This is a genomic window from Actinocrispum wychmicini (genome assembly GCF_004345645.1).
In the GTDB taxonomy this organism is placed as follows: Bacteria; Actinomycetota; Actinomycetes; order Mycobacteriales; family Pseudonocardiaceae; genus Kibdelosporangium; species Kibdelosporangium wychmicini.
Genome location: NZ_SLWS01000022.1, coordinates 57672 through 115342, shown reverse-complemented (window position 1 = coordinate 115342; position 57671 = coordinate 57672). Strand labels below are relative to the sequence as shown.

18 protein-coding genes (2 of these 18 cut by a window edge) are annotated in these 57671 nt (G+C 69.5%); 14 read left to right on the top strand and 4 right to left on the bottom strand.

The features are described from left to right. The 14 genes from EV192_RS52190 to EV192_RS52125 all read left to right on the top strand — a co-directional run. Positions 1 to 416: the end of a 3-oxoacyl-[acyl-carrier-protein] synthase III C-terminal domain-containing protein gene (locus EV192_RS52190; RefSeq protein ID WP_132126283.1), read on the top strand. Its footprint begins 529 nt before the window's first position; the window shows 416 of its 945 coding nt (coding positions 530-945); its start codon lies beyond the left edge, outside the window; its stop codon occupies positions 414 to 416. Then, complete coding sequence (locus tag EV192_RS52185; protein ID WP_132126282.1) at positions 413 to 685, top strand: acyl carrier protein; 273 nt, start codon at positions 413 to 415, stop codon at positions 683 to 685. Before EV192_RS52190 ends, EV192_RS52185 begins: the two co-directional genes overlap by 4 nt. Further along, positions 682 to 1485, top strand: coding sequence for a beta-ketoacyl-[acyl-carrier-protein] synthase family protein (locus tag EV192_RS52180; protein ID WP_132126281.1), 804 nt, complete (start codon positions 682 to 684; stop codon positions 1483 to 1485). The genes EV192_RS52185 and EV192_RS52180 overlap by 4 nt, the downstream gene beginning before the upstream one ends. Continuing rightward, positions 1482 to 2870: an NAD(P)/FAD-dependent oxidoreductase gene (locus EV192_RS52175; protein WP_132126280.1), complete on the top strand. Its 1389-nt coding sequence runs from the start codon at positions 1482 to 1484 to the stop codon at positions 2868 to 2870. Before EV192_RS52180 ends, EV192_RS52175 begins: the two co-directional genes overlap by 4 nt. A 25-nt stretch (positions 2871 to 2895) precedes the next feature. Next, the gene (locus EV192_RS52170) at positions 2896 to 4089 is read left to right on the top strand and encodes a cation:proton antiporter (protein ID WP_132126279.1); all 1194 of its coding nucleotides are present in this window, start codon (positions 2896 to 2898) and stop codon (positions 4087 to 4089) included. After that, positions 4086 to 4673: an acetate uptake transporter gene (locus EV192_RS52165; protein ID WP_132126278.1), complete on the top strand. Its 588-nt coding sequence runs from the start codon at positions 4086 to 4088 to the stop codon at positions 4671 to 4673. Before EV192_RS52170 ends, EV192_RS52165 begins: the two co-directional genes overlap by 4 nt. 197 nt (positions 4674 to 4870) lie before the next feature. Then, positions 4871 to 5953: an LLM class flavin-dependent oxidoreductase gene (locus EV192_RS52160; RefSeq protein WP_132126277.1), complete on the top strand. Its 1083-nt coding sequence runs from the start codon at positions 4871 to 4873 to the stop codon at positions 5951 to 5953. Further along, the gene (locus tag EV192_RS52155; protein WP_243727630.1) at positions 5950 to 7200 is read left to right on the top strand and encodes a sensor histidine kinase; all 1251 of its coding nucleotides are present in this window, start codon (positions 5950 to 5952) and stop codon (positions 7198 to 7200) included. The genes EV192_RS52160 and EV192_RS52155 overlap by 4 nt, the downstream gene beginning before the upstream one ends. Beyond that, positions 7193 to 7840, top strand: coding sequence for a response regulator (locus EV192_RS52150; RefSeq protein WP_132126276.1), 648 nt, complete (start codon positions 7193 to 7195; stop codon positions 7838 to 7840). The genes EV192_RS52155 and EV192_RS52150 overlap by 8 nt, the downstream gene beginning before the upstream one ends. Before the next feature lie 70 nt (positions 7841 to 7910). Continuing rightward, entirely contained in the window at positions 7911 to 9119 is a 1209-nt protein-coding gene (locus EV192_RS52145) for a DegT/DnrJ/EryC1/StrS family aminotransferase (RefSeq protein WP_132126275.1), read from the top strand. A gap of 230 nt (positions 9120 to 9349) precedes the next feature. Beyond that, positions 9350 to 12151 carry an AAA family ATPase gene (locus EV192_RS52140; protein WP_132126274.1) on the top strand — a complete coding sequence of 934 codons (2802 nt, stop codon included), beginning with the start codon at positions 9350 to 9352 and terminating at the stop codon, positions 12149 to 12151. Then, complete coding sequence (locus EV192_RS52135) at positions 12141 to 14834, top strand: helix-turn-helix transcriptional regulator (protein WP_132126273.1); 2694 nt, start codon at positions 12141 to 12143, stop codon at positions 14832 to 14834. The genes EV192_RS52140 and EV192_RS52135 overlap by 11 nt, the downstream gene beginning before the upstream one ends. Further along, the gene (locus EV192_RS52130; RefSeq protein WP_132126272.1) at positions 14824 to 17598 is read left to right on the top strand and encodes an AAA family ATPase; all 2775 of its coding nucleotides are present in this window, start codon (positions 14824 to 14826) and stop codon (positions 17596 to 17598) included. Before EV192_RS52135 ends, EV192_RS52130 begins: the two co-directional genes overlap by 11 nt. A gap of 433 nt (positions 17599 to 18031) precedes the next feature. Beyond that, complete coding sequence (locus EV192_RS52125) at positions 18032 to 18637, top strand: helix-turn-helix transcriptional regulator (protein ID WP_132126271.1); 606 nt, start codon at positions 18032 to 18034, stop codon at positions 18635 to 18637. Here the strand turns inward: EV192_RS52125 and EV192_RS52120 are convergent. The 4 genes in view from EV192_RS52120 to EV192_RS56675 are tightly spaced (at most 10 nt apart) and all read right to left on the bottom strand, a layout consistent with a single transcriptional unit that may run on beyond the window. After that, positions 18630 to 19856 (bottom strand): activator-dependent family glycosyltransferase, encoded by a 1227-nt coding sequence (locus tag EV192_RS52120; RefSeq protein WP_132126270.1) that lies wholly within the window; start codon positions 19854 to 19856, stop codon positions 18630 to 18632. The two genes, EV192_RS52125 and EV192_RS52120, sit on opposite strands and share 8 nt — an antisense overlap. Before the next feature lie 10 nt (positions 19857 to 19866). After that, complete coding sequence (locus tag EV192_RS56680; protein ID WP_424923455.1) at positions 19867 to 29853, bottom strand: SDR family NAD(P)-dependent oxidoreductase; 9987 nt, start codon at positions 29851 to 29853, stop codon at positions 19867 to 19869. After that, positions 29850 to 38462: a type I polyketide synthase gene (locus EV192_RS52085; protein ID WP_132126269.1), complete on the bottom strand. Its 8613-nt coding sequence runs from the start codon at positions 38460 to 38462 to the stop codon at positions 29850 to 29852. Before EV192_RS52085 ends, EV192_RS56680 begins: the two co-directional genes overlap by 4 nt. Positions 38463 to 38468: 6 nt before the next feature. Further along, on the bottom strand, positions 38469 to 57671 hold the 3' portion of the coding sequence (locus EV192_RS56675) for a type I polyketide synthase (RefSeq protein ID WP_132126268.1). 4884 nt of this gene lie beyond the right edge of the window; the window shows 19203 of its 24087 coding nt (coding positions 4885-24087); its start codon lies beyond the right edge, outside the window; its stop codon occupies positions 38469 to 38471.

Here is a 57671-nt window from a genome sequence, read left to right as displayed (position 1 = left end):
ATGTGGTGCACTCGTTCGTCACCCGAACGTACGGCGAGTACGCCGAGTGGTCGACCTTGTCGCCGGCCCGGAGCGTCGAGTTCGGCGAACTCTACGGTGAACGTCTGGCCGCGATCATCAAGGAGGCGGTCCTGGCGGCGGGACTGACGTTCGACGAGATCGCCCGGGTGCTCCCGCACAACGTGAACATGCTCGCCTGGCGGCAGACGATCAAGGTGCTCGGCGCACCGCCGGAGAAGTTCTTCCTGGACAACATCAGCCGGTTCAGCCACACCTACACGGCCGACGTGTTCGTCAACTACACGACGATGCGGGAGGCCGGGCTGCTCGTCGACGGCGAGCGGTACGTGCTGGCGTCCGTCGGCCTGGGGGCGACCTTCGGCGCCATGGTGATCACCTACCGGGAGGCGACGTGACCAGCCGGTCGGCCGTGGTGGCCGCGATCGAGTCCGCGCTGCGTGACGTGTTGGCTGGCGACCTGCCCGAACTCGGCGAGGACACGCGCCTGTTCGACGACCTGGGGCTCGAGTCCGCCTCGGTGCTGGAGCTGCTGATGATCGTCGAGGAGGCCACTGGGATCACGGTCGACGCGGAGGAACTCGACATCGACGATCTCCGGTCGGTCCGGTCGTTCGCCGACTTCGTCGAGTCCAGGCAGCCGGCCGGCACGGACACCGTGCGATGACCGGGCTGACGCTGCTGGCGGCGAGCGCGGTGCTCGACCCGCCCGGACCGGGCACCCCGCCGAGCGAGTCCATTATGGACTTTCAGCGGGCTCTGGTCGAACCGTTCGGCCGGAAGGTCGACGAGGACCTGTTCCGGCGCGGCGCCCAGGTCTCGCACACCGACCTGATCGACCGGTTGCTGGACGCCGATGACGTCCGGAAGAGCCGGCCACAGCTGGTCGTCGTGACCCACGCGCTGCCGGACGTCACACCTTTCACCGCTGTGGCGGCCTATCTGGCGAACCGGCTCGACTGCGACACCCAGTGCTTCGGCATCGCCCAGCAGGGACTGGCGGCGCCGTTCACCGCGTTGCGGATCGCCGCGGCCTTTCACCGTGCGGGAAGGTGCACCGAGGCCGTGATCACCGCGCTGGAACAGACCACCTTGCCGACCGCCATGCCGTTGGTCGACGAGACGCCATTGAAGGACTCGGCGGCTGCCCTCGTCCTTGGGCAGGGCCCAGGACCCCAACTGGCGGAGGTCGTCTCGGGCGGTGACGTCACCGAGTTGATCCGGGATCGGGTCACGGGCGGCGAACTCGTCGTGCTGGGCCCGTGGGTGGACACCGGCGAGCTCGGTGACGTCCAGGTGCACCGGGTCGGTCCGGGCTCGTACTGCACGAGTGTCTGGTTGGCCTTGGCGACGCATTGGCGTGCCTGGCAAGCCGAACATTCCACGATCCTGCTGTGCGACACCGACCCCATCACAGGACGCGGCCATGTCGCCGTGTTCGCCAGGAACAGGAGGAACGACCGGTGAGCGAACAGACCCAGATCCTGGTGATCGGCGGCGGCCCCGGTGGCGCCACGGCCGCCGGGCTGCTCGCCAGGCAAGGGCTGCGAGTGGTCCTCCTGGAGAGCGCGACGTTCCCGCGTTACCACATCGGCGAGTCCATCCTGCCGTCCGTCCTGCCCATCCTGGACCTGCTCGGCGCCCGCGAAGCGGTGGAGCGGCACGGTTTCGTGCGCAAGGACGGCGCCTACTTCGAGTGGGGCCCGGAGAACTGGGACCTCAACTTCGACCACCTCAGCGGCGCCAGCCGGCACAGCTACCAGGTGATCCGCTCGGAGTTCGACCACCTGCTGCTCGACCAGGCCGCCGAGAACGGGGCCGACGTGCGCCAGGGTGTCAAGGTCACCGAGATCGTGTTCGACGGCGAACGACCGGTCGCGGCCAGGTGGACGTCCGCCGACGGCAGCGGTGAGATCAGGTTCGACTTCCTCGTCGACGCGTCCGGGCGCGGCGGCGTGATGTCGGTGAAGTACCTCAAGAACCGCCAGTTCCTCGAAGCGTTCCGGAACATCGCGGTGTGGTCGTACTGGCGTGACGTCACACCGCTGGATGTGGGGCCGCGGGGGGCGATCGCGGTGTGTTCGGTGCCGTACGGCTGGTTCTGGGCGATCCCCCTGCACGATGGCACCCACTCGATCGGCCTGGTCGCCAAACGCAGCATCTTCGTGGCGGAACGGGACCGGCTGGGCGGCATCGAGGCCGTCTACCACGACGCCCTGCGCCAGGCTCCCCGGGTGGCCGGCATGGTCGAAGGCGCGCGGCGGCTCACTGACCTCAAGGTGGAACAGGACTACTCGTATGCCGCGGAGACCTTCACCGGCCCCGGTTACGTCCTGGTCGGCGACGCGGCCTGCTTCCTCGATCCACTGCTGTCCACCGGCGTGCACCTGGCGACGTTCAGCGCGTTGCTGTCCGCGGCGAGCATCTCGGCGGTGTTCGACGGCGACCTGACCGAGCACGAGGCCACCGCGTTCTACGCGAAGGCGTACCGGCAGGCGTTCGAACGGCTGCTGGTGGTGGTGTCGTTCTTCTACAACAGCTACAACCGCCAGACCCAGTTCTTCGAGGCCGACAAGCTCACCCGCCGGGAACGGCACATGCTCAACCTGTACGAGTCGTTCCTGCACATCGTGACCGGGATCGAGGACCTGGACGACTCCCGGGCCGGCAGTGCCGCGCTGGACGCGGTGGCCCGCCGGATCGACACCCAGGGCGGCATCACCGCCGGCCACAACGAGGCGATGAACTCCATGCCCACCTCGCCGCAGAAGGCGATCGGCGGGCTCTACCTGGAACTGCAACCGCGGCTGCGGATCCGCCGGACCGGCGCCCAGCCCGCGTTGACCGACTGACCACTTCTCCACCGAGGGGCGCGCGGTGAACTCCCACAACGCGATGGTGTTGCTGCTCGACCTCGCGCTGATCCTCGCCTTCGGCCAGGTCCTCGGCATGCTGGCCCGGCGGCTCGACCAGCCCGCGGTCATCGGCGAGATCGTCGCGGGCGTTCTCGTCGGGCCGACCCTGTTCGACGGGCGGATCGCCGCGACGTTGTTCCCCACCGAGGTCCGACCGATGCTCAGCGCGTTGGCCACCATCGGGGTCGCGCTGTTCATGTTCCTGGTCGGCCTGGAACTCGACCGGCGGGCTGTCCTGGCGCAGGGCCGCGTGGTCGTGTTGGTGTCGGCGGGATCGCTGCTGGTGCCGTTCGGTCTCGGCGTGGTGCTGGCGCTCTGGTTGGGTCAGTCGCACCCGGTGTCCGGTGTGCGGTTCGTGCTGTTCATGGGAACGGCGATGGCCGTGACGGCGTTCCCGGTGCTGGCCAGGATCCTGGTCGACCGGGGAATGGACCGGCTGCGGGTGGGCCGCCTCGCGCTGGCGTCGGCCGCCGTCGGCGATGTCGTCGCCTGGATCCTGCTGGCCGCGATCGTCGCGTCCGGCGGGACCTGGCAGCTCGTGCTCGTCGTGCCGTATGTCGTGATCATGGTGACCGTCGTGCCCAGGCTGCTGCGGCACGGGACCGGGCCGCGACGGCTCGCCGTGATCCTGGTCGGGGTGCTCCTGTCCGGCGGCCTGACCGAATGGATGGGGCTGCACTTCATCTTCGGCGCGTTCCTGCTGGGCGTCGTGGTCCCGCGCGACCTGCGGACCGAGGCCGGCACCCGGATCGGGCCGCTGGCCACCCTGCTGCTGCCGGTGTACTTCGTGGTGGCCGGCTTCCAGGTGAACCTGGCCGGGCTCGGCGCGACCGGCCTGACCGAACTCGGCCTGATCATCCTGGTCGCCGTGGGCGGCAAGTTCGCCGGCGTCTACACCGCCGCCCGGGTGAGCCGGCTGGACGCCCGGTCGGCCGCCACGCTCGCCACCCTGATGAACACCCGAGGTCTCACCGAGCTGGTCCTGCTCACCATCGGGCTCCAGGTCGGCCTGCTGGACATCGGGCTCTACTCGCTGATGGTCGCGATGGCGGTGTTCACCACCGTGCTGTCCGGGCCGCTGCTCCGCGTGTTCTCCCCAGCGAGCCGCATCCAACACGACGTGACCGAAACACAACTGACGGAGAGGCTGCCATGACCACCACCGCGACCCGAAACGCCACCACCACCGCTGTCACAGCCACGAGCGCCGATCCCGGGCCGCTCGGCCTGGCCGGCTTCGCGGCACCGTTCCTGGTGCTGAGCTTCGTCAACGCCGGCGTGCTCGACGTGAGCGCGCTGGTCGCCACGGTCGTGCCGATCGGGCTGTTCTACGGCGGACTGACCCAGATCCTCGCCGGAATACTGGAGTTCCGTCGCGGCAACACGTTCGGTGTCACGGTCTTCGCCACGTACGGCGCGTTCTGGCTGGCGTTCGCGGGCTACACCGAGTTCTTCTCCACGAACGCCTCCGCCGCGGCGACCGGGATGTTCGTGCTGGTGTTCGCCATCGTCACGGCGGTCTTCGCGGTGGCCGCGGCCCGGATCGGCAAGGTCACCTTCGTCGTGTTCCTGCTGCTGGCACTGACGTTCGCCGACCTGACCATCGCCTCGTTCGCGTCGTCCCGCGAGATCCAGCACGTCGGCGGCTGGCTGGGTGTCCTCGCCGCGGTCGCCGCCCTGTACGCCTCGGCCGCCACGCTGGTGAACGACACCTGGAAGCGGGCCGCTACCACAACTTGACGGAGAAAGTGAAAGGGACATAAGGGATTGGCGCGCAAGGCGCCCTGTCGTCAGGCATCTTTGCCGGGCCTGTGGCGCGGCACACTAGGTGATTTCCTAGTCACTGCGCGTGTTCGACCGTCACAGGTTGCTCAGTCAGCACCCCTTCTGGGACCTTGTGAATTGTCAACTGGCACCTGATCGCCGGAGGTTCCCTGATGGAGTACGGCCTTTCCCTGCTGCCCGACTGTGATCCCGACACGGCCAGCGCGTCCCGGTATTTCTCGGACGTTCTCGAGGCGAGCGTCCTCGCCGAGACCTTGGGTTTGGGCTATGTGAAGATGACCGAGCACTATCTGAGTTCCTATGGTGGATACTGTCCAAGTCCACTCGCATTCCTGTCCGCCGTGGCCGCGCGCACGCGGTCCGTCCGGCTGATGACGGGGGGCATTCAGGCGTCCTTCCACCACCCGGTCCAGATCGCCGCCCAAGCCGCTCAACTGGACGTTCTCAGCCGCGGCCGGCTGGATGTGGGGTTCGCGCGGGCATTTCTGCCGTACGAGTTCGAAGCATTCGGCGTCGATCTGGACAGCAGCCGGGAACGGTTCGTCGCCACGATCGACGCGGTGGTCCGGCTGTGGACCGAGTCTGATGTGTCCGAAGAAACCCCGTTCTTCCGATATGCCGGGGCGAACTCGTTGCCGATGCCGGTACAACAGCCGGCACCGCCGGTGTGGATCGCCGCGCTGGCCACTCCGGCCAGTTTTGTCTGGGCCGCGGAACGCGGATTCAACCTGCTGATCAGCTCCACCCAACTGACCGAGATGCACCGCCGAAGGGAGGGTATCGACCTTTATCGGAACACATTCCTGGCCAAGCACGGCCCGGCCGGCCGGCGCCCGAAGGTCGCGGTCAGCATCCCGCTGCTGATCGCCGACACCGACGACGAGGCCCGGGACGTGGCCGTGCCGCTGATGCTGAAGTCGTTCGCCGCGTTCAAGAAGGCCATCCTGTCCTGGGAGAACGTCGAGTCCCCGGCGTACGCCGGCTACACCGCGATGGCCAGGCAGCTGGCGTCGTTCGACCTCGCGGCCGAGGGCCTGGAGGCCAAGGCGATGGTCGGCTCGCCGGACACCGTGCGCGGCCGGCTGGACGAGGTCCGGGACGTGCTCGACCCGGACGTCGTCCTGTGGAACGTCGACTTCGGCGGCCAGTCGCTGGACACCATGGCCCGCACGCTCACGCTGTTCGCGGACAAGGTGATGCCGGCCGGCTGCCCCGGCGGCACAATGCTCGGGTGACGTCACCGGCATCGACGAACGCGATCGCCTCGGAGGAGAGCGTTCCCAAGGCCCTGTACGGCGGGGCGCCGTACGTGCTGCTCGCGGTGTCGACCGCGCTGGCCACGTTCCTGCCGTCCAGCGAGCCCAGGCCGGATCCGGTGTGGACGATCAGCCTGGTGGCGCTGGCCGCGGCGTGGTTGGTGTGGCCGGTCGTGGTGTGGATGGAGTGGCCCCGCCGCCGGGTCGCCGTGCTCGTGTTCTACGTCGGCCTGCTGGTGATCAGCGCCGCGCTGGTCGCGCTCCACCCGTCGTTCACGTTGTTCGGCGCGCTCGGCTACGGCTACGCGATCAGCCTGCTGCCCCCTCGGCTGATCATCTGGGGCGTGGCCGCGATGGCGCTGCTGACCACGTTGGCGCAGACCCTGCAGACCCAACGCACCGAGCCGTACGTACTCGCGATCAACCTCGCGGTCCCGTTGCTGTTCGTCGGCTGGTACATCAGCAGGCAGAGCGAGAAACGCAACGAGATCATCGCGGACCTGGCCAGCGCCAACACCCGGCTGGAGGCCATGATGGCCGAGAACGCCGGGCTGCACGCGCAGCTGGTGGCGCAGGCCAGGGAAGCCGGTGTGCTGGACGAACGGCAGCGGATGGCCCAGGAGATCCACGACACGATCGCGCAGGGGCTGGCCGGGATCGTCACCCAGTTGCAGGCCGCCGAGCACTCCGGCGACCAGGCCGAGGTGTGGCGCCGGCACGTGACCACCGCGGCCCAGCTGGCCAGGGAGAGCCTGACCGACGCGCGACGTTCGGTGCACGCGATGCGGCCGGAGGTGCTGGAGCGGTCGCAGTTGCCGGAGGCGTTGGGGCACGTCGTCGAGCAGTGGTCGGAGCTCAGCAAGGTGCCCGTCGAGTTCACCACGGTCGGCCCGGCCACGGCGTTGCATCCCGACATCGAGGTGACCCTGCTGCGGACCGCGCAGGAGGCGTTGTCGAACGTCGGGAAGCACGCCGACGCGGAGCGGGTGAACCTGACCCTCTCCTACATAGGTGACGTGGTGACGTTGGACGTGCGCGACGACGGCACCGGGTTCGACCCGTCCGCGACGCGGGTCGCCGACCGGGACAGCGGGTTCGGGCTGGCCGGCATGCGGCAACGGCTGGAACGGGTGCTGGGTACGCTCGAGATCGAGTCCGAGCCGGGCGCGGGTACCGTGCTGTCCGCCGGTGTTCCGGCCATCCCCCCGGGAGACATCCATGGCTGACCCGATCCGCGTGCTGATCGTCGACGACCACCCGGTGGTGCGGGACGGGTTGCGCGGCATGTTCACCACCGACCCCGGGTTCGAGCTGGCCGGCGAGGCGGGCAACGGCAACGAGGCGGTCGTGGTGGCGCGGGCCGAGCGGCCGGACGTGATCCTGATGGACCTGCGGATGCCGGAGATGGACGGCCTCGCCGCCATCCGCAAGCTGCGCGAACTGGCTGTGCCGTGCCAGATCCTGGTGCTGACCACGTACGACAGCGACAGCTACGTGCTGCCCGCGATCGAGGCCGGCGCGACCGGATACCTGCTCAAGGACGCGCCTCGGGAGGAGCTGTTCCGCGCGGTGCGCTCGGCGGCCAAGGGCGAGGCCGTGTTGTCGCCATCGGTCGCCACCAAGGTGCTCGGTCGGGTGCGGTCGCCGATCAGGGAGCCGTTGAGCCAACGCGAACTGGACGTGCTGCGCCACATCGCGCGGGGCAACAGCAACCGGGAGATCGCGGCGAAGCTGTACATCAGTGAGGCCACGGTCAAAACCCATCTGATCCACCTGTACGGCAAACTCGGCGTGAACGACCGGGCCGCCGCGGTCGCCGCCGCGTTCGAGGCCGGCGTGCTCAACCGCGGCGAGAAGGCCGAGTGATCTCGTGAATTCACCAGAACCGCTGTGTTAGGGGGCGGCGGGGCTGGCGGGGCGCGGCACTATCTCGGCCATGAAGCGGACGGTGGACGACCTGGCGTGGTTCGGAGGGCCGCCGGCTTTCGCCCAGCCGATGGTGGTGGGCCGGCCCAACACCGGTGACCGGGCGCGGCTGTACAAGCGGCTGGACGGCGCCCTGGACAGTGGCTGGCTGACGCACTGCGGGCCGTTGGTGCGCGAGTTCGAGCAGCAGGTGGCCGAGGTCGCCGGGGTGCGGCACTGCGTCGCGACCTGCAACGCCACCATCGCGCTGAGTCTGCTGGTGCAGGCCGCGGGGCTGACCGGCGAGGTGATCATGCCGGCGATGACGTACGTGGCCACGCCGCACTCGATGCGGTACCCGGGGCTGCGTCCGGTGTTCTGCGACATCGACCCGGTGACCGGCTGTATCGACCCGGACCAGGTCGAGGCGTTGGTCACGGCCCGTACGAGCGCGATCATCGGCGTGCACCTGTGGGGTCAGGCGTGTGACGTCCCGCGTCTGGCGGAGATCGCGCGACGCCGTGGCCTGGCGCTGTTCTTCGACGCCGCCCAGGGTGTCGGGTGCACGTTCGGCGACCGGCCGATCGGCGGGTTCGGCCAGGCGGAGGTGTTCAGCTTCCACGCCACCAAGGTGGTGAACGCCTTCGAAGGCGGCGCGGTAGTGACCGACGACGACGACTTCGCCGAGCGGGTGCGGGCCGCGCACAACTTCGGCCGCCGCGCGGACGGCGGCATCGGATCGGTCGGCACGAACGCCAAGATGACCGAGGGGTCGGCCGCGATGGGGTTGACGTCATTGGAGGCGCTGCCGGAGTCGGTGGCGCAGAACCGTGTCCGGTACGACATGTACCGCGCCGCACTGGCCGACATACCGGGGATCGAGGTGCACCGGTACGACGAGCGCCACCGGAACAACCACCAGTACCTGGTCGTCAAGGTGGACGCGGCGGTGACCGGCCTGCACCGTGATGCGCTGCTGGACCTGCTGGTGGCCGAGAACGTCATGGCGCAGTGCTATTTCTCGCCGGGATGCCACCAGTTGGAGCCGTACGTGACCGAGTCGCCTGTGTCGCTGCCGATGACCGAGCGCTTGGCCGGGCAGGTGCTCGCGCTGCCGACCGGCCCGAGCGTTTCCGGCGCCGACGTGTCCGCGATCGCCGATTTGATCCGGTTCGCGGTGCGGCAGGGACCGTTGGTTCAGTCGCGCACGACACGGACCCTGGTCACCGCTGTGGGGTAACCATTCCGCGCCATTGACGAATATTTTTCGCTTGTTGCAGGTAACTGCAGTGCGCCTTTTCCCACCATCGATGTGACCCGATCGGAGTATTGTGCCGAAGGATTGGCGAAGGTCGCGACCACACACAGTTTGATGTCACCCTCCGTGACAGACATGTTTCGCGAGGTGATCCACTTCCGGGGGGAACGACGGTATAGTTCGCCCATCGACGTCGGTCCACCGTGGACAGCATGGGGGCGTTTGCGGAGGCCGCGGCGGGTGACCACTTCTTCTGGGGGAAGGGGATCAGCGTGCCGGTCGGCGTACTTCGCACGAGATTGGCCGGAAGGTCGGACGAATTGGCCCGCGTGCGCGCCTTTTACACGGAGGCGAGCGCGGGAACCGTACAAGTACTGCTTGTTCGCGGTCCGGCTGGAATCGGCAAGACCACATTGCTCGACGCCACGACGTATCCCGGTGCCCGGGTGTTGCGGGCCTGGTGCCGGCCGGCCGGTCACTCGGCTGTCCGGGAATTGCTGACCGCGGCGGAAACGTCACCGGACGTGTGCTTACCGCCCGGCACCGAGGCCACGTTCTCGGCGTTGTCCGCCCTTTACCGGCCGGTCGCCGTCCTGCTCACCCAGGGGCCGCTCGTGCTCGTGCTCGACGACGTGCACCACTGCGACGAGTTGTCCTTGCGGTGGCTGGACTTCCTGCTGCGCCGGGCCGCCGGCCAGCCGCTTTTCGTGCTGCTGGCCCAGGTCGGCGACCAGCCGGTGCGGGCCGGCGGGGCGCTCACCGAGATCGTCGCCAACCGGCTGGCCGGCACGCTGTACCTGGAGCCGCTGCCCGAGCCGGCGATCGCCGAGATCATCGCGGAGAAGTTCGGCGAGCCGCCGGATCCGGCGTTCACCCGGCGCTGTGCCGAGGTGTGTGGCGGAAACCCGGCGCTGCTCGACGGACTGCTCGCGCCGCTGGTCGCGAACGGGTCGCGGCCGGGCGCGGACGACGCCGCGCAGGTGGCCGCGCCGGGCGGGCCGGCCGCGGACGCCTCCCTGACCGGCCTGCCGGGCTATGTCCACCGCGTGGCCAGGGCGATCGCGATCCTGCACGACACGCACACCGAACGGGTCGCGCTGCTCGCGCAGGTGCCGCCCCGGCTGGTCGAGGTGGCGATGAGAACGTTGCGTCACAAGGGAGTTCTCACCGTTTCGGGGGCGAACCCGGTGGCCGAGTCGTTCCTGGACGTGCTGCCGGACGGCGAGCTGGCGCGGCTGCGGATGCGGGCGGCGCAGGTGCTCAGCGACGCGGCCCGCCCGGTCACCGACGTCGCCGAACAGGTCATGCGGCTGCCTGCTCTGGATCTACCGTGGACCCGGCGCGTGCTGCGCGAGGCCGCCGCCACCGCCGCCCACCACGGCGCGAACGCGGACGCGGCCCGCTATCTCACCCGGCTGCTCGAAGCGCGCCCGGACGACGTCGACGTGCAGCTGGATCTGGCCAACGCCCTGGTCACCACGGATCCGGTGGCCGCCTTGGCGCATCTGGAGGACGTCATGCCGCGGGCGACGGACGTCCGCACGACGGCCCGGATCGCCGCGCAGATCGGGTGGGCGTCCCTGGTGGTCCGGCCGAGGACGACCACGGTCCGGGTGCTCGACCGCGCCCTCGCCGCGCTCACGGCCGAAGTGGGCGACAATCCCGACCTGGCCGACTGCGACCTGCGCACCACGCTGGAATCCGTGGTGGCCATCACCGGTTCGAACGAGACGTCCGCGATCAGGACGTTGCGGCTGCGGCTGGCCACCGCGCCCCCGCCAGGCGCCGGAACCCCCGCGGAGCAGCATGTCCTGGCGGTGCGTGCCCTGGTCACCGCGCTCACGGGCAAGCCCGCGGAGGCCGCCGAGGACGCGCGGCGGGCGTTGTCCCGCGACGAGCACCTGCCCGGTGGGTGGTCGGCGGTGACGGCGTCGCGGGTGCTGTTCATGGTCGACGACTCCGACGCCGCGTTGGACGGGCTGAACCGCGCCACCGTGGAGTCGCGGCGGCGCAACGACGCCTGGACGGAGGTGCTCGCGCTCAGCGTCCGGGGCATGGTGTGGCTGGACCTGGCCGAGATCGACCAGGCGGTGGCCGACGCGCGGGCCGCGATCGACGTCGCCGCGCGCCAGCCCTGGTCCCTGGACGCCACCCTGGCCCGGCTGGTGCTGGCCCTCGCCAGGGACGCGCAGTCCGATGTGGACGGCGCGGAGGCGGCGCTCGCCGACATCGATGTCAAGCCCGGCCCGGAGGCGCTCCTGGAGTACCACGTCCATCTGGTGGTCAAGGCGTCCCTGCTGACCCAGCGCGGCGACCTGCCGGCCGCGGTCGAGCTGCTCAGGACGTGCGGGCGCAGCCTGGCGGACGCCGGCGTCACCAACCCGATGTTCGCGCCCTGGTGGTTGTCGGGCGCGATGCTGCTCGCCATGGCGGGCCGGTTCGCCGAGGCGACCGAGTTCGTCGAGCACGGCGAGCGGCTCAGCCTGCTGTGGGACACCGCCCGCAGCCGCGGCATGGTCCTGCTTGCCAAGGGTGTCGTGACGACGGGTCCGGAGCGGATCGCCCTGCTGTCGTCGGCGATGGAGCTGCTGGACCAGTCCCCCGCGAAGATCTGCCAGATGCAGGCCGAGTACTTCCTCGGCTGCGCGTTGCTCGACGTGGACGACAAGCAGGCGCGCGCACACTTACGCCGTGCCGCGTTGTTGTCGGGCCGGTCGGGCTACACCGCGCTCGCGGTCCCGGCTCGGGCGCGGCTCGTCGAAGCCGGTGGCCGGATGCCGCACGCGACGAGCCGGGTGGACGTGCTGACCGGCAGCGAGCGGCAGGTGGCCGAGCTGGCCGCGCGGGACGTGAGCAACCGGGAGATCTCCGACAGCCTCTTCGTGACCGTGCGGACCGTGGAGTTCCACCTCACCAACGTGTACCGCAAGCTGGGGGTGAGCCGGCGCAACGAGCTGGCGGCCGTACTCGAAACCGCGCTCGAGACCGATCCGCCCTGGTCCGATGACCAGTGAGAGCCTGCAGACCAGGCTGCTGGGCGCGGGCACCGGGAACACGCTGATCGAACGCGACGCCGAACTGGCCGTCCTGGACCAGCTCGTGTTGGACGTGCTCGCTGGCCGGTCCGCATTCGTGGTCGTGCAGGGGCCGCCCGGGGTGGGCCGCAGTGCCCTGCTGGCCGAGGCGGCTGGGCTGGCCGAACAGGTCGGGCTGCCGGTCGGGCTGGCCCGCTGCGCGCCCGGCGAACGTCGGCTCGACGTGCCCGCCCAACTGCTGGCCGCGCTCGCGCCCGAGCAGCCGCCGCCGGACGCCCACATCGGACTGCGCGACCTGACGCCCGGTGCCTGCGACCGCGGCCTGGTGCTCGTCGTCGACGACCTGCACCGGGCCGACCCGGAGTCGCTGTGCTGGCTGGCGGGCATTGTCGGGCGGCTTCAGGACCGGCCGGTGCTGGTGGCGGTGAGCGTGAACACGGCCGCGCCAGCCGTGCTGGACGTGGACTCGCTCGGCGCGACCGTCCTTCAGGTACGTCCGTTGAGCGCCAACGGTGTTCGGTGGATCGTGCACACGCACAGCGGCACCGACGTCAGCGAGAAGGTCGTGGCGGCTGTGACGGAGTCCGTCGACGGGAATCCCGCTGTGCTGCGGGCGACGTTGGGGCGTGGCGCGCACGGCAGGCTCAACGCGCAACGGATCCGTGCGGCGGCGGCGGAGGTGCGGGCCGAGCATCTGGACCGGATCGTCGGCGACCTGCCGGACACGTGGATCTCGGTGCTGCGCGCGAGCGTCGCCGGTGGCGAGGACCTGCCGTTCACCGGGGTGTGCCGGCTGGCCCGCGTGTCCCGGGCCGCCGCCATCGACATCTTCGCCGCGCTCGCCGGCACCGGGTTGGTCGCCGGCACCGCCGTCGAGCCGTCCGCGCGCGGGCCCGTGATGTCCACAATGGACCTCCATGGCCGGGCGGCACTGTTCGGTGAGGCCGTGGAGATCGCGCACGACATGGGTTTTCCCGACGAGACCGTGGGCCGGATGCTGTTGGCCGCGCCGCCGATCGGCCGGCCGTGGGCGATCGAGGCGCTGCGGGTCGCGGCCGGCCGGGCCCAGGAGGCCGGTCTGGACGCGCTCGCCGCCGACCTGCTCACCCGGGCGCTGCGTGAGCCGATGTCCGCGCCGGTCCGGGCCGCGGTCCTGCTGGAGCTGAGCACGGTCGAGCTGTTGACCAACCCCGAGGCCGGCGACCGGCGGCTGGACCGGTTGCTGCGCGAGACGGACGGCGCTGATCTCGGCGCGTACCGGATCACCGCCGCCGACCTGCTGGTGTGCCGTGGCGACACCACGTTGGTCGACCGCGCGATCGCCGCCGCGGCACGGCGGCCCGGGATCGGCGCTGCGGAACGGGATTCGGTGCTCGCGCTGTCCGCCGTGGCCGAGGACGCCCGGCACGGCGCCAGTGAACTGGTTCTGCCCGTGCTGCCGGAACTCCCCGAGTTGCCGGACGACCCCGCGCAGGCTGGTGTGGCCGCGTGGCGGGTCGCCGCGCGCGGCCGGCACCTGGCCAGGTGCCGGGCGTTGGCCCGGAAGGCGTTGGCGGGCAACACCGACGGCTGGCCGTTCGCGCCACGCGTGGCCGCGGTCAAGGCACTGTTCCTGGCCGGTGAGGCGGAGGAGGCGACGGCCCGGCTGGACGAGGTGGTGGCCGGGGCACGGCGCCGCCGGGCCCGGCCGGCGGTGGGACTGGCGTTGGCGACCAGGGCCGAGCTGATGCTGCACCGCGGCCTGCTCGACGAGGCCACCCGCGACCTGCACGCGGCCACGGCCGAGGTGCCGAGGCAACGGTGGCACGCCGGCACGCTGCCGCGGCTGGTGGCCGTGGAGATCCTGATCGACCTGGAGCGCGGCATGGTGGAGCGCGCCGAGATGGTGGCCGCCGCGCCGATGCCCGCCACCAGTGTCGGCAGCCTCGGCTGGACGTACCTGCTGTTCGCCCGGGGCCTGCTCACCCTGGCCGGCGGGCAGCCGTCGGCCGCCGCCCTGCTGCTGACCGAGTGTGGCCGCCGGTTGGCCGCGGACCAGTGGCGCAATCCCGCCCTGCTGGCGTGGCGGTCGTTCGCCGCGATCGCGCACCAGGCGTGCGGGCATCTGAACACAGCGGCCCGGTTGATCGAGGAGGAGACGGCGCTCGCGTACACCTGGGGCGTGCCGGGGCCGATCGGTCTGGCGCACCTGTGCGGCGGGCTGGCGTTCGGTGACGCGGTCGGCCTCACCCGGCTCGGCAAAGCCGCGCAGGCGTTGCGGGACGGGCCGCATCGGTTGCTGCACACGCGCGCGGTGATCGAACTGGCCGCGGCGCGGCTCGCGGCTGGTCAGCACACGGACGTGAGCGCGTTGTTGCGAGAGGCGACCGGGCTGGTGTCACAGCACGGCTGGGATCACCTGATGCCGCGGCTGAACGAGTTGTCCCGGCAGTTCGCGAGCGTGCCGCGGACCGACAGCACGCTGTCGCCGGTCCAGGTGGAAGTGGCGCGACTGGCGGCCGAGGGGCTGTCCAACGCGGCCGTCGCCGCCCGGTTGCGGCTGGCCAAACGTACGGTCGAGCTGCATCTGACCAACATCTACCGCAAGCTCGGCATCGCCGGGCGGGCCGAGTTGCGCACAGCGCTCGGCGAGAGCACTGGGGAATGCGATCGTGCTACTTGAACGCGGTGGTGAACTGGCCGCCCTCGCGGCGGCGGTTCAGCCGGGCGACACCGGGCGGGGATCGGTGGTCCTGGTCCGCGGGCCGCTCGGCACGGGCAAATCCGCGGTGCTCAACGAGATTCCGCACCTGCCGGCGGCCGAGGGCAAACACGTGCTGCGGGCCAGCGCGGCGCGTCTTGAGCAGGATTTCGAGTTCGGTGTGGCCCGTCAGCTCTTCGAACCGATCCTGCTGGCCACGCCGCCGGACGTACGGGACCGGTGGCTGGCCGGCACGGCCGGGTTCGCCGGCCTGGCGCTGGGCGACGATCCGCTGTCCACCAGGCGGCACGCTGCGGCGCACGGCCTGACCGCGTTGCTCGCCAGGATCTGCCGGGACCGTCCGGTCGTGATCGTGGTGGACGACCTGCAATGGGCCGACCAGCAGTCGCTCGCCTGGCTGCGCGGACTGACCACGGACCTGTCCCGGAGATCGGTGCTGCTGGTGGTAGCGGTGCTGACCGGTGATGCGGGCGCGGCACGGCCGCTCGTGCGGGAGATCGCGTTCGCCGCCGACCGCGTGCTCAAGCCGGCCCCGTTGTCGGCGGCTGCCACCGCGACGATCGTGCGCGCGCAGTTCGGCGAGCCCGCCGCCGACGAGTTCGCCGCCGCGTGTCACAAAGCCAGCGGTGGCAACCCGTTGGTGCTGATGTCGGTGCTCCGGGACGTGCTCGCGCGGGGCGGCCGCCCGGACAACGCGCACGCGGCGGCGGTGTGGTCGTCCCGGCCGCCGTCGCTGCTGGAACGGATGGCGGCCGCGCTGGCCGGGCAGCCCGAGGACATCCGGAACCTGGCCCGTACGATCGCGTCGCTCGGCAGCCGGATGGACCACACCCTGATCGACCAGTGCGACGGGGTGCAGAGCCTGCGGTCGTTGGGTCTGTTACCGGACGAGACCGGGTTCCTGCGGGACTGTCTGCGCGACGCGTTCGACGGGTCGATGACGCTCACCGAGACCGAGCAGATCCATCTGCGTGCGGCGGAATGCCTGTACACCGCGGGATATCCGGCCGAACAGGCGGCGAGGGAACTGCTCGCGGTGACCACGCCCCAGCCGGAATGGACGGCCGAGGTGTTGTTGGGCGGGGTGGACGGCGCCATGCGACGCGACGATCCCGCTGCCGCACAACGGTATTTGCGGCGGACGTTGCTCAACTGCGGTCCGGACGACGCGCGCCGGGCCAGGCTGCTGGTCGAGCTGGCCACGGTGGAACGCTCGACCAACCCGGCGGCCGCGGTGCAGCACATCGGCCAGGCGGTGGGTGTGCTGCCGACCGCGCGGGACCGGGCGGCCGCCGTGTCCCGCCTGCCCACGATGATCTTCGACCCGGTCACCGGCCAGCTGGCCACCCGGGTCGCCGACGAACTCGGCGACCCGGCCACGCTCACCGGCCGGGACCGGGAGCTGTGCCTGCGGCTGGAGGCCCGGTCCCGGTTCGCCGTCCGGGAACAGCAGTCGGCCCTCAACGCGGCCGTGTACCGGCTGCGCGCGTTGGGACCTGAGCCGCCGCTGGACACCTGGGCGGAACGCGAGCTCGTGGGTGTCCTGCTGTACCTGGCGACACTCAGCGGGCAGGTGCCGTCGCACGAGATCGGGCGGGTCACGAACCGTTTGATGGCAAGGGAACCCGCGACCCCGTCGCATGTCTACGGGTCGATGCCGCTGGTGGTGGTGAGTGCCGTGGCGGCGGGCGACGCGAGTGTCGCGGACTGGCTGGACGCGGCCCTGGCCGAGGCCACCCGCCGCGACTCCCGGATCGACCTGGCGTCGGTGCTCAGCGAGCAGGCGTTCGTGCTGATGCGGTCCGGCCGGCACAAGCAGGCGCTGGCCACGGCGACCCAGGCGTGTGACCTGGTGGCCGGCCGGTTCTACGAGTCGTACGAGATGTTCGGGCTGAGCCTGCTGTGGGTCGCGGCCGAGACGAGCGACCCTGGCCTGGCCCGGCGGATCCGGGCGGGCACGCCGAACCGGCCGACGCACGCCGGGCTGGCGCACCGGATCACCCGGCAGATGGTGCAGGCGACGCTGGTGGCGCGGTCGAACCCGCGGGCCGCGCTGGAGGAGTTCGAGGACTGCGGCCGGCGGCTGGCCCGTGCCGGCTGGCTCAACCCGGTGCTGTTCGCGTGGCGCAGCCTGGCCGCCGCGCTGCACCACAGGCTGGGTTTCACCGCCGAGGCGGTGCGGCTGATCGAGGAGGAACTCGAAGCCGCCGAACGGTGGGGCGCGGCCGAGGGGATCGGCCGGGCGCAGCGCATCAAGGGCGCGCTCACCGGCGACGTGGCCGTCCTCCGGGCCGCGGTGTCCACATTGGAGTTCTCGGCGAACCGGCTGGAACTGGGCAAGGCACTGGTGGAACTGGGGACCCGGCTGCACGCCGACGGCCGGCCGGAGGCGAGCGAACACCTGCGGCAGGGCCTGCTGATCGCCGAGGACAGCGGCACGCCGTGGCTCGCCGACCGGGCCAGGGCCCGACTCGGCGACCGCGCGCCGGCCAGCCTCACCGACGTGCAGCGCCGGATAGCCGAACTGGCCGCCACCGGGCGCGCCAATCACGAAATCGCCGCCGAGCTCTCGGTCACCCGTCGCGCGGTGGAGAAGCAACTCACGCTTTGTTACCGGAAACTGGGCATCACCGGCAGGTCGGAATTGAGCCGGGCGCTGGGGAAAATCGTCGCTTCCGACGATCACCCGGCAACCTTAATGGAACCTCAAATCACCGAACCTTAAGAGAACCTCAACCCCGCCCCGGTAACCCACCGCCACGGGTGTCCAGTGTTCCGAACCATCGCCGTGACATCAACCCCTACCCGCCTGAACTGCGGAAATCACCAGTGCGTGACGGTGTGTGCACGCTCCGGCCACCGCAAGGGCGGTAGTGCGGACCGTACCCGCCGCCGGCGCGAAACCACAGTATTAGCGAGGCACTTCCGCAGCCATTGACGCTGTCAGCGGCCCGTCCATAGGCTCGGCCACAGTAAATGGGGGGACCGTGAACGCCCGATGCGGGATGGGTCGCAGTTTGGGGATGCGAATCATGACCACGAGCTTGACACATGGTGCGTTGAGATTAACGGCAGACAGCCACATACCGAGGAAGGAAACCGCCGTCTTAGCGGAGCGCTGCGCACCGAGGACCTACTCCGACTACGGCGACATCTTCATGTCACTCTTCGAGAGATCCGGCATGTCCGTGGCCATCCTCGACCTCCAGCTGCGTGTGTTAGAGACGAACACGGCGTTCTTCCAGCAGTTCGGCCGGCTCAGCACGGACGTGCGCGGGCACGGCTTCTGCGAGTTCCTGCATCCCAGCGTGCGGCAGCACATGCTGCGGCAGTTCGCGCGGCTGACCATGGGTGGACGGGCCCGGCTGACCGAACGCGTGGTCGCGATCCGGCCGGACGGCACCACCTTCGCCGGCGAGCTGACCGGGCTGGCGGTGCCCGGGGACAGCGCGCAGATCAAGACAGTCGTCGTGCTGATGCGGGCCGAACGGTCCAAAAACGACAATCCGGTGATCGTGGACCCGTACAGGACGCTCACCGACCTGGACGCCAAGATCCTGGAAGGGGTCGCCGCGGGCATCCCGACCGTGCAGCTGGCCACCAAGCTGTACCTGAGCCGGCAGGGCGTGGAGTACCACGTCAGCGCGATGCTGCGGAAGTTCAAGGTGCCCAACCGGGCGGCGTTGGTGGCCAAGGCGTACGCCGTCGGCATCTTCAGCGTCGACTGCTGGCCACCCGCCGCCCTGCCCGAATACGTCAAGTGAGGCGGCTGAGCACCGGCACGACGTCGTTCGGTGCCGGCTGAGCCAGCGCCTCGTCCATCAGCAGGCCGGCGTTCTCCCGGAACGCCGGCTCTGTCACTGTCCGGGCCACGGCGGCGCGGATCTGTTCCGGGGTGACGTCCGCGGTCGGCAGGTACAGCCCGGCACCGCGGTCGGCCAGTGCCTCGGCTCTCAGCACGTGGTCCGAGATCCTCGTCGTGACAACGATCTGCGGCACGCCTGCGACCAACGCGGTGGCGTACGTGCCGAACCCGCCGTGATGGATGATCGCGGCGCAGGTGGGGAGCACGGTGTGCAGGGCGATGGACCGGACCACGCGGACGTTCTCCGGCGGCTCCCCCAACGCGGCGATCTGCTCCGGCAGCAGGGTGGCGACGACTTCCACGTCGAGGTCCGCGAGTGCTCTTAGGATGTCCGAAATGGACACGAAGTCGCCGCCGTACCGTTCGGTGTTGGATGTCCCCAATGTAAGGCAGATCCGGGGCCGCTCGACCGGCTCACGCAACCAGTCGGCGACCACGGCGGGCCCGTTGTACGGCACGAAACGCGTCGGGATCCGGCGCAGTGAGGTCGCCACACCGAGGCTCACCGGCAGGGGGTCGATCGTGGCCTGCCCGGTCACCATGGCCTCGGTGAACTCGCAGCCGTACGGCGCCGCCCGTTCGGTGAGCCACTCGGCCATCGGGTCCTCCGTCGAGTCCTCCTTCAACGCGTGGAAGGCGTCCCGCATGGCGCCCCAGACGTCCGCCCAGCACATGATCCGCACGTGCGCCGCACCGACCACCTCGGCCGCGACCCCGCCCGCGTACGCCAGCGGGTCCCAGATCACCAGGTCCGGCCGCCAGTCCTGGGCGAACCGGACCAGGTCGTCGAGCATCGGGTCGTTGTAGCTGGCGAACCCGTGCCACACCGAGACCTTGTACCGCAGCAGCAGCCGTTCCCAGGTCAGCCTGGTCGGGTCCGTCTCGTTCCAGTCGGAGAACTCCGAGTCCTGGCTGTCCCGGTTGCGGGCCATGCCGCCGTGGATGTCGTGGTCCGGGCCGACCGGGACCGCGGTCAGGCCGGCCGTCGTGATCAGGTCGGCGGCCATCGGCGAGCTGGCGACCCGCACCTCGTGCCCGGCCGCGGCGAACGCCCACGCGGTCGGGGTCATGCAGTAGAGATGGGACCGTTCCGGCAGCGTGACGAACAGAACGCGCATGTTTCTCCTTCTACAAGCGGTCAAGCCAGTCGTGGACGGCCTGCGCGGTCGTGCTCGCGTGTGCCTCCATCATCGTGAAGTGGTTGCCCGGCACGTCGATCACGGTGTTCGCGGACTCCCAGTCGGTCTGCCAGTCCTCGGCGCCCGGCACCGGCGGCTCGGACGACCGGACCAGCAGGGTCGGCACGGACAGCGGCCGCGGCTCCCACTCGGCGAGCAGCTCGAAGTACCAGGCCATCGCGGTGAGCCGGGCCGCGTCCATCCGCGCGAACATCTCCTCGCGCTCGAACATCCCGCCGATCAGCTCGTCCCGGAAGCGCTCGATCGGCGAGTCGGCCCTGGGCATGTACGTGTCGAGCAGGACGACGGCGGCAGGCGGCCGGCCCAGCTGTTCGAGCCGGCTGGCGGCCGCGTGCGCGAGCACACCTCCGGACGACGATCCCAGCAGGACGAACGGGTCGTCGCCGGCACACCGCAGCACGGACCCAGCCTGCACCTCGTTGACGGCGGCGCGCGTGGCCGGCAGCGGCTGTCCCTTGACGAAGCCCGGCGCCGGCAGCGCCCAGACATCCCGGACGTCCCGGAACGGCGACGCCAGCCGGGCGTACTGGTGCACCCCGGCCAACGCGACGTACGAGCTGAAGCAGACCAGGCTGGGCCTCGTCGTGCCGGACGCGAGCCGAACCGCGGGCATCGGGTCCAGGTCCTCGAAGGTCGGTCGGAGCAACGCGGCCCGTTGCAGCATCTCGAAACCCGCCGTCATCTTCCCGGTCTGGCAGCTCAGCCGGAACAACGCGCCAAGCGTCTCGGCCGCGTCGGCCCGCTCCGGCTGGGTCTCCTCGATCGCCAGTTCGGTGCGCAGGTGTTTGGCCAGGTCGGCGGGGGTCGGGAAGTCGAAGACGAGGGTCGGCGCGAGCCGCAGCCCGGTCACCTGGTTGAGCCGGTTGCGCAGCTCGACGGCGGTCAACGAGTCGAACCCGGAGTCCGCGACGCTCTGGTGCGCCCCGATCGCGTCGGCCTCGTGTCCCAGCACGACCGCCATCTGGCCACGGACGATCTCGGTCAGGATCCGCTCCTGTCCGTCGGCCGGCTCCGCCGCCAGCCGCTGCCGCAGGGTCGTGTCGTCCACGACCGCCACGGCTTTCCGCCTGGACGTCCGGACGACGTTCCGCAGCATCGGCGGCACCGCGTCGCCAGATGTCCTCAGCCGAACCGGAATCAGCGTTGCTTCGTCCACAGTAGACGCGAGGTCGAACAGCGCCAGCCCTTGCTCCTCGGACAGCGCCACCACTCCCCCGCGCGCCATCCGCCGCAGGTCCGCGTCGGCCAGCTTGGCGGTCATGCCGCTGCTGCCGTCCCACAGTCCCCACGCCAACGACCGCACCGGAGGCCCCTGGCTTGCTGCGAACGCGTCCAGGAAGGCGTTCGCGGCCGAGTAACTCGCCTGGCCCGCGCTGCCCAGCACGCCCGCCACCGACGAGAACAGCACGAACTCCCTCAAGTCCCTGTCCTTGGTCAGCTCGTGCAGTGCGACCACGGCGTTCACCTTGGGCCGCAACACTGTTCCGAGTCGCTCCGGGGTGAGCGCGGACACCACACCGTCGTCGGTGATGCCGGCGAGGTGAACGACCGCTGCCAGGTCAGGGATCTCGTCCAGGACTGCTTTCAACGCGACCCGGTCGGTGACGTCACACTGTCGCACGCGAATGTCGGCGGGCAGGTCCGGCGCCTCGCCACCGCGCCGGCTGACCAGGACGAGCCGCTCGACGCCGTGCCGCTCGACCAGGTGCCTGACCACTCGTCCACCCAGTTCGCCGCTCGCACCCGTCACCAGGACAGTGCCCTGGGCACGCCATTGGCCCGTCCCCGCTTCAATTCGGGCGAACCGCGGAACGCGCACGACACCGTCCCGGACCGACACCTGGGACTCGCCCGCGGCCAGGGCCTCCAGGACACCCTCGTCCGTGTCGACCAGGGCGAACCGGTCGGGGTGTTCCACCTGGGCCGACCGGACGAGCCCCCAAACCGCGGCCGCTGCCGGGTCCGTGACCTCGTCGACGGCGCCGCGGGTCACGAACACCAGCCGTGCGGCTGTCAGGGTGTCGTCGGCGACCCACTTCTGGATCAGGCCGAGCGCCGCCGTGGTCAGGTCGTGCGTCGCCTCGGCCAGGTCGGGTCCGCCCACGCAGGGGTAGAACACGGTGTCAGGGACGGTCATGCCGAGCGACGCGGCGTCCACAAGGGACTCAACGTCAGCGTAGGCTTCGACGTGCACGCCGGCGTCATCCAGGATCGCGCTCAGCTTGAGTTCGTCCGTGCCCACGACCGCACACCTGCGAACACGCACCGGCTCCGCCGGCGTCGCGTCTGTCCATTCCAGACGGAAGAGATCGCGCGTGCCAGGTAGCCGACCCTTCGTGATGGGACGCAGTACCAGTGATGCCACGGAAGCGACCGGCTGCCCGGAGGCGTCGGCGACGTCCAGCGACACCGAGTCCGGGCCGCTGCCGGTGAGCCGGACCCGGATCCTGGTGGCGCCGCTCGCGTGCAACGCCACTCCGGACCACGAGAACGGCAGGTAGCTCTGATTCTCCTGGGTGAACGCCAGGCCGAGCACGTGCAGTGCGGCATCCAGCAGCGCCGGGTGCAGCGCCATCGTGTCGTCGACCGGCAGTTCGACCTCGGCGAACATCTCGTCGCCTCGGTGCCACGCCGCTGCCAGACCCTGGAACGCCGGCCCGTACTCGACGCCGCCCTCGGGTTGGTCGTCGTAGATGCCGGCCACCTCGATCGCGTCCGCCCCGGCCGGCGGCCACTCGGTGAGGTCGACCGGCGTCGCCCTGACCGGGCCAAGAACTCCGGTGGCATGGCGGGTCCATGGCGCGTCGTCCGTGCTGGAGTGGACAGTCAGGGCGCGCCTGCCGGACTCGTCCGGTGCGGCGACCGCGACCTGCAGTTGGACCTTTCCATCCAGTACCAACGGTGTTTCAACGACGAGTTCGTCAATACCCTCGCACCCGGTCTGGTCGGCGGCGTGGATGGCGAGTTCCACGTACGCGGTGCCCGGTAGGACGACCGACCCGGCCACAACGTGGTCCGCGAGCCAGGGATGGGTGTGCAGGGACAGCGTGTTGGTGAAGAGGTAGCCGTCGTCAGCCAACGCGACTCCGGTACCCAGCAACGGATGGCCATGCCGGCGGGTCATGTCCGGCCAGTAGCGCTCGTGCTGGAATGGGTACGTCGGCAGGTCGACCCGGCGGCCGCCGGCCAGAACCTTTGTCCACTCAGGACTAAATCCGTCCACATGCAACAGGCCGATCGCGGTCGTCAGCGTGTTTTGTTCGGGCCGGTCGCGTCGCATCAACGCGACCCCGTCGGTGAGCGCGGACAGCACCCCGTCCGGCCCGATCTCCACGAACCGCGCCACACCTTCAGCTTTGAGCGCTTCCACACTGTCGTGGAACAGGACGGCGTCCCGGACCTGCCGGACCCAGTACTCCGGCGACTGGACGTCCCCGGCCATCGGGATCACCGGCGGCCCGAACCGAACGGTCTCGGCTACTTTCCGGAACTCGTCGAGCATTCCGTCCATGTGGTGGGAGTGGAAGGCATGACTGACGTTCAGCCGTTTGCCGTGGAACTTCGCTGTCAGCTCCAGGACCGCGTCCTCGTCCCCGGAGATCACGACCGCCTCCGGCCCGTTCACCGCCGCGATGTCCACCCGGTCGTCGAGGATGAGTTCTTCTGCAGGCACCCGAAGAGCGGCCATCGCGCCACCGGTTGGCAGCGCCTGCATCAGGCTCGCCCGCGCGGTCACCAACCGGCACGCGTCTTCAAGACCCATCACCCCGGCGACGTGCGCGGCGGCCAACTCCCCGATCGAATGGCCAAGCACGGCGTCGGGCCGCAGTCCCCACTCCTCGACCAGCCGGTACAACGCCACCTCAACGGCGAACAACGCCGGCTGCGCCCATCCGGTCTGGTCCAGCCCGTCGGTGTCCCCGAACACCACATCCCGCAACCCTGGCGCCATCAGCGCACAGACCTGGTCGAATGCCTCCGCGAACACCGGAAACTTCTCGTACAGCTCCCGGCCCATCCCGGCCCGTTGCGCGCCCTGCCCGGTGAACATGAAGGCGGTCCTGGTCACCCGGGCCAACCCAGTCGCCACGGCCCCATCTACAACGACCGCCCGATGGTCGAACACCGCGCGCGTAGTCGCCAACGAAAACCCAATATCCAACGGGTCCCCATCAAGCCCCATGACCCGCTCAACCAGCTCCTTAACCGCCCCTTCTCCCTTCCCAGCCACCACCCACGGCACCGGCCCCGCGTGTCTCGCGTTCCGGGACGCCGTGTCGCGCGTTCCCGTACCTTCAAATGCCTCCAGGATGACGTGTGCGTTGGTGCCGCTGACACCGAACGCGGACACTCCGGCGCGTCGGGGGTGGCCGTTGGGCCGCCAGTCCACCGGCTCGGTCAGGAGTCGGACGTTCCCCGCCGACCAGTCCACATGCGACGACGGCGTCTCCGCGTGCAGCGTCCTCGGCAGCACGCCGTGGCGCATCGCCAACACCATCTTGATCACACCCGCGATCCCGGCCGCCGCCTGGGTATGTCCGATGTTCGACTTCACCGACCCCAGCCACAGCGGCCGGTCACGATGTCCGAATGTTGACATTAGGGCATTAGCCTCGATCGGATCCCCCAACGAGGTCCCGGTGCCGTGCGCCTCGACCACGTCAATGTCGAATGTTGACATTCGGACATTGGCCAACGCCGCCCGAATCACCCGCTGCTGCGACGGACCATTTGGCGCCGTCAGGCCATTGGACGCGCCATCCTGGTTCACCGCACTGCCACGGACCACCGCGAGTACGCGATGCCCGTTGCGCTGCGCGTCGGACAGTCGTTCAACGACCAGCACGCCGACACCTTCCGACCAGCCGGTACCGTCGGCGTCGTCCGAGAACGCTTTGCACCGGCCGTCCTTGGCCAAACCCCGCTGACGGCTGAACTCGACGAACGCGCCCGGTGTCGTCATCACGGTCACGCCGCCGACCAACGCGAGCGTGCACTCGCCCTGCCGAAGCGCCTGACCGGCGAGATGCAGAGCGACCAAAGAGGACGAACACGCGGTGTCCACTGTCACCGCGGGCCCTTCCAGGCCGAACTGGTACGACACCCGCCCGGACAGCACACTGGCCGCGTTGCCGATGCCGGCGTACCCTTCGACGTTCTCGCGGGCCACGGCGAGCAAGGTCGGATAGTCCCGGCCGTTGGTCCCGGCGAACACACCGACCCGCTCGCCACGTACCGAGGCCGGGTCGATCCCGGCGTCCTCGAACGCCTCCCACGAGGTCTCCAGCAGCAGCCGTTGCTGCGGGTCCATCGCGAGCGCCTCACGCGGCGAGATCCCGAAGAACGCGGCGTCGAACTGGTCCGCCCCGGTGAGGAATCCGCCTTCGCGGGCGTAGGATGTGCCTTCGTGATCGGGGTCGGGATCGTAGAGCGCGTCGACGTCCCAGCCCCGGTCGGTCGGGAACGACGTGATCGCGTCGCCGCCGTCCCGCAGCAGTTTCCATAGGTCCTCAGGAGACCGTACGCCGCCAGGGAACCGGCAGCTCATCCCGACGATCGCGATCGGCTCGTCGACGGCGACCGCGGTCGGGGCAGCCGTCTCGGGGGTTTCCCCGGCCAGTTCCGCACTGATGTGCGCGGCGAGCGCGGTGGCCGTCGGATAGTCGTAGACCAATGTGGACGGAAGGCGCATGCCGGTGCCCGCGTTGAGCCGGTTGCGGAGTTCGACCGCGGTCAACGAATCGAAGCCGAGGTCCTTGAACGTGCGGTCTGGCGAGAGCCGCGCATGGTCGCCGTGCCCGAGCACAGTGGCCACATTGGACAGTACGAGGTCCAGGATCGCCGTTTCGGACAGGTCGGTGACCCGGCTGGTCGTGCTGGCGGCCGGCCGGCCGTGCAAGACCGTGGTGTCCAGGCGCATGGGCAGCAGCATCGAGTTGTCGCTGCCCAGAACCGCGTCGAACAGACGGAGACCCTCGGCGGCCGACAACGGGGTCATGCCGTAACGGGCCATCCGACGGATGTCGACCTCGGTCAGGTCGCCCGTCATCCCGCCGTCCCACGCACCCCAAGCAAGCGACAGCCCCGGCAGCCCGGCCGCGCGTCGGTGCGCCGCCAACGCGTCCAGGAAAGCGTTCGCGGCGGCGTAACTGCCTTGTCCGGCCGAGCCGAGCGTGCCGGCGGCCGACGAGAACATGACGAACGCGGACAGGTCCTTGGTCAGCTCGTGCAGGTTCAGCGCGGCCACGGCCTTGGCTTCGAGGACCTGGTCGAGCCGCTCGGGGGTCAGCGCGGAGACCACGCCGTCGTCCAGGACACCCGCGAGATGGATGACGGCGTTCAGGGACGGAATCGTGGCCAGCAGGTCGCTCAGCGCGTCGCGGTCGGCCACGTCGCAGGCGGCGACGGTGACTGTGGCGCCGAGTTCCGCCGCAAGTTCCTGGGCACCAGGCGCTTGGATGCCACGCCGGCTGACCAGGACGAGGTCCTTTACGCCGTGCTCAGTCACGATGTGTCGGGCGAGCAGGCTGCCGAGCACGCCCGTGCCGCCGGTGATCAGCACTGTGCCGTGCAGACTGCCGGGTGTCGCGGACGCGTGGGCCAGGCGTGGAGCGAGGATCTTCCCGGCCCGGACCGCCACCTGCGGCTCACCCGAACTGATCGCCGTGGCCACCTCGGCGGTCCCGTCCGTGTCGACGAGGACAAACCTGCCCGGGTTCTCCGACTGCGCCGACCTTACGAGCCCCCACACAGAGCTCGCGGCGAGGTCGGACACTGGGTCGTCGGGCCCGGCGGCGACCGCGCCCCGGGTCACGATCACCAGCCGCTCCTCAGCCCACCCCGGTTCCTCGGTCCACACCGGCTCCCCGGCCCGCACCGGCTCGTCGGTCCGCACCGGCTTCTCGGCCCGCGCTGGCTCCTCGCGCCCATCCGTGACCGCTTGCACCCGGCTGAGGACCTCGTGGACCGCCGCTTCGCCGCTGACTTCGAAGACGGTGTGGTCGCCCGGGTCGGGGCCCGGCTCGACGGGCGTCCAGTCGAGCCGGAACAGCGACTCCGGCCGGTCAACGGTCGGCCAGTACCGCTGCCGCTGGAAGGCGTACGTAGGCAGGTCGACGATCTTCCCGCCGCCCAGAATCCTCGTCCACTCCGGACTGTGGCCCGCCATGTGCAACCGGCCAACACCAGACATGAGCGTGTCCGCCTGCGGTTTGTCGCGGCGCATCAACGGAATCCCATCAACCAGAGCGGACAGCACACCGTCCGGTCCGATCTCCACGAAGCGCACCACGCCTTCGCCCTTGAGCGCTTCCACGCCGTCGTGGAACCGGACCGCGTCCCGCACCTGACGCACCCAGTACTCCGCCTCAACCACATCACCACCAGCGGCGGCCACCATCGGGATCGACGGCCGCTCGAACCGCACGCTCCGCACCACTTCACGGAACTCCGCCAACATGGGGTCCATCAAGGGTGAGTGGAACGCGTGACTCACCCGCAACCGCTTGCCCTCGAACCGTTCGGCGATTCCGAGAGCAGTGCTCTCGTCTCCGGAGAGCACCACGGCTCCGGGACCGTTCACCGCGGCGATGCTCACCCGCTCATCCAGGAAGGGAGCGACCTCGTCCTCGGTGGCCCGTAAGGCGATCATCGCGCCACCGGGCGGCAGCGCCTGCATCAGCCCCGCGCGCGCCGCGACCAGACGACAGGCATCCGCCAACCCGAAGACCCCAGCGACGTGCGCCGCCGCGAACTCGCCGATGGAGTGCCCGAGCACAAAGTCCGGCACCAGCCCCCAGGACTCGACCAACCGGTACAACGCCACCTCGACCGCGAACAACGCCGGCTGAGTGAACCCAGTCTGGTCAAGCCCCTCCTCGACCCCGAAGACGACCCCCCTGAGCCGGCCCGGAAACAACGCGCACACCTCGTCGAACGCGTCCGCGAACACCGGATACCCGGCGTACAACTCGGCCCCCATCCCGGCCCACTGAGCTCCTTGCCCGGTGAACAAGAACGCGGTGCTTCCTTCACGAACCGTATCGATGGCGGTGTCGATGGCGTCCAGTTGCCGAGCGAAGTCCCGCGGCTCCCGGCCCACCAGCACCGACCTGTACTCGAACGCGGCCCGCGTGGTAGCCAGCGAGAACCCGACATCCAAGACGTTCGTGTGGTCCATCACCGCGGACTTCAGGCGCGCAGCCTGCGCCCGTAACGCGGCCTGGTCGCGAGCGGACACCAGCCACGGCACCACCCGGCGCTCGTCAACACGAATGTCAACATCCGGAACCTCTGCACGAGGCGACGGCGCCACCGCCCCAATGTCAACATTCAGACATTCACCACCAGACGACTCCCCCGCCCGCCCAATGTCAACATTCGAAACCCCAGCACCCAGCGACGCCGCCCTTGTCCGAATGTCAACATCCCGAACCCCGACACGAGGTGATGGCGCCATCGGCCGAATGTCAACATTCGGAACCTCGGCACCCAGCGCCCCCGCCACCCGTCCAATGTCAACATTCGGAACTTCGACATTCGGTGGCTGCTCGATGACAATGTGCGCGTTCGTGCCGCTGGCTCCGAACGATGAGATCCCGGCTCGCCTCGACCGACCGGTGCTGGGCCACGGCACGGATTCGGTCAGCAGCCGGGCGTTGCCCGCCGACCAGTCCACGTGCGACGTCGGTTCGGTCACGTGCAAAGTGGGTGGCAGCACGCCGTGCCGGATCGCCATCACCATCTTGATCACCCCGGCCACCCCGGCCGCCGCCTGGGTGTGCCCGATGTTCGACTTCACCGACCCCAGCCACAGCGGCGTTCCCCGGTCCTGACCGTAGGTCGCCAACAACGCCTGAGCCTCGATCGGGTCGCCGAGAGCCGTGCCAGTCCCGTGCGCCTCCACCGCGTCAATGTCGAATGTTGACAATCCAGCGTTGGCCAACGCCGCCCGAATCACCCGCTGCTGCGAAGGACCGTTCGGCGCGGTCAACCCGTTCGACGCGCCGTCCTGGTTCACCGCCGAACCCCGCACCACGGCCAGCACAGGATGGCCGAGCCGCTCAGCCACCGACAACCGTTCCAGCACAAGCATTCCGGCGCCCTCGCCCCAAGCAGTGCCGTCCGCGTCGGTGGAGAACGCCTTGCACCGGCCGTCCAAAGCCAAGCCCCGCTGACGGCTGAACGCGATGAACGCCGCCGGGGTCGCCATCACGGTCGCGCCGCCCGCGAGCGCCAGGGAACACTCCCCCTGACGCAACGCCTGAGCCGCCAAGTGCAGCGCGACGAGCGAAGACGAGCACGCGGTGTCGATGGTGACGGCCGGCCCTTCCAGTCCCAAGGTGTACGAGACACGGCCAGAGACCACGGCCGCCGCGTTCCCCGTCGTCAGGTAACCGTCGTCGCCTGAGGCGGACAGCGCGAGCACGGTCCCGTAGTCCTGGCCGTTGGTTCCAGCGAACACCCCGACTCGTTCGCCGCGCAGTGACACCGGGTCGATCCCGGCTCGTTCCAGCGCCTCCCAGGACGTTTCCAGCAACAGCCGTTGCTGTGGGTCCATCGCGAGCGCCTCACGCGGCGAGATCCCGAAGAACGCCGGGTCGAAGTCGCCCGCGTCGGCCAGGAAGCCGCCGCGAAGCACATAGGACTTGCCGGGCGCGTCCGGATCGGGGTCGTACAGGTCGGCCGGGCTCCAGCCACGGTCGGCGGGGAACGGCGTGATCGCGTCCACGCCGTCGGCGACGAGCTGCCACAGCTGCTCCGGAGTGGTCACGCCGCCGGGCAGGCGGCAGCCCATCCCGACCACCGCTATCGGCTCCGTGTCCCGGCCTTCGACCTCGCGCAGCCGCTCGCGGGTCTGCTTCAGCTCGGCGGTGACCCGGCGCAGGTAGTCGAGCAGCTTCTCGTCGCTCATCAGGACATCCCCAGATCGTTGTCGATGAAGGCGAACAGCTCGTCCGTGGACGCCGTGAGCAGGTCCATGCCCCCTGTGCCGCCGACCCGCGCGGTGAGTGTGGTCAGCAGGGCCTGCAGCTGGGACGTGATCCGGGTGGCCTCCAGCTCGGCCGCGGGCAGCTCGGTCAACGCGGCACGCAACCGGTCGAAGTCGGCCAGCACGGACTTGGCGGGACCGGGTTCCACCAGGGCGCACAGGTGCGCGGCCAGCGCTGCGGGACTGGCGTGGTCGAACACGATCGTGGACGGCAGTGTGAGCCCGGTCGTCGCGGACAACACGTTCCGCAACTCCACCGCGGTCAGTGAGTCGAACCCGAGGTCCTTGAACGCCCGGCCCGGTTCGACCGAGGCCGGGCCGGCGTAGCCGAGCACGGCGGCGACCTGGGTACGGACAAGCTGAAGCGCGTCCGGGCCGGTCAGGGCGGTGACACCGACCGGTGTCGGCTGAGTGGCCGCGGGGATGTCCGCCAGCAGCCGGCTCGGTCGGGCGGCGGTGAACCCGGGTGTGAAGCGCTCCCAGTCGATATCCGCGACCGTCACGCATGTTTCGTCACGGTCCAGGGCGCGTTGCAACGCGGTGATCGCCAGATCCGGTGGCATCGCGAGGACACCGCCTCGGCGTTGACGGATCTGCGCGGCCATGCCGCCGTCCGCCCAAGGGCCCCAGGCGATGGCGGTCGCGACTTGGCCGCGTGCCCGCCGCCGCTGGGCGAGGGCGTCCAAGGCCGCGTTGGCGGCCGCGTAGTTGCCTTGTCCGGCCGATCCGATCGTCCCGGACAGCGACGAGAACAGCACGAACGCCGACAGGTCCCCGGTCAACGCGTCCAGGTGCCATGCGGAGTCCACTTTGGACCGCATGACGGTCTCGAACCGTTCCGGGGTCAAGGAATCCAGCACGCCGTCGTCGAGGACGCCGGCAGCGTGGAACACAGCGGTCGGTTGGCGCCCGGCGAGCAGACCGCGAAGGGCCTCCCGATCCGCAACGTCGCACGCGGCGATCGTGACCTCGGCGCCGAGCGCGGTCAGTTCGTCCGAGAGTTCGGCGGCACCGGGCGCGTCAGGTCCGCTGCGGCTGGTCAACACCAGGTGGACGCCTGGCCGGGCCAGCCACCGGGCGACGTGCCCACCCAGCGCACCCGTGCCGCCGGTGACCAGGACCGTTCCCTCCGGCCGCCACTCCGAAGCCACGGTGTCCGCCGTGGCACGGACCAACCTGCGGCCGTGGACGCCGTCCGGCCGGACCGACACCTGATCCTCGCCCGTGCCGGCCAGAACACCGGCCAGCCGCGCCGCGGCGACCGAATCGAGCGACTCCGGCACGTCGACGAGACCGCCCCACCGCTCGGGGTGTTCCAACGCGGCGACCCGACCCAGACCCCACACCGCCGCGTCCCGGGTGACGCACCAGAGCGGGGCGTTCACCGAGATGTCCCCGAGGGCTTGGACGAGCGTTGCCGTGCCAACCACGTCGAGCAGCGACAGCACACCCTGGATCTCGACCGGCATCACCTCGCGCAGGCTCGCCGCCAGTCCCGCGCGCCCCGACTCGCCGACCGCCAAGGTGACCGTCTTGGCGCCGTGCTCCTCAAGGCCGCGCGTGAGTTCGTCGGCGGTTCGGCCGGACGGCACGACCACCAGCCAACTGCCGGTCAGCGTGCCGGACGGTTCGGCGACCGGCGCCCAGTCGATCCGGTACCGCCATTCGTCCACAATGGATCGGGACGGGCCCGGCAGGGCATGCTCCGGCCAGTACCGTTGCCGCTCGAAGGGGTACGTCGGCAGGTCGACCCGACGCGCGCCGGCGAACAGCGCCGACCAGTCCGGTGCCTGCCCGTGCACGTGCAGTTGGGCGATCGCCGTGGTCAGGGTGCCGGCCTCCGGCTTGCCCTTCCGCATCACCGGGACGACGGCCATGTCGACGTCCAAGAACCCACGCGCCATGGCGGACAGCACGCTGTGCGGCCCGATCTCGACGAATCGCCGAACACCCGCGTCCACCAGCGAAAGCACGGCCTGATGGAAGCGGACCTCGGCGCGGGCCTGGGTCACCCAGTACTCCGGGTCGGTGAAGTCGCCGAGCCGGCCGGTGACCGTGGAGACGACCGGAATCCGCGCCGGCGACATCGGAATCTCGTGCGCGACCTCGGCGAAAGAGGCCAGCATGTCGTCCATGAGCGGGGAGTGGAAGGCGTGGCTCACGCGCAGCCGTTTGTGCTCGAACCGCTCGGCAATTGCGAGAGCAGTGCTCTCGTCTCCGGAGATCACCACGGTGTCCGGCCCGTTGACCGCCGCGATGCTGACACCGTCGGCAAGCAAAGGCCTGACGACCCGTTCCGACGCGCGCAACGACACCATCGCGCCGCCGGCCGGCAGCGCCTGCATCAGCCGGCCGCGGGCGGCGACCAGGCGACACGCGTCCGCCAACGAGAACACACCTGCCACGTGGGCGGCCACCAACTCGCCGATGGAATGGCCGACGAGCAGGTCCGGACGGACATCCCACGCCTCCATCAGGCGGTACAGCGCCACTTCGACGGCGAACAACGCCGGCTGCGTGTAGCCGGTATCGTCCAGGCCGTCACCGTCGAGGATCACGTCCCGTAGCGACCGGTCCAACTCCGGGTCGACGTGCGCGCACACCGCGTCGAAGGCGTCAGCGAAGACGGGGAACTCCTGGTAGAGCTCACGGCCCATGCCCGCCCACTGCGCGCCCTGCCCGCTGAACATGAACGCGCACTTCGCTCCTGGGTCCGCCGTGCCGATCCGGGCGTTCGCGGCGTGCCGGCCGGCGGCGAGCGCCTCCAGGCCGTGGATCAGCTCCGCGTGGTCCTCGCCCACGACCACCGCCCGGTGTTCCATGACCGTGCGGCCGGCCAGGGAGAAGCCGACATCGGTGTCGTCGAGCTCGGCGACGTGGGCAACAAGCTGGCGGGCCTGGGCTTGGAGGGCCTCGTTCGTTCGCCCGGACAGCACCCAGGGCACGACCGCCGGGCGCGGCGGGCGTCGCGGCGGGGTGGCGGGCTCGGTGGCCGGCGCCTCCTCCAAGACGAGGTGCGCGTTCGTACCACTGAAGCCGAACGAGGAGACCCCCGCGCGCCGGGCCCGGACGCCACGCGGCCAGTCGACCGGCAATGTCAACATTCGGACATCACCACCGGACCAGTCCACATGCGACGACGGCGTCTCCGCGTGCAGCGTCCTCGGCAGCACGCCGTGGCGCATCGCCAACACCATCTTGATCACACCCGCGATCCCGGCCGCCGCCTGAGTGTGTCCGATGTTCGACTTCACCGACCCCAACCACAACGGCCGGTCACGATGTCCGAATGTTGACATTAGGGCATTGGCCTCGATCGGATCCCCCAACGAGGTCCCAGTGCCATGCGCCTCCACCACGTCAATGTCGAATGTTGACATTCGGGCATCAGCGAGCGCGGCGCGGATCACCCGCTGCTGCGAAGGACCGTTCGGCGCGGTCAGCCCGTTGGAGGCGCCATCCTGGTTAACCGCACTGCCACGGATGACCGCGAGCACAGGGTGGCCGTTGCGCTGCGCGTCGGACAGGCGCTCCACGAGAACCAGCCCGGCGCCTTCACCCCAACCCGTGCCGTCGGCGTCGTCCGAGAACGCTTTGCACCGACCGTCCTTGGCCAAGCCCCGCTGACGGCTGAACTCGACGAACGCGCCGGGCGTGGACATCACCGTCACGCCGCCCGCCAAGGCCATCTCGCATTCGCCGTGCCGTATTGCCCGTACCGCGAGATGCAGCGCGACCAGGGACGACGAGCAAGCGGTATCGACCGACATCGCGGGGCCTTCGAGTCCGAACGTGTACGACAGCCGGCCGGACAGCACGCTCGCCGAGTTCCCGGTGCCGACCTGCCCCTCCGGCCCGTTCGCCCCGGCGAACAGCACGGCCGGGTAGTCCTGGCCGTTGGTGCCGGTGAACACGCCGATCTGTGCGCCGCGCACCGAATTCGGGTCGATCCCGGCCCGCTCGAACGTCTCCCACGCGACCTGGAGCAACAGCCGCTGCTGCGGGTCCATGCCGAGCGCCTCACGCGGGGAGATGCCGAAGAACACCGGGTCGAACTCGGCGGCGTCGGCCAGGAACCCGCCTTCGCGGACGTAGCTCGTGCCGGGCATGTCCGGGTCCGGGTGGTAGAGGTCGGCCCAGCCGCGGTCGGCGGGGAACGCCGAGATCCCGTCCCGGCCGGCGGCGAGCAGTTCCCACAGCTCCTCCGGCGACCGAACACCGCCTGGGTAACGGCATCCCATGGCGACGATCGCGATCGGCTCTTCATCCACTTTGGGCATCGTGACCGCAGCGGGCTCGTCGTGGGTCCCGCTGAGATGGTCGGCCAGGTCCGCCGGTGTCGGATAGTCGAAGACCATTGTGGACGGAAGCGCCAGACCGGTCACGTCCCGGAGCCGGTTGCGCATCTGCACGGCCGTCAACGAGTCGAATCCCAGGTCGCGAAACGCCCGGCCGGGTTCGATACCGGTCGCGTTCGGGTAACCCAGGACCGCGGCGGCCTGGTCGAGAACGAGCGTGAGCCACTCCGTCGCCGAGCGGTGCCGGTCCAGCTCACCGGCGGGCTGATCCCCCTGCCGCGCCTCGGGAATCTCGGCCAGCAACGGTCGGGACCGGGCGGACATGAACGCCGGGGCGAACCGGGACCAGTCGACGTCGGTGACCGTGAGGGTAATCTCGCCGCCGTCAAGCGCCTGCTGCAGCGCGCCGATCGCGGTCTCGGGCGACAGTGGACGGAAACCGCGCCGCCGCAGGTGCTCCCGCGCTTCGGTCTTCGCGGCCATGCCCATGCCGCTCCACGGTCCCCATGCGATCGATGTGGCGGCAAGTCCTTGCGCAGCACGATGTTCAGCCAGTGCGTCCAGATAGGCGTTCGCGGCGGCGTACGCGCCTTGACCGCCACCGCCCCAAACTCCCGCGTTCGAGGCGAACATCACGAACGCGTCCACCGGACCCAGGAGCTCGTGCAAGTTCGCGGCGCCGACGACTTTGGCCCGCATGCCTTCGGTGAACTCGGCCAGATCGGTGTCCGCCAGCGCCGCCGGCCGGCTGACCCCGGCGGCGTGCACCACCGCTCGGATGGGAGTGTCAGCCAGACTGTCCACCAGAACAGACAACGCGTCTCGGTCGGCGACGTCGCAGGCGACGATCCGGACCTCCGCGCCCAACTTGGTGAGTTCGGCCTGGAGGTCGACGGCGCCGTCTGCGGCGAGACCGCCCCGGCTGGTCAGGACCAGTCGCTGGGCGCCGCCGCGGGCGAGCCACCGGGCAACCTCGGCACCCAGCGCGCCCGTACCACCGGTGATGAGGACTGTGCCGTCGGGTTTCCATGTTTGGCGGGCCTGGTGGGCCGGCGCGTGCACGAGCCGCCTGACGAACACACCCGACGCCCTGATGGCGAGCTGGTCCTCATCGTCCACACCGGACAACACAGCTGCCAGCCTGGCCGCAGCTCGTTCGTCCACAATAGATGGCAGGTCGATCAGGCCGCCCCAGCGATCCGGGTGTTCCAGGCCGACCACCTGGCCGAGCCCCCAGACCTGGGCCTGCACCGGGTTGGCCAGCGGGTCCGAACGACCGGTGGACACCGCTCTCCTGGTAGCCAGCCACAGCGGGGCCGTGGTGTCGCCCAAGGCCTGCACGAGGGCGAGCGTCAACGCCAAACCTTTGGCGGGCAACCCTTCCTCGGCCAGTGCCAGCAACGACAGCACGCCGTCAAAGTGCTCGGGAAGCTGGATCGTCCGCGGGTCGTCAAGGTCGATCCGGACGACGTCGACACCGGCCAGTGCGGCCATGACGTCATCGACGTCGTGCCCAGCGGGAACAACGACCAGCCAACGGCCGCTCAACCTCGGTTGGGGCACCTCGGCCACCGGCCGCCATACCACCCGGTACCGCAACGGATGGGATTCCGCAGGTCGCGCCGGCCCTTCCAGCCAGTACCGTTGGCGCTGGAACGCGTAGGTCGGCAGGTCGACGCGGGTGGCGCCGCTGCGGTCGAAGAACTTGTCCCAGTCTGGCGAGTGGCCGCGGACGTGCAGCTCTGCCAACGCGGTCAGCAGCGTGGTGATCTCCGGTCGATCGCGGCGCATGACCGGCACCGCTTCGGTGTCGACGCAGTCCTGCGCCATCGCGGACAGCACACCGTCCGGGCCGATCTCGACGTACGTGGACACCCCTTTGGCGTCCAAAGCCCGCATGGTGTCGTAGAACCGGACGGTGTCGCGGACATGCTGGACCCAGTACTCCGGGCTGGTCACGTCCCCGTTCGCGATCACTGGAATCGTGGGCGAACGGAATTCGATTCCCTGTATCGCCTTGCGGAATTCGACGAGCATCGGGTCCATCAAGGCCGAGTGGAACGCGTGACTGACTCTCAGCCGCTTGTGCCGCAACGCTTTGACGACGTCCAGAACGGCTTCTTCGACACCGGACACGACCACGGAGTTCGGACCGTTCACCGCGGCGAGGTCGGCACCGGGGACCAGCAGCCGTCGAACATCCTCTTCGGACGCCTGGACCGAGAACATCGCCCCGCCCGCAGGCAACGCGTCCATCAAGCGCGCACGGGCCGTGACCAACCGGCACGCATCGGCCAACGAGAACACCCCGGCGACGTGCGCCGCCGCCAGTTCACCCACCGAGTGGCCCGCGACGAACTGTGGTCGCACACCCCAGGATTCCAGCAACCGGTACACGGCGGTCTCCACCGCGAACAGGGCAGGCTGTGTGAACCGGGTGCAGTCGAGCGACTCACCGCCGAAGATCACCTCACGCAGGCCGGACTCACAGTGCGCACAAACCTCGTCGAACGCCTTGGCGAACACCGGAAACGTCGCATGAAGCTCCCGAGCCATCCCGGCCCGCTGAGCCCCCTGTCCGGAGAACAAGAACGCCACCCTGCCCGGCTTCCCCTGAACAACCCCCTGCGCCACCTGCTGAAAATCGCCAAGCAAGACGGCACGATGTTCCAACGCCGCCCGACTGGTCGCCAGCGAGTACGCCACATCCACCGGCCGCAGTTCCGGATGGCCTTCAACGTGCTCACGAAGCCGCCCCACCTGCTCCCGCAACGCCTCCCCACTCCGCCCCGACACCACCCACACGTCGCCGTGTCGCGCGTTCCCGTACGGTGTGTCTCCCGTTCCGGGACCTTGAGTTTCCCTTTCCGGGGGCGATTCCAGGATCACGTGGGCGTTCGTGCCGCTGATACCGAAGGACGACACCGCCGCTCGGCGGTCTCCCTCGGTCCACGGCACGGCTTCGGTCAGCAGTCGGACAGCGCCGCTGGACCAGTCAATGTGCTTGGAGGGTTCGTCGACGTGGAGGGTCATCGGCAGCAGGCCGTGCCGCATGGCCAGGACCATCTTGATCACGCCGGCGACACCGGCGGCGGCCTGGGTGTGTCCGATGTTCGACTTTACCGACCCCAACCACAGCGGCCGGTCACGATGTCCGAATGTTGACATTAGGGCATTAGCCTCGATCGGGTCACCGAGCGACGTCCCAGTGCCGTGCGCCTCGACCGCGTCAATGTCGAATGTTGACATTCCGGCGTTCGCCAACGCGGCACGGATGACGTGCTGCTGGGCGGGACCGTTCGGCGCGGTCAAACCGTTGGACGCGCCGTCCTGGTTCACCGCGCTGCCACGGATCACGGCCAGAACCGGGTGCCCGGCCTGTTGTGCGTCGGACAGGCGTTCCAGCAACAGCATGCCGACACCTTCGGACCAGCTGGTGCCGTCGGCCGCTTCGGCGAACGGCTTGCACCGGCCGTCCGGCGCCAATCCGCGCTGCCGACTGAACTCCACGAACATCAGCGGGGTGGCCATCACGGACGCGCCACCCACGACCGCCAACGAACAGTCGCCCTGCCGCAACGCGTGTGCGGCCAGATGCATCGCCACCAACGACGACGAGCACGCCGTGTCGATCGTGATCGCCGGGCCTTCGAGCCCGAACGTGTACGCGATCCGGCCAGACAGTACGGAAGTCGCGTTCCCGGCGAGAATCAGCCCTTCCAGCCCCTCGGGCAGCTCGGTCAGTCCCGATCCGTAACCGGACGACGCCGCGCCGATGAACACCCCACCCTTGGCGCCGCGGACCGACGCCGGGTCGATGCCGGCGCGCTCGAACAGCTCCCACGCCGTCTCCAGCAACAACCGCTGCTGCGGGTCGGTCGCGGTCGCCTCGTTCGGGGACATCCCGAAGAACGCTGGGTCGAAGTCGGCGACGTCCCGCAGGAAACCGCCTTCGCGCGCGTACGACGTGCCGGGGGCGTCCGGGTCGGGGTCGTAGAAGTCGTCGATGTTCCAGCCCCGGTCGGCCGGGAACGGCTCGATGGCGTCACCGCCGCCGCGGACCAGCTCCCACAGGTCCTCCGGCGACCGCACCCCGCCAGGGAACCGGCAGCTCATCGCCACCACGGCGATGGGTTCGCGGGCGCGTTCCTCGACCTCGGTCAGGCGCCGCCGCGTCTGCCGCAGATCGGCGGTGACCCGCTTGAGGTAGTCGAGGTACTTGTCCTCGTCGGCCACGTGACCTCAGCTCCCCAGCTCTTTGTCGATCAGGTCGAAGATGTCCTCGCCGGTCGCGGCGGCGAGATCGGCGTCGTCCGGTTGCTTGATCTCGGCCAGCATCTCCCGCAGCCGGGCCGCGACCCGTTCGCGGACATCGGGTCGTAGCGATGGCAACGCCTCGCCGAGCCGGTCGAGCTGGCCGAACGGATCCGGCTCGCCGTCCTTGAGGACCAACTCCGAGCGGACGTACCGGGCGAGGGCCAACGGGGTCGGGTAGTCGAACACGAGCGTCGCGGGCAGCCGTAGGCCGGTCGCCGCGGTGACCCGGTTGCGCAGCTCGACCGCGGTCAGCGAGTCGAACCCGAGGTCCTTGAACGCCCAGTCCGGGTCGACCTGGTCGGCGGACGCGTATCCCAGCACACCCGCGACCTGCGCGCACACCAGATCGACCAGCGCCTGTCCACGTTCCACTTCGGATATCGCGGCCAGCCGGTCGGGCAGCTCGGCGCTTTCGTTGTCCGCCGCGCGTGCCGTCGGCCGGGCCGCGCTCCGGACCAGGCCGCGCAGCAGTGGCTGGAGCGCCGGGCCGAACGACCGGAGACTCGGGAAGTCCAGGTTCACCGGCACCAGCGCGGGCTCGTCGGTCGCCGTAGCCGCGTCGAACAAAGCAAGCCCTTGCTCCGTCGACAACGGCACCAGCCCGCCGCGCGCAATCCTCTGTCCGTCCATATCAGACAGATTCGCGGCCATCCCGGTTTCCCAAGCGCCCCAGGCGAGTGAGGTCGCTGGGAGCCCCTGTGCCCTGCGGTGCGCGGCGAACGCGTCCAGGAAAGCGTTTGCGGCGGCGTAGTTCGCCTGGCCGGCCGACCCGAACGTGCCAGCAACCGAGGAGAACAGGACGAACCCGGCCAGATCCATGTCCCTGGTCAGCTCGTGCAGGTTGACCGCCGCGTCCACTTTGGGTCGCATCACATTCGCGAGCCGGTCCGGTGTCAGCGCGGTGATCACGCCGTCGTCGAGCACACCCGCCGCGTGTATCACCATGGTCAGCGGATGCTCCTCGGGGATGGCCGCGAGCAACTCGGCCACCTGGCTACGATCGGCGACATCACACTGCACGACGGTTGCCTCAACGTGCTGGACTGTCCCACCGCTTCGGCTGGCCAGCACGACATTGCGTACGCCCCGCTCGACAAGGTGCCTGGCCAGGACCCGGCCGAGACCGCCGGTGCCGCCGGTGATCAGGACCGTGCCGTTCGGGTCCATTTCGGCCGGAATGGTGAGGACGACCTTGCCGATGTGCTTGGCCTGGCTGACGAACCGGAACGCCTCAGGCGCACGCCGGACATCCCACGTGGTGACCGGCAACGGTGTCAGCGCACCTTCGTCGAACAGCCTCAGCAGGTCCGCGAGCATCTCGCCGATCCGCTCCGGGCCGGCTTCGACCAGGTCGAACGCCCGGTAGCGGACACCCGGGTACTGGTCGGCGACCTCCTCGGCGGACCGGATGTCGGTCTTGCCCATCTCCAGGAACCGACCGCCGCGCGGCAGCAGCCGCAGGGAGGCGTCCACGAATTCACGGGCGAGTGAATCCAGTACAATGTCGACACCGCGGCCGTTTGTGACGGTAAGGAACTCTTCCTCGAAGTCCAACGTTCGCGAGGATGAAAGGTGCGCGGCGCCGCGGACCATTGCTTGCTTGGCCGCGCTGGCGGTGCCATAGACAGTGGCCCCCAGATGCCGGGCCAGCTGCACCGCCGCCATGCCGACCCCGCCGGCAGCCGCATGCACGAGCACCGACTCGCCCGGCTTGACGTCGGCCAGGTCGACCAGCGCGTAGTACGCGGTCAGGAACACGATCGGCGTCGACGCGGCCTGCGGGAACGACCAGCCCGCCGGGACCGGGGCGACCATCCGGTGGTCAGCGACGACCTCCGGCCCGAACGCCCCGAAGAACACCCCCATCACCCGGTCACCCGGCACCAGCCCGACCACCCCCGGCCCGACCTCGGTGACCACACCCGCGCCCTCACCGCCGAGCGGCCCCGCCTCCCCCGGGTACATGCCCAACGCGTTGAGCACGTCCCGGAAGTTGAGCCCAGCCGCCCGAACCGACACCCGCACCTGACCCGCCCGCAGCGGCTCGGGCGCGACCGGCACCAGGCGGAGGTTCTCCAGCACCCCATCGTCCGACGTGCCCAAACGCCAGTTCGGCGCGTCCGGCACGGCCAGCAATTCGTCGGTCGACACCCGAGCCAGGCGCGGCACCCACAGCGCGCCGTCCCGCAGCGACAGCTGCGGCTCACCGGACCCGATCGCGCGCGGAAGCAGGTCCGCCAACGACGACAACCGAGCCCCATCCGAGCTGGCCGCCCGTAGCGGCAGATCCTCCGACAGCGACAGCCCAGCCCCATCCCGCCCAGCGGCCCCTAGCGGCAGCTCGTCCACCCGAGCCCCGCCCTGGCCAGCGGCCCGCAGCGGCAGATCCTCCGGCAGCGACACCCGAGTCCCACCCCGGCCGGCGCCCCGTAGCGGCAGATCCTCCGGCAATGACACCCGAGCCCCATCCCGGCCAGCGGCCCGCAGCAAGGGCTGAGCCTCACCAGCCCCGACCATCTGCGGCAACACGTCCTCCGCCAGCGACAGTCGACCACCCGAGCCGACCACCCGTGAGTCCTCCTGGCCGGGCAGGTCGATGAGGACGAATCGGTCCGGGTGTTCCAGCTGGGCCGACCGCACCAGGCCCCAGACGGCGGCCGTCTCGGGATCCTCGATGCCGTGGGTGACGAAGGCGAGCCGGCCGAGGTCCTTCGCCAGCCACGCCTGCACCAGAGCGAGGGCCTCCACAGCATCCCCGCGCCACGATGTCAACACTAAAACCGTTTCAGCAGAAATTTCGTCGAGTTTTCGGGGTGTGATGCCCAGCAGGGCTTCGTCGCCGAGGACGGCCCAGTGTGCGGTTGGTGCTGGTTCCGCGTCCAACGGCACCCATTCGGTGCGGAACAGGGAATCCGTTCGGGTGTTGGCGCCGCCAGTGACTTCACGCAGGGTGAGGGATTCGATCGACGCCACCAGTTGTCCGCTGTGGTCGGCGACGGCGATCTCTACCGCGTCCGGCCCGACCTGGGCCATTCGGACTCGCAGGGCGGACGCGCCGGCCGCGTGCAGCGACACGTTCTGCCACGCGAACGGCAGCCGGCCGCCGACGTCGTCCAGGTGCACGAACATCACCGCGTGCAGGGCCGCGTCGAGCAGTGCCGGGTGCAGGCCGAACTGGGTGGCGTCCGCTTCGACCTCGGCGGGCAGTTCGACCTCGGCGAAGACCTCCGAGTCGCGTTGCCACACCGCGCGCAGGCCGCGGAACACCGGGCCGTAGGCGAACCCGGCGGCGGCGAACCGGTCGTAGAAGTCGTCGACCTGCGCGGCCACCGCGCCGACCGGCGGCCACACGTCGAACGAGACATCCGAGCGTTGCGAGCCGCGGGCCAAGAGGCCGCTGGCGTTGCACGTCCACGCGTCCTCCGGAGCCTGCTCGGGCCGCGAGTACAGCTCGATCGACCGAGTCCCGGACGAGTCCGGCGCACCGACCCGCAACTGGAGGTGGACCGCGCCACGCTCGGGCAACACCAGGGGCGCGGCCAGGGTGAAGTCCGCGACGCGGTCACAGCCGACCTGGTCACCGGCCCGGATCGCGAGTTCGAGGAAACCTGTGCCCGGGAACAAAACCGTGCCGGACACCGCGTGGTCGACCAGCCACGGATGGGTCTGCCGGGACAGGCGCGCGGTGAACAGGACGCCGTCCGTGCCGGCCAGTCGAACGGCCGCGCCCAGCAGTGGGTGATCCGCCGGCGTCAGGCCCGCCGACGCGACGTTCCCAACGACCGCGGCGAGCTTCGGCCAGTAGCGCTGGCGTTGGAACGCGTACGTGGGCAAGGCGACTGCCTGCGCATCACGACCGGCGAACACCGCCGACCAGTCCAAAGAGGACCCGTCAACCGCCAATTGGCCAATCGCGGCAGTCAAAGCGCGTACCTCGGACCGGTCCTTGCGCATGAACGGAACGACCGTCGCGTTGTCCATGGCCGTCAACACAGCGTCAGGCCCCAACTCCACGAACCGGGTCACGCCTGCCAGGTGAAGCGTTTGCATCGAGTCGTGGAACCGGACTGTCGCGCGGACGTGCTCAACCCAGTAGTCCGGCGAACCCAGGTCGCTGATCTGACCGGTTACATTGGACACAATCGGAATCCGGGGCTCGGTGTACGGCACCTCCGCCGCGACCCGACGGAAGTCGTCGAGCATGTCATCCATCAGCGGCGAGTGGAACGCGTGACTGACCCGAAGCCGCCGTGTCCTGCGGCCGAGCGTGACGAAATGCTCGGCAATCGCGGTCGTCGCGGCCGCCGAACCGGAGACCACAATGGACTCCAAACCATTGATGGCCGCGATTCCGGTGGTGTCGACCAGGAGCGGGGTGACCTCGGCCTCGGTAGCCTGGATCGCGATCATCGCCCCTCCGGCCGGCAGTGCCTGCATCAACCGGCCGCGCGCGGCGACCAGTTTGCACGCGTCAGCAAGGGAAAACACACCGGCCACGTGTGCGGCGACGAGTTCGCCGATCGAATGCCCGCACAGGTAGTCGAACGTGAGCCCGAACGACTCCGCCAGCCGGAACAACGCGACCTCGATCGCGAACAGGGCGGGCTGCGTGTAGGCGGTCTGGTCGATCACGTTCTCGTCGGACAGCACGTCCCGCAGCGGCCGGTCGAGTTCGGTGTCGAAATGCGCGCAGACCTCGTCGAGCGCCGCGGCGAACACCGGGAACTCCTCGTACAGTTCACGGCCCATGCCGGCGCGTTGCGCGCCCTGGCCGGTGAACAACGCCGCAGTCCGGCCGTCCTTCGTCTGCGAACCGCGCAGGACATTCGCAGCAGATGTGCCAGAGGCTAGCGCAGCCAGTCCTGCGCGGAACTCGGCGATCTCGCTGCCGATGATCACTGCCCTGTGCTCGAACGCCGAGCGTGAGGTAGCCAACGAGTACGCGACATCGAGTGGACGCAATCCATCCACACTGGACTCAAGCCGTGTCGCCTGCGCTTCGAGCGCGGCGACATTCCGGCCTGACACCATCCAGGCAACGGGAGTTTCATGGTCCGGGAACACGCGACTCGGTGTCCCGGAACGCGAGACACGCGGGTTGATGGGGGCCTGCTCGATGATGACGTGGGCGTTGGTGCCGCTGATTCCGAAGGAGGAGACGGCGGCTCGGCGGGGGCCGTCGTGGGTGGGCCAGGGTTCTTGCTCGGCGGCCAGACGGACCGCGCCGGCCGACCAGTCGACGTGCGGGGTCGGCGAGTCCACGTGCAGGGTCCTTGGCACAATGCCGTGGTGCATTGCCAGGACCATCTTCATCAGCCCGGCGACACCGCCCGCGGCCTGGGTGTGGCCGATGTTCGACTTGATCGAGCCGAGCAGGACCGGCTGGTCTCGGTCCTGGCCGTAGGTCGCCAACAACGCCTGCGCTTCGATCGGGTCGCCGAGCGTGGTTCCGGTGCCGTGGGCCTCCACCGCGTCGACGTCCATTGTCGACAGTCCGGCGTCGGCAAGCGCGGCCCGGATCACCCGCTGCTGCGAAGGACCGTTGGGGGCCGTCAAGCCGTTGGACGCGCCGTCCTGGTTCACCGCCGAACCTCGCAGCAGAGCGAGTACAGGGTGGCCGTTGCGCTGCGCGTCTGAAAGACGTTCCAGCAGAAGCATTCCGACGCCTTCGCCCCAGCCGGTGCCGTCCGCGGCCGCCGCGAACGCCTTGCACCGGCCGTCCCGGGACAGCCCGCCTTGCCGGCTGAAGTCGATGAAGCCACCCGGGGTCGACATGATCGTCACGCCGCCGGCCAACGCGAGCGAGCACTCGCCTCGACGCAACGCTTGCGCCGCGAGATGAATCGCCACCAGAGACGACGAACACGCCGTGTCGACGGTGACTGCCGGGCCTTCAAGTCCGAGTGTGTAGGCGATCCGGCCGGTGACGACGCTGGCGGCGTTGCCCGTGCCGAGGTAGTTGTCCAGACCTTCGGCGGAGTTCATCAACAGGTGCATGTAGTCCTGGCCGTTGGTGCCGGCGAACACCCCGGTCGTGCTGCCGCGCAGGGACGCTGGATCGATCGCGGCTCGTTCCACCGCCTCCCATGACGTCTCCAACAGCAGGCGTTGCTGCGGGTCCATCGCCACCGCCTCGCGCGGCGAGATCCCGAAGAAGGCCGGGTCGAACTCGCTGACGTCGTCCAGGAATCCGGCCTGCGTCGCGTAACTTACTTGACTGGACGCGGGATCCCGGAGGTCGGCGAGGTCCCAGCCGCGGTCGGTCGGGAAGTCGCCGATCGCGTCCGTCCCACCCGCCAGCAGCGCCCACAGGTCCTCAGGCGACCGCACGCCACCTGGGAACCGGCAGCTCATGGCCACGATCGCGATTGGGTCCGTGTCGGTTGACGCTTCACGCGGCGCGGGCACCGACGGCCCTGTGTCGGTCAGGTCCGCGAGCAGATAGCGGGCCAGCGCGGTCGGTGTGGGGTGGTCGAAGATCAACGTGGCGGGCAGCCGCATGCCGGTCACCCGGCTCAAGCCGTTGCGGAACTCCACTGCCGTCAACGAATCGAACCCGAGATCCTTGAACGCCCGCACAGCGTCCACGGCATCGGCGCCGGGGTAGCCGAGCACGCCCGCGACCGCAGAACGAACCAAGTCCAGCGCTGCACGTATGCGTTCCACTTCGGACAGTCCACTGAGCCGATCGTCGAAGCTCGTTCCGACTACCACTTCCTGCGGCGCTTGGACGAACTGCTGTGCGTCCGGCAGGTCCCGCAGCACCGGCCGGGGCCGGGCGGAGACGAAACCGGGAACGAACTTGTCCCAGCCGATGTCGGTGACGGTCATGGTGGCCACGTCGTGGTCCAAGGCCCGTTGCAGGGCGGACAACGCCAGGTCAGGCGGCATCTCGAAGACACCGCTGCGACGCATCCGGGCGGCGACCGCCGGGTCTTCGCCGGCCATGCCACCGCCGGCCCACGCACCCCACGCGATCGACGTGGCCACCAGCCCGTTGGCGCGCCGGTACTCGGCCAACGCGTCGAGATACGCGTTGCCCGGCGCGTAGTTCCCTTGGCCGGGGCCGCCGAATGTGGCCGCCGTGGAGGAGAACAGGACGAACGCGGACAGCTCTCCGGTCAGTTCGTGCAGGTTGATCGCGGCGTCCACTTTGGGCCGCAACACCTTGTCGATCCGGTCGGTGGTCAACGTGTTGACCACGCTGTCGTCCAGGACCGCCGCGGTGTGCATCACAGCGGTCAACGGCAGGTCAGCGGGGACAGACGCGAGCAGGTCAGCGACGGCCTGTCGGTTGGCCATGTCACAGGCCGCCACGGTCACCCGCGCCCCCAGCGACGTCAACTCGGCTTCCAGGTCGACGGCCCGTGGAGCTTCGCGACCGCTGCGGCTGGTCAGCAGGATGTGTTCGGCGCCGTTTCGGGCGAGCCACCGAGCCACTTGAGCACCAAGAGCGCCCGTGCCGCCGGTGACCAGCGTCGTACCCTTCGGCCGCCAGGTCTCGTTCGCCGTCTCATTATGTGCGACTCGCACCAATCTGCGAGCGAACACACCGGACGCGCGCACCGCCACCTGGTCCTCGGCGTCGAGTCCGGAAAGGACAGCGCGGACCCGGCCGGCTGTCCGGGTGTCGAGCGCTTCGGGCACGTCGATCAGGCCACCCCAACGTTCCGGGTGCTCCATGCCGGTGACCCGACCGAGCCCCCAGACCAGGGCCTGCTCGGGTACGCGCAAGTGGTCGGACCGACCGACGGATACCGCGCCGCTCGTAACAATCCACAATGGAGCTTCGACCCGCGCGTCACCCAACGCCTGGATCAGGACGACCGTGTCGGTCAGTGCCCGCGGCGCCGAGCTGTACTCCTCGTGCCTCCGGTCGTCCCACGCCAGCAAGGACAGCACGCCGTCGACCGGGCCCGCGTCGACGATCCTGCCGGCGAGCACCTCCCGGTCGAGGTCGCCGTCCACCCGGGCGAACTCGATACCAAGCGCTTGCTCGAACTCGGCTGTATCAAGCCCGGCAGGGACGACCAACAGCCACCGACCGGTGAGACTGTCCGGACCGTCGGGCACGGGACGCCACGCGATCCGATACCGCCATGAGTCCACTGCGGACTCGCCCCGGCGGCGACGACGCCAGGTCGACAGCGCCGGGAGCACCTCGCTCAGCGGTGCGTCACCGTCAACCGCCAACGTGTTCGCCAGAGAAGCCCAGTCCTCGTGTTCGACCGCGTCCCAGAACTTCTCGTCGACCGGGTCTGCCGAGGCAACGTCCGTCTGGCCGAGCTCAGGCCAGTACTGGCGCCGCTGGAAGGCATACGTGGGCAGTTCCACCACCCGGGCGGCCCCGAACACCGCCTGCCAGTCGGGGCTGACACCCCGGACGTGCAGTTCGGCGAGCGACGTCATGAACCGGGTGAGGCCACCTTCGTCGCGCCTTAGCGACCCAACGGCGACCGCGTCCACCACGGTCTCCTGAACGGCCATGGCCAGTACGGGATGCGCGCTGCACTCGACGAAGACCTGGAAGCCATCCTCGGCCAGACCCCGTGTGGCCTCCTCAAAGCGAACGGTCTGGCGCAGGTTTTGGTACCAGTACCCGGCGTCGAGGGCGGTCGTGTCCAGCCAGCCCGCGGTCAAGGTCGAGTAGAACGGGATCTCCGAGGGCCTGGGTTCGATCGGCGCCAGCGCGTCGAGCAACTGGTCCTCGATTTCGGCCACCTGCTCGGAGTGCGAAGCGTAGTCCACCGGGACTCGCCGAACCCGGATGCCCTCGGCCTCGCACTCGGCGATCACGGCGTCCAACGCCTCAGGCGACCCAGAGATCACCACCGAACTCGGACTGTTGACCGCGGCGATGGAAACGGGCGGCACCCCACCCGCAAGCGCCCGCCCAGCCGAGCCCCACCGCCGAGCCACATCCTCCGCCGGCAACCCGACCGACACCATCCCACCCCGACCAGCCAGTACCTCACCGATCGCCTTGCTCCGCAACACCACAACCCGCGCCGCATCGTCCAACGACAAAGCCCCAGCCACACACGCTGCCGCGATCTCGCCTTGGGAATGCCCCACCACGGCCTGCGGCTCAACCCCGTACGACCGCCACAACGCCGCCAACGACACCATCACCGCGAATGTGACCGGCTGAACCACGTCCACCCGATCAAGCTCAACCGAATCCCGCAGAACCTGAGTCAAGGACCAGTCAACGTACTCCCCCAACGCCTGTTCGCACTCAGCCATCCGCGCCGCGAACACCTCGGACTCCAACAACTCCCGAGCCATCCCCACCCACTGCGACCCCTGACCAGGGAAGACAAACGCCAACTTCCCGTCGACATCCGCCACCCCTTCGATCAGAGTGTCGCCCAGCAGCACAGCCCGATGTTCGAAAGCCGCCCGCGTTGTCGCCAACGAGAACCCGACATCCACCGGATCGGCCTCGACCGTTCGAAGGCGTTCCACTTGGGACTGCAAAGCCTCGGCGGTACGTCCCGACACCACCCACGGCACGACTCGATCGCTCCGCGTGGAGACATCGGCGAGCGCCTCGGGGCCTTGCTCCAGGATGATGTGGGCGTTGGTGCCGCTCATACCGAAGGAGGAGACACCGGCGCGACGCCGGTCGTTCGACCACGGCATCGCTTCGGTCAGCAGGCGGACGTCACCGGCGGTCCAGTCGACGTGCGGGGAAGGCGAGTCCACGTGCAGGGTTCGCGGCAGCAGGCCGTGCCGCATCGCCTGGACCATCTTGATCACGCCGCCGACTCCGGCCGCTGCTTGGGAGTGCCCGATGTTCGACTTCAACGAGCCCAGCCACAACGGTGTTTCCCGCTCCTGGCCGTAGGTCGCGAGCAACGCCTGGGCTTCGATCGGGTCGCCCAGCGACGTTCCGGTGCCGTGCGCCTCCACCGCGTCGACGTCTGTTGTGGACAGTCCGGCGTTCGCCAGCGCCGCGCGGATCACCCGCTGCTGCGAAGGACCGTTCGGCGCCGTCAGACCGTTCGACGCGCCATCCTGGTTCACCGCCGAACCTCGGACCAGAGCAAGCACTTGGTGGCCGTTGTGCCGCGCGTCGGACAGGCGCTCCAACAACACCATTCCAGCGCCTTCGCCCCAGCTGGCGCCGTCGGCCGCGGCGGCGAACGGCTTGCTGCGGCCGTCGACAGCCAACGCCCGCTGGCGGCTGAACTCCACCAGCGACATCGGACTCGCCATCACGGTCACCCCACCGGCCAACGCGAGCGAGCAGTCGTTCTCCCGCAGCGCCTGGCATGCCCAGTGCAGTGCGACCAACGAGGACGAACATGCGGTGTCCACGGAGACAGCAGGCCCTTCGAGGCCCAAGGTGTACGACACCCGTCCAGACAGGACACTCGGCGAGTTGCCAGTGCCGATGAAGCCTTCGAAACTGTCCTTGGCTGCCACCAACAGGCCACTGTAGTCCTGATAGGTCACTCCGGCGAACACACCGGTCTGGCTGCCACGCAAGGAGATCGGGTCGATGCCGGCCCGTTCCACCGCCTCCCAGCTGATCTCCAGCAGGATCCGTTGCTGCGGGTCCATCGCGACGGCCTCACGTGGGCTGATGCCGAAGAAGTCCGCGTCGAACCGGCCGGCGTCGCTGAGGAATCCACCTTCCCTCGCGTAGCACGTGCCCGGGTGGTCGGGATCCGGGTCGTACAACGCCTCCATGTCCCAGCCGCGGTCGGTCGGGAACGGCGCGATCGCGTCCGTCCCGGTCGCCACGAGCTGCCACAGGTCCTCCGGCGAACGCACACCGCCGGGGTAGCGGCAGCCCATGCCGATGATCGCGATCGGCTCGTCCACCGGCGCGGTACGGGTCGGCGCCACAACATCGGTGGTGCCGAAGATCTCGGCGGCGAGGTACCCGGTGAGGCTGATCGGTGTCGGGTAGTCGAACACGAGCGTCGCCGGCAGCTTCAACCCGGTGTCCTCGGTGAGCCCGTTGCGCAACTCGACCGCGGACAACGACGTGAACCCGAGTTCCTTGAAACTGGTGCCCAGCTGGACGGCCTCCGGTCCGGAGTGTCCGAGTACGATCGCGGCCCGGCCGCGGACGATGTCCAGGAGCACACGTTCCCGGTCTGCCTCGGCGAGCCCGGTCAGCCGGTTGCGCAACCCCGAGTCAACGGCCTTACGGCGAGCCGGTTTCGGCAACGAAGTGACCAATGACGCGGGCAGCCCCCGGCCCTGCCGTCCACGCACCAACGCCTCAAGGACAGCACCGCCGGCCGCGAGGGTGTCGTGGTCCATGGTCGGCGCCAACACCACGAACGCCTTCAGGTCCCCGGTCAGCTCGGCCAGGTTCAACGCGATATCGAGATTTTCCCGGACGATCGCGGACTGCCGCAGGTTCGACTCCTCGGTCGCGGCAAGCACGCCGACGTGCACGACCGCGGCCAGATCGTCGAGCCGTGCCAACAGTCTGGCCAGCTCGTGGCGGTCCGCCGGATCGCACTCGTCTTCGGCGACGACCACGTGATGCGCGGCGAAATGCAGCCGGATCTCGTCGGTGGGCGAACCGGTCAGCAGCACAGTGCCGTCCCATTCGCCGATCGTGTCGTCCCGCTGCGGTCCCCGAGTGAAGACCTTCCCGTCCCGCACGACCAGCCTTGTCTCGCCTGAAGCAAGCGCTTGGGGCAACGCGCGCAACGACGTCGAGTCATCGACGTCGACCAGCACGAACCTAGAGTCGAGCATCCCCCACAACGGTGCTTCGATGACGTTTCCAGTGTGGACGCCGCGGGTCAGGAACACCAACCGCGACGAAGCCAGGGCGTCCAGGCTCGACCACTCTTGAACAAGCGCTTGGGCACGTTGCGCCACAGCCCACAGCGCCCACGATGGGTCCTCTGTGTCCTCAGGCACGCACGACACCACGACCGCGTCCGGAACGCTGGTTCCCATCGCGATCGACGCGGCCAGCGACCGTAGGTCCGAATAGGACTCGAAGGTGTTCAACGACGCACTCAGGGCGAGGTCATCGAAGCCCACAATGGCCCAGTTCTGGACTCGCGTGCCCGTGATGGGAATCCAGTCGGTCGGGGTGAGGTCGTGCGTTACTGGACGCAGGGTCAACGCGTCCACCGAAGCTACAGGTGCGCCAGTTGTGTCGGCGAGTGTCAGGGCGTAGGTCGCCTCGCGGCCGGTCGGCGAGATCTTGACCCGAAGGGCCGTCGCACCGGACGCGTACAACGTGAAACCGTTCCAGGAGAACGGAAGAAGCTCACCTTGAACGCCGAACGACAGGGTCTGCAACGCCGCGTCCAGCAGGGCTGGGTGTAGGGCGAACTCGCCCGCCTGCGCCGGCAGCTCGACCTCGGCATACAGGTCGTCGCCGACCCGCCAAGCCGCCTGAAGCCCACGGAACGTGGGGCCGTATACAAACCCCGGCCTGGCGTCGTAGAGCCCCATAACGTCGACGCTCTTACCAGGGGGTGGCCATTCGGTGAGCGCGGCGGGTGGTTCGGCGGCGATCCCGAGGGTGCCGTGGGCGTGCCGGACCCACGGCCCGTCTCCGGCCCGGGAGTACACCCCGAAGGCACGGTCGTCCACACTGACCTGGAGCTGCACGCTTCCGGTGGCGGGCAACACCAGCGGCGCCTCAAGGACGAGCTCGTCCACCCGGTCGCAGCCGATCTGGTCGCCCGCGCGCACGGCCAGTTCGACGTAACCCGTGCCCGGGAACACGATCTCGTCCCGCACGACGTGCTCAGCGAGCCACGGATGCTCCCGCACCGACAGCCTGCTGGTGAACACGTACCCGGAGTCGGCGAGGGCAACGGCGGCGCCGAGCAGTGGATGGGCGGGGTCGCTCTGCCCCAGCGCGGCGAGATCACCCGTGGTCACGGGCACGTCCAGCCAGAACCGTTCGTGCTGGAAGGCGTAAGTCGGGAGGTCGACCCGCCGTGCGCCGGGGAAGAAGGCGTTCCAGTCCGGGCTGAAGCCGTCGACGTGCAACTGCGCAACTGCGGTGATCAACGCGTCGACGTCGGGCTTGTCCTTGCGGGACAACGGAACCACGACCAGCTCTGGATCGAGGAACTCCCGGGCCAAGCCGGACAGCGCGCTGTCGGGGCCGACTTCCACGAACCGCACCACGCCTCGCGCCCGCAGCGCTTCGACCGCGTCGTAGAACTTGACAGTGTCACGGACCTGGCGGACCCAGTACTCCGGCGTGTCGACGTCCCCGGCTATCGCGATGGCCGGGCGGGAGTACCGGATGCTTTCGGCGACGGTACGGAACTCCGCCAGCATTCCGTCCATGTGGTGGGAGTGGAACGCGTGGCTGACTTTGAGGCGCTTGCCGTCGTACCGCTTGACGAGTTCCAGCACCGCGTCCTCGTCACCGGACACGACGATCGACGCGGGCCCGTTGACGGCCGCGATGCTCACCCTGTCGTCCAGCACCACGTCCGCCGGGGAGACGCGGAGGGCGGCCATCGCGCCCCCAGTCGGCAACGCCTGCATCAGCCGCGCCCGCGCGGCCACCAACCGGCAGGCGTCGTCCAGGTTCATCGCTCCGGCGACGTGGGCCGCGGCCAGTTCGCCGATGGAGTGGCCCAGCAGGTGGTCGGGGATCAGGCCCCAGGACTCCACCAGCCGGTACAGGGCGACTTCGACCGCGAACAACGCCGGCTGGGTGTGTCCGGTCTCGTCCAGGCCGTCGCCGCCGAAGACCACGTCCCGCAGTCCGGGCTCGAACCGCCCGCACACCTCGTCGAACGCCGAGGCGAACACCGGGAACGTCTCGTACAGCTCCCTGCCCATCCCGGCCCGTTGCGCGCCCTGGCCGGTGAACATGAACGCGGTCTTCCCCGGTGTGACCGAGCCGCGCACCACCCCGGCCTCGCCCGCCGCCACCGCCCGGAGTCCGCGAAGCAGCGCGTCCCGGTCCGAGCCCACGACCACGGCCCGGTTGTCGAACGCGGACCGCGCGGTTGCCAGCGACAACCCAATGTCAACATTCGGACAATCCACCACGGACAGCAGCCGCTCGGCCTGCCCCCGCAACGCCCCCGCACTCTTCGCCGACAACACCCACGGCACCGGCCACGCCACCGGCACCCGCACCGGCTCCGGCTGCTCCGACGAACCCGCGTGTCTCGCGTTCCCGGACACCGTGTCGCGCGTAGCCGGCGCCTGTTCGATGATCACGTGGGCGTTGGTGCCGCTGACACCGAACGCCGACACGGCCGTCCGGCGCGGGTGCCCGTTCTCCGGCCACGGCACCAGCTCGGTCAGCAGCCGAACGTTCCCCGCGGACCAGTCGACGTGCGACGACGGTTCGCTGACGTGCAACGTCTCGGGCAGCATTTCGTGGCGCAAGGCCATGACGGACTTGATGATCCCGGCGACCCCGGCGGCGGCCTGGGTGTGTCCGATGTTGGACTTCACCGACCCTAGCCATAACGGCGTTTCGCGGTCCTGGCCGTAGGTCGCGAGCAGTGCCTGCGCCTCGATCGGGTCACCCAACGACGTCCCGGTGCCGTGCGCCTCCACGGCGTCGACATCCGAAGTGGACAGACCAGCGGACGCCAGCGCCGACAGGATCACCCGCTGCTGCGAAGGACCGTTCGGCGCCGTCAAACCATTCGACCCACCATCCTGGTTCACCGCCGAACCCCGCACCAGAGCAAGCACTTGGTGGCCATTGCGGCGGGCGTCGGACAACCGCTCCAGCAACAGGACACCGGCACCTTCGGACCATCCCGTGCCGTCGGCGTCGTCCGAGAACGCCTTGCACCGGCCGTCCGGCGCCAACCCACGCTGACGGCTGAACTCGACGAACGCCCCGGGTGTCGCCATCACGGTCACCCCACCGGCCAACGCCATGGTGCATTCGCCGCGCAGCAACGCCTGAGCCGCCCAGTGAACGGCCACAAGCGATGACGAACACGCGGTGTCGATCGTGACCGCGGGTCCTTCCAGCCCGAACGTGTACGCGACGCGTCCAGATAGGACACTGCCGGCGTTGCCGGTCAGCAGGTGCCCGCCCAGCCCTTCGGGGGCTTCACGCAGGCCGGAGGCGTAGCCGGACGTGCCCGCGCCGACGAACACACCAGCCTGACTCCCTCGGACGGACGCCGGGTCGATGCCGGCGCGTTCGAACGCCTCCCACGCGATCTCCAGCAACAGCCGCTGCTGCGGGTCCATCGCGAGTGCCTCACGCGGCGAGATCTCGAAGAACGCGGGGTCGAACTCGGCGGCGCCGGTCAGGAACCCGCCATCGCGCGAGTAGCTCTTGCCCGCTCGGGACGGGTCCGGGTCGTACAGCGACTCGTCCCACCCCCGGTCGCCCGGCCACACCGAGATCGCGTCCCCGCCGGCCGCAAGCAGCTGCCACAACGCCTCGGGTGTGTCGATCCCGCCGGGGAACCGGCAGCTCATACCGACGATCGCGACCGGCTCGTCGACCGCCGCGATAGCACGGACCTCCCTGCGCACCAAGCCGGTCCGCAGGTGCTCGACGAGCGCGGCGACGGTCGGGTAGTCGAACACCAGGGTCGCCGGCAGCTGCTGGCCGGTCGCGGTGATCAGCCGGTTGCGGAACTCCACGGCGGTCAGGGAGTCGAATCCGAGGTCGCGGAACGGTCGTTCCGGGTGGATGGCCGTGGCGTCCGTGTGTCCGAGGGCCGCCGCGGCTTCCGCGCGGACGAGTTCCAGGAGATCCACGCCAGTGATATCCACAGTGGACTCCACTGTGGTCACCGGGGTATCGATCAGCTCCGACAGCAGCGGGCTTGGGCGAACGGACGTGAAGCCGGGTGCGAACTTGGCCCAGTCAACGTCCACTATGGTCACAGTTGTCTCGCCGCTGTCCATGGCGCGACGCAGTTCGGCGATGGCCTGCTCGGGCTTGAGCGGCGCGAGGCCACGGCGACGCAACTGGTGTTCGTCGGTGACCATTCCACCGCCGGTCCACGGACCCCACGCGATGGACAACGCCGGCAGGCCGAGCGCCCTGCGTTGTTCGGCAAGCGCGTCGAGCGCCGCGTTGCCGGCCGCGTAAGCCGCCTGGCCGCCGCTGCCCCACACACCGGCGATCGAGGAGAAGAACACAAGCGGCCGGTCGCCCAACAGTTCGTGCAGGTTACGGGCCCCCGTGAGCTTCACCGACAGCACGTCGTGGAGTTCAGCCTGGCTCATGTCGGCCACCGCGGTCGCCTGCGGTAACCCGGCCGCGTGCACAGCGGCGTCGATCGTGAACTCCCGCAGCACCTCGGCCAACGCGGCCCGGTCAGTCACGTCGCACGCCGCGACCGTGACCCTATCCCCCAGTTCGGGCACGGGCAGGCCACGGCGACTGGTCAGCACCACGTGCTCGGCGCCGTTCGCCAGGACCCAGCGGGCGACATGAACGCCGAGCGCGCCTGTGCCGCCGGTGATCAGGACAGTGCCTTGCGGCCGCCACGGTGTCGTCGGCGCCTGGCGCGGTGCCCTGACCAGGCGTCGGGCGAACAGGCCGTCAGGCCGGACCGCCACTTGGTCTTCGCCCAGTCCGGCCAGGACCGAGATCAGCCGGGCACAGGCCTGGTCGTCCAATATGGACGGCAGGTCCACCAAGCCGCCCCACCGGTTCGGGTGCTCCAGGGCGACCACGCGGCCGAATCCCCACACCGCCGCCTGTTCCGGGCCGGCGCCGCGGGTGACACACCACAGTGGAGCGTCGATCCCCGCGTCACCCAACGCCTGCACCAACGTGAGAGCGCTTGCCAGGTCCGCTGTGCACAGCACACCGGACACTCCGGGGACGAGTCGCTCGACCAAACGCGCACGGTCGGTGTCCGGTTCGATCACCACGACGTCCGTGCCCGTTCCCGCGAGGACGTTCTCGCCGACAACCAGCCACGTCCCGGACAGGGTCGCGGTGGTGTCCGGGACGGGTGTCCAAGTCACCCGGTAGCGCCAGTCCTCGGTGTCGTTCTCAGGGAGCCGCGGCCAGTAGCGTTGCCGCTGGAACGGATACGTCGGCAGGTCCACCCGCCGGGCGGCGGGGAACACGGCTGTCCAGTTCGGACTCAGGCCGTCCGCGTGCAACCGGGCGATCGCCGTGATCACCGTTTCGGCTTCCGACTTACCCTTGCGCAGCAGGGGAACCGCGAAGCCGTCGACGAGCGCGGAGAGCACGCCGTCCGGTCCCACTTCGACGAACCGCCGGACCTGGCGCTCGGCGAGCCACGTAACGCCGTCGTGGAACCTGACCGTGTCCCGGACCTGACGCACCCAGTACTCCGGCGTGCACACGTCCCCGCCGACCATCGGTATCGAGGGCTCCGAGTACCGAATCCGCTCGGCCACCTCACGGAACTCGGCCAGCATGCCGTCCATGTGGTGGGAGTGGAACGCGTGGCTGACCTTGAGGCGCTTGCCCTCGAACCGTTGCGCCAGCTCCAGAACCGCGTCCTCGTCACCCGACACCACGACCGAACCGGGGGTGTTGATCGCCGCGATGCCGACCCGGTCCGACAGCAACGGAACGATCTCCGCTTCGGACGCCTTCAGTGACGCCATCGCGCCACCGGGCGGCAACGCCTGCATCAGCCGGCCCCTGGCGTCCACCAACCGGCACGCGTCGGTCAGCGAGAACACCCCGGCGACGTGCGCGGCGGCCAGTTCACCGATGGAGTGACCCAGCAGGTAGTCCGGGGTCAGGCCCCACGACTCCACTAATCGGAACAGCGCCACCTCGATCGCGAACAACGCGGGCTGGGTCCACCCGGTCTGATCCAGGTCCTCGCCACCGAAGACAACGTCCTTGAGCGGCCGATCGAAGTGCGCGCACACGTCGTCGAACGCCGCCGCGAACACTGGATACGTCTCGTACAGCTCGCGGCCCATGCCCGCCCGCTGGGAACCCTGGCCGGTGAACAGGAACGCCACCTTGCCATCGCGGACCAGGCTGACCCCGGCTTCACCAGCGGCCACAGCTGCCAGACCGCGGTCGATCTCGGCGCGGTCCGACCCTACGACGACCGCCCGGTACTCAAGCGCCGCCCGTCCCGTGGCCAGCGAGAAGCCAATGTCAACATTCGGACAATCGTGGACGGGCAACAGTTGAGCGGCCTGAGCCCGGACAGCCGCCTCGGAGCGCCCAGACAGGGGCCACAGCACGGGACCCGGGGCCCGCGAAAGGGGAGCCGCAGTCTGCGAGACGGGACCTGCGGCCAGCGAAACCGGACCCTCACCCAGCGAGACGGGATCTGCATCCCCCGAACCGGGAGCCACACTCAGTGAGACGAGCCCCGCAGCCCCCGAACCAGAAGCCTCACCCAGTGAGACGAGCCCTACAACCCCCGAACCGCGACCCTCACTCGGTGAGACGAGCCCTGCAGCCCGCGAAACCGGAACCTCACCCAGCGAGACGGGATCTGCAGCCCCCGAACCGGGACCCACACTCGGTGTGACGAGCCCTGCAGCCCGCGAAAGGGGAGCCTCACTCGGCGAGACGGGACCTGCGGCCGGCGAAGTGTCCTCGTGGGTCGACTCCGGGGCCTGCTCGATGATGACGTGCGCGTTCGTGCCGCTGACACCGAACGAAGAGATCCCGGCTCGCCGCAGGTCACCCGACCATTCGACGGGCTCGGTCAACAACCGGACGTTCCCCGCCGACCAGTCGATCCGGGTGGACGGCTCGCTCACGTGCAGTGTCTTCGGCAGCACCCCGTGGCGCAGCGCCATGACCATCTTGATCACACCGGCCACCCCGGCAGCCGCCTGAGTGTGCCCGATGTTCGACTTCACCGACCCCAACCACAACGGCCGGTCACGATGTCCGAATGTTGACATTAGGGCATTAGCCTCGATCGGATCCCCCAACGAGGTCCCAGTGCCATGCGCCTCCACCACGTCAATGTCGAATGTTGACATTCGGGCATTCGCCAACGCCGACAAAATCACCCGCTGCTGCGAAGGACCATTCGGCGCCGTCAGACCGTTCGACGCGCCATCCTGGTTCACCGCCGAACCACGGACCAAAGCAAGCACTTGGTGGCCATGGCGTTGGGCGTCGGACAACCGCTCGACCATGAGCACGCCGACGCCCTCGGACCATCCGGTGCCGTCCGCGTCCTCCGAGAACGCCTTGCACCGGCCGTCCGA

Excerpts from the sequence above, each read along its gene's own strand:
- EV192_RS52150 (WP_132126276.1), top strand. The coding sequence starts at position 7,193 with ATGGCTGACCCGATCCGCGTGCTGATCGTCGACGACCACCCGGTGGTG.
- EV192_RS52165 (WP_132126278.1), top strand. The coding sequence starts at position 4,086 with ATGACCACCACCGCGACCCGAAACGCCACCACCACCGCTGTCACAGCC.
- EV192_RS52140 (WP_132126274.1), top strand. The coding sequence starts at position 9,350 with ATGGGGGCGTTTGCGGAGGCCGCGGCGGGTGACCACTTCTTCTGGGGG.
- EV192_RS52135 (WP_132126273.1), top strand. The coding sequence starts at position 12,141 with ATGACCAGTGAGAGCCTGCAGACCAGGCTGCTGGGCGCGGGCACCGGG.
- EV192_RS52125 (WP_132126271.1), top strand. The coding sequence starts at position 18,032 with ATGTCACTCTTCGAGAGATCCGGCATGTCCGTGGCCATCCTCGACCTC.
- EV192_RS52160 (WP_132126277.1), top strand. The coding sequence starts at position 4,871 with ATGGAGTACGGCCTTTCCCTGCTGCCCGACTGTGATCCCGACACGGCC.
- EV192_RS52145 (WP_132126275.1), top strand. The coding sequence starts at position 7,911 with ATGAAGCGGACGGTGGACGACCTGGCGTGGTTCGGAGGGCCGCCGGCT.
- EV192_RS52120 (WP_132126270.1), bottom strand. The coding sequence starts at position 19,856 with ATGCGCGTTCTGTTCGTCACGCTGCCGGAACGGTCCCATCTCTACTGC.
- EV192_RS52180 (WP_132126281.1), top strand. The coding sequence starts at position 682 with ATGACCGGGCTGACGCTGCTGGCGGCGAGCGCGGTGCTCGACCCGCCC.